At 71.7% G+C, this 56,515-nt stretch carries 54 protein-coding genes and 1 tRNA gene (2 of these 55 cut by a window edge); 27 read left to right on the top strand and 28 right to left on the bottom strand.

Annotated elements, in window-relative coordinates; all coding sequences use genetic code 11:
• Positions 1–233, bottom strand: partial view of an acyl-CoA dehydrogenase gene (locus AMO33_RS15245; protein ID WP_011207535.1) — the 5' end (the start) only. The gene continues 928 nt to the left of window position 1, outside the view; the window shows 233 of its 1,161 coding nt (coding positions 1–233); its start codon is at positions 231–233; the stop codon falls past the left edge of the window.
• A gap of 173 nt (positions 234–406) precedes the next feature.
• The gene (locus AMO33_RS15250) at positions 407–1,090 is read right to left on the bottom strand and encodes a TetR family transcriptional regulator (RefSeq protein WP_060593024.1); all 684 of its coding nucleotides are present in this window, start codon (positions 1,088–1,090) and stop codon (positions 407–409) included.
• Positions 1,091–1,189: 99 nt separating this feature from the next.
• Between AMO33_RS15250 and AMO33_RS15255 the strand changes: the two genes are divergently transcribed.
• Together AMO33_RS15255 and AMO33_RS15260 are read left to right on the top strand one after the other, a co-directional pair.
• A complete protein-coding gene (locus AMO33_RS15255; RefSeq protein WP_050767956.1) occupies positions 1,190–1,648 on the top strand; it encodes a helix-turn-helix domain-containing protein in 459 nt (152 codons plus the stop codon).
• Positions 1,648–2,205, top strand: coding sequence for a PIN domain-containing protein (locus tag AMO33_RS15260; protein ID WP_011207532.1), 558 nt, complete (start codon positions 1,648–1,650; stop codon positions 2,203–2,205). The genes AMO33_RS15255 and AMO33_RS15260 overlap by 1 nt, the downstream gene beginning before the upstream one ends.
• A 10-nt stretch (positions 2,206–2,215) precedes the next feature.
• Here the strand turns inward: AMO33_RS15260 and purE are convergent, their stop codons facing one another.
• Together purE and AMO33_RS15270 are read right to left on the bottom strand one after the other, a co-directional pair.
• Positions 2,216–2,722 carry a 5-(carboxyamino)imidazole ribonucleotide mutase gene (gene purE, locus AMO33_RS15265; RefSeq protein WP_373862086.1) on the bottom strand — a complete coding sequence of 169 codons (507 nt, stop codon included), beginning with the start codon at positions 2,720–2,722 and terminating at the stop codon, positions 2,216–2,218.
• Position 2,723: 1 nt separating this feature from the next.
• Entirely contained in the window at positions 2,724–3,926 is a 1,203-nt protein-coding gene (locus tag AMO33_RS15270; protein ID WP_041559875.1) for a 5-(carboxyamino)imidazole ribonucleotide synthase, read from the bottom strand.
• A 57-nt stretch (positions 3,927–3,983) separates the two neighbouring features.
• On the opposite strand from AMO33_RS15270, the gene AMO33_RS15275 reads away from it, so the two are divergent.
• Positions 3,984–4,526: a GtrA family protein gene (locus AMO33_RS15275; RefSeq protein ID WP_011207529.1), complete on the top strand. Its 543-nt coding sequence runs from the start codon at positions 3,984–3,986 to the stop codon at positions 4,524–4,526.
• Here the strand turns inward: AMO33_RS15275 and AMO33_RS15280 are convergent, their stop codons facing one another.
• The 4 genes from AMO33_RS15280 to AMO33_RS15295 form a co-directional block, all read right to left on the bottom strand.
• Positions 4,527–5,834, bottom strand: a complete 1,308-nt coding sequence (locus AMO33_RS15280; RefSeq protein ID WP_060593026.1) for a sensor histidine kinase — start codon at positions 5,832–5,834, stop codon at positions 4,527–4,529.
• 1 nt (position 5,835) lies between these two features.
• Positions 5,836–6,513, bottom strand: coding sequence for a response regulator transcription factor (locus tag AMO33_RS15285; protein WP_011207527.1), 678 nt, complete (start codon positions 6,511–6,513; stop codon positions 5,836–5,838).
• A gap of 16 nt (positions 6,514–6,529) precedes the next feature.
• Positions 6,530–7,033: a PH domain-containing protein gene (locus tag AMO33_RS15290; protein ID WP_060593027.1), complete on the bottom strand. Its 504-nt coding sequence runs from the start codon at positions 7,031–7,033 to the stop codon at positions 6,530–6,532.
• 91 nt (positions 7,034–7,124) lie between these two features.
• Positions 7,125–7,946, bottom strand: a complete 822-nt coding sequence (locus AMO33_RS15295; RefSeq protein WP_060593028.1) for a biotin--[acetyl-CoA-carboxylase] ligase — start codon at positions 7,944–7,946, stop codon at positions 7,125–7,127.
• Between the two features lie 153 nt (positions 7,947–8,099).
• On the opposite strand from AMO33_RS15295, the gene AMO33_RS15300 reads away from it, so the two are divergent.
• From AMO33_RS15300 to AMO33_RS15310, 3 genes are all read left to right on the top strand, one after another.
• The gene (locus AMO33_RS15300; protein ID WP_060593029.1) at positions 8,100–9,740 is read left to right on the top strand and encodes an acyl-CoA carboxylase subunit beta; all 1,641 of its coding nucleotides are present in this window, start codon (positions 8,100–8,102) and stop codon (positions 9,738–9,740) included.
• 100 nt (positions 9,741–9,840) lie between these two features.
• Complete coding sequence (locus AMO33_RS15305) at positions 9,841–10,170, top strand: acyl-CoA carboxylase subunit epsilon (protein ID WP_060593030.1); 330 nt, start codon at positions 9,841–9,843, stop codon at positions 10,168–10,170.
• A gap of 9 nt (positions 10,171–10,179) precedes the next feature.
• Positions 10,180–10,818, top strand: a complete 639-nt coding sequence (locus AMO33_RS15310) for a nucleoside triphosphate pyrophosphatase (protein WP_060593031.1) — start codon at positions 10,180–10,182, stop codon at positions 10,816–10,818.
• Here the strand turns inward: AMO33_RS15310 and AMO33_RS15315 are convergent.
• Entirely contained in the window at positions 10,744–11,508 is a 765-nt protein-coding gene (locus tag AMO33_RS15315; RefSeq protein WP_060593032.1) for a helix-turn-helix transcriptional regulator, read from the bottom strand. The two genes, AMO33_RS15310 and AMO33_RS15315, sit on opposite strands and share 75 nt — an antisense overlap.
• Before the next feature lie 163 nt (positions 11,509–11,671).
• Between AMO33_RS15315 and AMO33_RS15320 the strand changes: the two genes are divergently transcribed.
• The 3 genes from AMO33_RS15320 to AMO33_RS15330 all read left to right on the top strand — a co-directional run bounded on the left by AMO33_RS15320 (position 11,672) and on the right by AMO33_RS15330 (position 15,621).
• Positions 11,672–12,586 (top strand): sulfurtransferase, encoded by a 915-nt coding sequence (locus AMO33_RS15320; protein ID WP_060593033.1) that lies wholly within the window; start codon positions 11,672–11,674, stop codon positions 12,584–12,586.
• Positions 12,587–12,838: 252 nt separating this feature from the next.
• Positions 12,839–14,635 (top strand): acetyl/propionyl/methylcrotonyl-CoA carboxylase subunit alpha, encoded by a 1,797-nt coding sequence (locus tag AMO33_RS15325; protein WP_011207519.1) that lies wholly within the window; start codon positions 12,839–12,841, stop codon positions 14,633–14,635.
• 62 nt (positions 14,636–14,697) lie between these two features.
• Entirely contained in the window at positions 14,698–15,621 is a 924-nt protein-coding gene (locus tag AMO33_RS15330; RefSeq protein WP_229434904.1) for a patatin family protein, read from the top strand.
• 72 nt (positions 15,622–15,693) lie between these two features.
• On the opposite strand, the gene AMO33_RS15335 is transcribed toward AMO33_RS15330, so the two are convergent.
• Positions 15,694–17,919 carry a protein kinase domain-containing protein gene (locus AMO33_RS15335; protein WP_060593035.1) on the bottom strand — a complete coding sequence of 742 codons (2,226 nt, stop codon included), beginning with the start codon at positions 17,917–17,919 and terminating at the stop codon, positions 15,694–15,696.
• Positions 17,920–18,113: 194 nt separating this feature from the next.
• On the opposite strand from AMO33_RS15335, the gene AMO33_RS15340 reads away from it, so the two are divergent.
• On the top strand, positions 18,114–18,452 hold the full coding sequence (locus AMO33_RS15340; protein ID WP_060593036.1) for a hypothetical protein: 339 nt from the start codon (positions 18,114–18,116) through the stop codon (positions 18,450–18,452).
• 3 nt (positions 18,453–18,455) lie between these two features.
• On the opposite strand, the gene lat is transcribed toward AMO33_RS15340, so the two are convergent.
• Both lat and AMO33_RS15350 read right to left on the bottom strand, forming a co-directional pair.
• Positions 18,456–19,805 (bottom strand): L-lysine 6-transaminase, encoded by a 1,350-nt coding sequence (gene lat, locus AMO33_RS15345; protein ID WP_170916132.1) that lies wholly within the window; start codon positions 19,803–19,805, stop codon positions 18,456–18,458.
• Positions 19,806–19,869: 64 nt separating this feature from the next.
• Positions 19,870–20,322, bottom strand: coding sequence for an Lrp/AsnC family transcriptional regulator (locus AMO33_RS15350; protein WP_041559872.1), 453 nt, complete (start codon positions 20,320–20,322; stop codon positions 19,870–19,872).
• A gap of 130 nt (positions 20,323–20,452) precedes the next feature.
• Between AMO33_RS15350 and amaB the strand changes: the two genes are divergently transcribed.
• The 5 genes from amaB to AMO33_RS15375 all read left to right on the top strand — a co-directional run bounded on the left by amaB (position 20,453) and on the right by AMO33_RS15375 (position 25,559).
• Entirely contained in the window at positions 20,453–21,982 is a 1,530-nt protein-coding gene (amaB, locus tag AMO33_RS15355) for an L-piperidine-6-carboxylate dehydrogenase (protein ID WP_060593037.1), read from the top strand.
• 67 nt (positions 21,983–22,049) lie between these two features.
• A tRNA-Met gene (locus AMO33_RS15360) sits at positions 22,050–22,123 on the top strand.
• 337 nt (positions 22,124–22,460) lie between these two features.
• The gene (locus tag AMO33_RS15365; protein ID WP_240327537.1) at positions 22,461–24,788 is read left to right on the top strand and encodes a sensor histidine kinase; all 2,328 of its coding nucleotides are present in this window, start codon (positions 22,461–22,463) and stop codon (positions 24,786–24,788) included.
• Positions 24,766–25,191 (top strand): roadblock/LC7 domain-containing protein, encoded by a 426-nt coding sequence (locus tag AMO33_RS15370; RefSeq protein WP_041560690.1) that lies wholly within the window; start codon positions 24,766–24,768, stop codon positions 25,189–25,191. Before AMO33_RS15365 ends, AMO33_RS15370 begins: the two co-directional genes overlap by 23 nt.
• A complete protein-coding gene (locus tag AMO33_RS15375; protein WP_060593039.1) occupies positions 25,188–25,559 on the top strand; it encodes a DUF742 domain-containing protein in 372 nt (123 codons plus the stop codon). Before AMO33_RS15370 ends, AMO33_RS15375 begins: the two co-directional genes overlap by 4 nt.
• A gap of 92 nt (positions 25,560–25,651) precedes the next feature.
• Here AMO33_RS15375 and AMO33_RS15380 read toward each other — a convergent pair whose 3' ends face one another.
• The 4 genes from AMO33_RS15380 to AMO33_RS15390 all read right to left on the bottom strand — a co-directional run bounded on the left by AMO33_RS15380 (position 25,652) and on the right by AMO33_RS15390 (position 33,239).
• Complete coding sequence (locus AMO33_RS15380) at positions 25,652–27,607, bottom strand: FAD-dependent oxidoreductase (protein WP_060593040.1); 1,956 nt, start codon at positions 27,605–27,607, stop codon at positions 25,652–25,654.
• A gap of 115 nt (positions 27,608–27,722) precedes the next feature.
• Positions 27,723–28,502, bottom strand: a complete 780-nt coding sequence (locus AMO33_RS15385; RefSeq protein ID WP_011207507.1) for an Fpg/Nei family DNA glycosylase — start codon at positions 28,500–28,502, stop codon at positions 27,723–27,725.
• A complete protein-coding gene (locus AMO33_RS33110) occupies positions 28,489–29,130 on the bottom strand; it encodes an Lhr family helicase (RefSeq protein ID WP_455635716.1) in 642 nt (213 codons plus the stop codon). The genes AMO33_RS15385 and AMO33_RS33110 overlap by 14 nt, the downstream gene beginning before the upstream one ends.
• The gene (locus tag AMO33_RS15390) at positions 29,031–33,239 is read right to left on the bottom strand and encodes an Lhr family ATP-dependent helicase (protein WP_455635718.1); all 4,209 of its coding nucleotides are present in this window, start codon (positions 33,237–33,239) and stop codon (positions 29,031–29,033) included. The genes AMO33_RS33110 and AMO33_RS15390 overlap by 100 nt, the downstream gene beginning before the upstream one ends.
• Before the next feature lie 81 nt (positions 33,240–33,320).
• Here AMO33_RS15390 and AMO33_RS15395 point away from each other — a divergent pair, with 81 nt between their 5' ends.
• The 3 genes from AMO33_RS15395 (at position 33,321) to AMO33_RS15400 (ending at position 34,797) form a co-directional block, all read left to right on the top strand.
• Positions 33,321–33,863 (top strand): histidine phosphatase family protein, encoded by a 543-nt coding sequence (locus AMO33_RS15395; RefSeq protein ID WP_086838524.1) that lies wholly within the window; start codon positions 33,321–33,323, stop codon positions 33,861–33,863.
• Between the two features lie 105 nt (positions 33,864–33,968).
• On the top strand, positions 33,969–34,145 hold the full coding sequence (locus AMO33_RS31495; protein WP_011207504.1) for a hypothetical protein: 177 nt from the start codon (positions 33,969–33,971) through the stop codon (positions 34,143–34,145).
• A gap of 79 nt (positions 34,146–34,224) precedes the next feature.
• Positions 34,225–34,797 carry a TetR/AcrR family transcriptional regulator gene (locus tag AMO33_RS15400; RefSeq protein WP_060593041.1) on the top strand — a complete coding sequence of 191 codons (573 nt, stop codon included), beginning with the start codon at positions 34,225–34,227 and terminating at the stop codon, positions 34,795–34,797.
• A gap of 3 nt (positions 34,798–34,800) precedes the next feature.
• Here AMO33_RS15400 and AMO33_RS15405 read toward each other — a convergent pair whose 3' ends face one another.
• Entirely contained in the window at positions 34,801–36,534 is a 1,734-nt protein-coding gene (locus AMO33_RS15405; protein ID WP_011207502.1) for a glycerol-3-phosphate dehydrogenase/oxidase, read from the bottom strand.
• Between the two features lie 343 nt (positions 36,535–36,877).
• On the opposite strand from AMO33_RS15405, the gene glpK reads away from it, so the two are divergent.
• On the top strand, positions 36,878–38,377 hold the full coding sequence (gene glpK, locus AMO33_RS15410) for a glycerol kinase GlpK (RefSeq protein WP_060593042.1): 1,500 nt from the start codon (positions 36,878–36,880) through the stop codon (positions 38,375–38,377).
• A gap of 164 nt (positions 38,378–38,541) precedes the next feature.
• On the opposite strand, the gene AMO33_RS15415 is transcribed toward glpK, so the two are convergent.
• From AMO33_RS15415 to AMO33_RS15430, 4 genes are all read right to left on the bottom strand, one after another.
• Complete coding sequence (locus tag AMO33_RS15415) at positions 38,542–39,723, bottom strand: aminotransferase-like domain-containing protein (RefSeq protein WP_060593043.1); 1,182 nt, start codon at positions 39,721–39,723, stop codon at positions 38,542–38,544.
• A gap of 88 nt (positions 39,724–39,811) precedes the next feature.
• A complete protein-coding gene (locus tag AMO33_RS15420) occupies positions 39,812–40,822 on the bottom strand; it encodes a hypothetical protein (RefSeq protein WP_240327538.1) in 1,011 nt (336 codons plus the stop codon).
• A 180-nt stretch (positions 40,823–41,002) separates the two neighbouring features.
• Complete coding sequence (locus AMO33_RS15425; RefSeq protein ID WP_011207498.1) at positions 41,003–42,025, bottom strand: hypothetical protein; 1,023 nt, start codon at positions 42,023–42,025, stop codon at positions 41,003–41,005.
• 381 nt (positions 42,026–42,406) lie between these two features.
• A complete protein-coding gene (locus AMO33_RS15430) occupies positions 42,407–43,816 on the bottom strand; it encodes an NAD(P)H-quinone dehydrogenase (protein WP_011207497.1) in 1,410 nt (469 codons plus the stop codon).
• 159 nt (positions 43,817–43,975) lie between these two features.
• Here AMO33_RS15430 and AMO33_RS15435 point away from each other — a divergent pair, with 159 nt between their 5' ends.
• Positions 43,976–44,455: a gamma-glutamylcyclotransferase gene (locus tag AMO33_RS15435; RefSeq protein ID WP_041559868.1), complete on the top strand. Its 480-nt coding sequence runs from the start codon at positions 43,976–43,978 to the stop codon at positions 44,453–44,455.
• Between the two features lie 55 nt (positions 44,456–44,510).
• On the opposite strand, the gene AMO33_RS15440 is transcribed toward AMO33_RS15435, so the two are convergent.
• The 3 genes from AMO33_RS15440 to AMO33_RS15450 form a co-directional block, all read right to left on the bottom strand.
• Positions 44,511–45,680, bottom strand: a complete 1,170-nt coding sequence (locus AMO33_RS15440) for a M20 family metallopeptidase (protein WP_060593517.1) — start codon at positions 45,678–45,680, stop codon at positions 44,511–44,513.
• 155 nt (positions 45,681–45,835) lie between these two features.
• Entirely contained in the window at positions 45,836–47,080 is a 1,245-nt protein-coding gene (locus AMO33_RS15445; RefSeq protein WP_228789502.1) for a M20 family metallopeptidase, read from the bottom strand.
• Positions 47,081–47,149: 69 nt separating this feature from the next.
• Positions 47,150–47,854, bottom strand: a complete 705-nt coding sequence (locus AMO33_RS15450) for an enoyl-CoA hydratase/isomerase family protein (RefSeq protein WP_011207492.1) — start codon at positions 47,852–47,854, stop codon at positions 47,150–47,152.
• 90 nt (positions 47,855–47,944) lie between these two features.
• On the opposite strand from AMO33_RS15450, the gene AMO33_RS15455 reads away from it, so the two are divergent.
• Positions 47,945–48,748, top strand: a complete 804-nt coding sequence (locus tag AMO33_RS15455) for a purine-nucleoside phosphorylase (protein WP_011207491.1) — start codon at positions 47,945–47,947, stop codon at positions 48,746–48,748.
• Positions 48,749–48,821: 73 nt separating this feature from the next.
• On the top strand, positions 48,822–50,315 hold the full coding sequence (locus AMO33_RS15460; protein ID WP_076573622.1) for a phospho-sugar mutase: 1,494 nt from the start codon (positions 48,822–48,824) through the stop codon (positions 50,313–50,315).
• 79 nt (positions 50,316–50,394) lie between these two features.
• Here the strand turns inward: AMO33_RS15460 and upp are convergent, their stop codons facing one another.
• Positions 50,395–51,018, bottom strand: a complete 624-nt coding sequence (gene upp / locus AMO33_RS15465; protein ID WP_060593046.1) for a uracil phosphoribosyltransferase — start codon at positions 51,016–51,018, stop codon at positions 50,395–50,397.
• 154 nt (positions 51,019–51,172) lie between these two features.
• Between upp and AMO33_RS15470 the strand changes: the two genes are divergently transcribed.
• The 5 genes from AMO33_RS15470 to AMO33_RS15490 are packed head-to-tail and all read left to right on the top strand — an operon-like array spanning position 51,173 to position 54,604.
• Positions 51,173–51,481 carry a hypothetical protein gene (locus AMO33_RS15470; RefSeq protein ID WP_228789505.1) on the top strand — a complete coding sequence of 103 codons (309 nt, stop codon included), beginning with the start codon at positions 51,173–51,175 and terminating at the stop codon, positions 51,479–51,481.
• Between the two features lie 4 nt (positions 51,482–51,485).
• The gene (locus AMO33_RS15475; protein ID WP_060593047.1) at positions 51,486–52,610 is read left to right on the top strand and encodes a C40 family peptidase; all 1,125 of its coding nucleotides are present in this window, start codon (positions 51,486–51,488) and stop codon (positions 52,608–52,610) included.
• Entirely contained in the window at positions 52,607–52,948 is a 342-nt protein-coding gene (locus tag AMO33_RS15480; protein ID WP_011207486.1) for a hypothetical protein, read from the top strand. Before AMO33_RS15475 ends, AMO33_RS15480 begins: the two co-directional genes overlap by 4 nt.
• Positions 52,949–52,985: 37 nt before the next feature.
• The gene (locus tag AMO33_RS15485) at positions 52,986–53,333 is read left to right on the top strand and encodes a YbaB/EbfC family nucleoid-associated protein (RefSeq protein WP_011207485.1); all 348 of its coding nucleotides are present in this window, start codon (positions 52,986–52,988) and stop codon (positions 53,331–53,333) included.
• 26 nt (positions 53,334–53,359) lie between these two features.
• Entirely contained in the window at positions 53,360–54,604 is a 1,245-nt protein-coding gene (locus AMO33_RS15490; RefSeq protein WP_011207484.1) for a hypothetical protein, read from the top strand.
• A 4-nt stretch (positions 54,605–54,608) separates the two neighbouring features.
• On the opposite strand, the gene AMO33_RS15495 is transcribed toward AMO33_RS15490, so the two are convergent.
• The 3 genes from AMO33_RS15495 to AMO33_RS15505 form a co-directional block, all read right to left on the bottom strand.
• Positions 54,609–55,706: an adenosine deaminase gene (locus AMO33_RS15495; protein WP_060593518.1), complete on the bottom strand. Its 1,098-nt coding sequence runs from the start codon at positions 55,704–55,706 to the stop codon at positions 54,609–54,611.
• A 123-nt stretch (positions 55,707–55,829) separates the two neighbouring features.
• Positions 55,830–56,126: a hydrolase gene (locus AMO33_RS15500; protein ID WP_240327539.1), complete on the bottom strand. Its 297-nt coding sequence runs from the start codon at positions 56,124–56,126 to the stop codon at positions 55,830–55,832.
• 321 nt (positions 56,127–56,447) lie between these two features.
• On the bottom strand, positions 56,448–56,515 hold the end of the coding sequence (locus AMO33_RS15505) for a thymidine phosphorylase (protein WP_060593049.1). The gene runs 1,216 nt beyond the window's last position; 68 of the gene's 1,284 nt are visible here — the last part of the coding sequence; its start codon lies off the right edge, out of view; the stop codon is at positions 56,448–56,450.

The raw sequence follows: 56,515 nt of genomic DNA on the forward strand, positions 1-56,515 counted from the left end.
ATGCAGGTGGCGACCGAGTCGGCACCCTGCCCGCCGTAGGCGTCGGGCACGTGCACGGCGTTGAAGCCCGCGGCGTTGAGCGCGCTCAGCGCCTCCTCGGGGAAGCGCGAGTTGCCGTCGACGTCCTTGGCGTAGGGCGCGATCTCCTTCTCCGCCAGCGCGCGGATGGCCGCACGCAGTTCGTCATGGAAGTCTTCGAGCTTGAACAGATCGAAATCGGGGTTTCCCGCCATCGGGCACGCTCCTGGGTTTCGGGTGGGTCTCGCCGCGGTCAGCAGCCTCTCGGCACATCGGCACCGTGCATCTCGGCACTCAGTGCCATGCCGCCTCCCAGTATACGCACAACCAGGGAGGCACTTGGGGATACGTTATGGCACTCGGTGTCACACCGGGGCCGTGCGCCCGATCACAGACTACCCAGTCTGCGGGTGAGCAGGTCGGCGACGCGACGCGGCGGCAGATCCCGCGGGAACACCGCCACCACCAGTTCGTCGGACGCGGCCGGGCGCTCGGTGCCGCGCGGAATGGCGGCCAGCTCCACCCGCAGATCCGCCGCCCCGGCGTCGGACTCGCCCCGCACCATGCGCCGCAACAGGTAGTTGTGCGTGGCGGTCACCGCGGCGGTGAACTGGACCCGGGCCAGATCGGGCGAATCCGGCAGCCGGTCGCGCAGGTAGTCGGTGAACAGCCGCTCGTAGCGGAACACCGTGACGATCTCGCGCTCGCGCAACGCGGGCACGCGTCGCACCACGCGATACCGGCGCGCGGCGATGTCGCGCCACTGGGTGAACCGCTCGAAGACCTGCACGACGGCCTCGCACACGGCGTCCCACGGATCGCCCTGCGCCGCCTCCAGGAACGCCGACGCCGCGGCCAGCTGCGCCTCGTGATCGGCGAAGATCACGTCCTCCTTGGACCGGAACTGCCGGAAGAAGGTGCGCCGCGAGATCCCCGCCGCCTCCGCGATCTCGTCGACCGTGGTCGCCTCGTACCCCTTGTCGGCGAACAGCCGCAGCGCCTGATCCACCACCGTCAACCGGAACCGCGCCGGATCCACACCCACCCGCGCCCGCCCACTCTCCTCGCTCACCCCCCAACCGTATCGGCTGGACGACCGGGCTTCCCCGACCGAGAACGTTTCGAATATTTCGTTTATTGCGTATATTCGGATAGCGAGGAGGTGTGTGCGATGTCTCCAACCCACGCAGCCAAACGCATCGAGCCAGGCACCATCGACGCCGAGCTCGCCGCCCGAGCGATGCGGCGGATCAAGGACTACCTGGTAAAGCACCCCGCCGAAGAAACGGTCCCGGTAACCGCGGAAACGGGGCCGGACGAGCCGCTGGTTCTGCCGCGTGCCGTGGTGGACATGGTTGCGTTCATCCTCGCCCAAGCGGCCGCCGGACGAGGCGTGTCCCTCGTTCCGTCCAACGCCGAACTGACCACCCAGCAGGCTGCGGACATTCTGAACGTCTCCCGCCCCTATGTCGTCGGGCTCCTGGAATCGGGCGAGATCCCGTTCCGACTGGTGGGCACCCACCGCCGCATCAGGTTCGATGACTTGAAGGAGTACCAGCGGCGTAGCGAGGGACACAGCCGCGCCGCCGCCGACGAATTGTCCGACCTCGGTCAGGAGCTCGGCATCTGATGCCGTTCATCGCCCTGTACGACGCGAATGTTCTCTACGGCAACACGCTGCGCGACATGCTGATCCGCCTCGCTCGATCCGGGGTCGTCCAGGCGAAATGGACCGATGCGATCCTCGACGAGACCATGCGGACACTAGCGGCGAAGCGACCCGACATCGCCGAATCCAAGCTGAACCGCCTGCGCGAACTGATCGTCGCGGCCGTACCCGATTGCCTGGTCGAGGGTTACGAGCCGTTGATCGCCGGACTCCGGTTACCCGACCCCGACGACCGGCACGTGCTGGCGGCCGCGATCAAGGCGGGCGCCCAGGTGATAGTCACCGCCAACCTGGCCGACTTCCCCGCTGCCCAGCTGCGGCAGTGGGACATCGAGGCACGAGGCCCGGACGAGTTCGTCCTCGACCAAGTGCACCTCGACGATCGCGTGGTGTGGGCCTGCGTCCAACAGATCGCGGATTCTCGCCGCAACCCTCCCGAGACCGTCGACGACGTGCTCGAGGCACTCGAGAGCGCCGGCTTGGTCGAATCCGTCGCCGCGTTGCGGACTGGGCGGTAAACCGTCCGGTTCAGCCGAGGAGTTTGGTGCGGAGGGCCTCGTCCTTGTCGAGGACGAGTTTTTCCAGGTCGGCCTGGAACTGTTCCATGCGGGCGCGCAGGGTGGGGTCGGGGGCGGCGAGGATGCGGACGGCGAGCAGGCCGGCGTTGCGGGCGCCGCCGATGGAGACGGTGGCCACGGGCACGCCCGCGGGCATCTGCACGATGGACAGCAGGGAGTCCATGCCGTCGAGGTACTTCAGCGGCACGGGCACGCCGATCACCGGCAGCGGGGTGGCGGAGGCGACCATGCCCGGCAGGTGGGCGGCGCCGCCCGCACCGGCGATGATCACCTTCACCCCGCGGTCCGCGGCCCGGCGCGCGTAGTCGAGCATGCGCTGCGGGGTGCGGTGCGCGGAGACGACACCCACCTCGAACCGGACGCCGAACTCGGCCAGCGCCTCGGCGGCGGCCTCCATCGTCGGCCAGTCCGAGTCGCTGCCCATGATCAGCCCCACGGCCGGGCCTGCGGTGTCCATCTCACTCATGCGGATCCCATCCGTCGGTCCAAACGGCGTGCGACATCCAGTGCGCCGCCCGCTCTGCTTTCTCCCGCACCACGGCGACGTCGTCGCCGAGCACGTTGACGTGCCCGATCTTGCGGTCGGGCCGCTCCCCCTTGCCGTACAGGTGCACCTTGGCCTCGGGCATCCGGGCGAACAGGTGGTGCAGCCGCTCGTCCATCGACATCGCCGGCGCCTCGGGCGCGCCGAGGATGTTCGCCATCACGGTGACCGGCGCCAGCGGCGCGGTGTCGCCGAGCGGATAGTCCAGCACCGCGCGCAGGTGCTGCTCGAACTGACCGGTCCGGGCGCCGTCCATGCCCCAGTGGCCGGAGTTGTGCGGACGCATGGCCAGCTCGTTGACCAGCAGCTCGCCCGCGTGGGTCTCGAACAGCTCGACCGCCATCACCCCGACGACGCCGAGTTCACGAGCCAGGTTCAGCGCCATCGTCTCCGCCGCGGTCGCGATCTCGTCGGGCAGATCGGGCGCGGGCGCGATGACCACCGCGCACTGCCCGTTGCGCTGCACGGTCTCCACCACCGGCCAGGTCGCGGCCTGCCCGAAGGGCGAGCGGGCCACCATCGCCGACAGCTCACGACGCAGGTCCACCTTCGCCTCGGCCAGCAACCGGGTGCCGCGGGCGAGCTGGTCGGTGACCAGCCGCTCGGCCTCGGTGGCGTCGGCGGGCATCCACACCCCGCGCCCGTCGTAGCCGCCGCGGACGGCCTTGAGCACGAACGGCCAGCCGTGCTCGTCGCCGAAGGCGATCGCCTCGGCGGGCGCGGTGACGGCGGTGAACGCGGGTACCGGCAGGCCGAGTTCCGCGAGCCGGGTGCGCATGGCCAGCTTGTCCTGGGCGTAGACCAGCGCGGTGGGCGGCGGCGCGACGTTGACGCCCTCGGCGACCAGCACCTCGAGATGTTCGGTCGGCACGTGCTCGTGGTCGAAGGTCAGCGCGTGCGAGCCGACGGCCGCCTTGCGCAGCGCGGCCAGATCGGTGTGCGAACCGAGCACGACCTCGGGACTGACCTGGGCGGCCGGGTCGTCGACCTTCTCGGCCAGTACCCGCAGCCGCTGGCCGAGGGCGATCGCGGCCTGGTGGGTCATCCGTGCCAACTGCCCGCCGCCGATCATGGTGACGGTGGGCATGGTCGCGGGATCGAAGCTACGGGTGCTCACGTCATGCAATCTTGTCACGTCGGGTCCGCGGGACCCCTACCGGTACACTCGGCACTCGTGTCCATTGCCGACGACGCGGTCAGCGTCCTCCCCGAGCCCTTGCGGGAGATCGCCTACCGCCACCACGAGCTGATCAAGTTCGCCATCGTCGGGGCCACCACCTTCGTCATCGACAGCGGCATCTTCTATGCCCTGAAGTGGACCGTGCTCACCGAGAAGCCGGTCACCGCCAAGATCATCTCCGGCGTCGTCGCCGTGATCGCCTCCTACGTGCTCAACCGCGAATGGTCGTTCAAGAATCGCGGCGGCCGCGAGCGCCATCACGAGGCCCTGCTGTTCTTCGTGGTCAGCGGCATCGGCGTGGCGTTGAGCAACATCCCGCTGTGGATCTCGAGCTACGTGTTCGACCTGCGGCAACCCGCGGTCAGTTTCACCGTGGAGAACATCGCCGATTTCGTCAGCGCCTTCATCATCGGCAACCTGCTGCAGATGGCGTTCCGGTTCTGGGCCATGCGCCGCTGGGTGTTCCCCGACGAGATGGGGGAACTGGAGGCCGAGCTCGAGGAGCTCATGGAGGAAGAGCAGCTCGGGCGCAGCTGATCAACGCGGCTCGGGGGTGATCGCGACCGGCCGGTTCGGCGCGGAGGACCCCAGGAACACCCGGAACAACGCGGGGCGACGGCGCTGCAGTTCGAGCCTGCCGCCGTCGGCCTCGATAAGGGCGCGCGCCAGCGCGAGGCCGACGCCGGTCGAACCGCCCGCGGAGAAGCCGCGATCGAAGATGTGCGGGGCGAGTTCGTCGCGCACACCCTCCCCTTCGTCGGCGACCTCCACGCACACCAGCGGCTCGCGGCCGTAGCCGGGGCGCACCGAGCGCACCGAGACGGTGCAGGTGCCGTCGCCGTGCATGAGCGCGTTGTCGACCAGCACGGTCACCGCCTCGCGCAGCCGGGACGCGGTCACCGGCGCACGCAGCGTCTCGTCCCCGGCCAGCAGTAGGGCACGGCCCGCCTCGTCGAAGGGGTGCTTCCACTCCTCGACGACACCGCGCAGCTCCTCCAGCACCGCGATGGGGTCGCGGTCGGCGGCGTCCTCGTCGCGGGAGGCGCGCACCAGATCGTCGATGGCCTCGGTGAGCCGGTCGACCTGCGCCATCGCCTCCTCGGCCTCGTGCACCACCTCCGGGTCGGTGTGCGCGGACAGCTCGTCCAGCCGCAACCGCACCGCGGTGAGCCTGCTGCGCAGCTGATGGGAGACGTCGGCGACGAGCGCGTGCTCGCGTTGCAGGCGGCCGGCGATCTCCACCGTCGCCGAGTCGAGCACGTCGGAGACGCGGTCGAGTTCGGCGATGCCGTGCCTGCGCGGATCGGGACGGAAATCGCCCATCGCCAGGCGCGCCGCCCGGGCCGCGACGTCACGCAGCGGGTCGGCGACCCGGCGCGCGGTGACCACCGCGACACTGGCGGCGGCGCCGAGCGAGGCCAGCACCGCCAACGCCACCACCGCGACCGCCTGGCGCTGCATCTCCTTCATCGGCGCCGCGGGCACCTCGAGCCGCAGCGAACCCGAGGTGCCCATGGCCAGCGACTCCACCAGCGGATCGTCGACGTGTGCCGCGCCGAGGTCGACCCGGGAGGCGTTGTCCTGGGGGGCCGGATAGACGACGGTCAGCTTGCCGTTCACCGGCACCAGCGCACGTACCGCCCGCACGTCGAGCCCGCCGTGCACCATCCCGTCGACACCTTCCTGGGCCACCACCTCGGCGGCGATGCGGTCCAGGCGATTGCGCAGATCGTTGCGGGTGATGTCCTCCACCCACAGCCACGCCAGGTAGGTCAGCGGCACGCCGAGCACGACCGTGGTGATGGTCAGCACGGCCAGCATGGACCGCAGGATCCGGCGGCGCACGTCAGTCCGTGTTCAGCCGGAAGCCGACACCGCGCACCGTGACGATGCGGCGTTCGGCCATCGGGCCCTCGTCGCCGATCTTGCGGCGCAACCACGACATGTGCATGTCGAGGGTCTTGGACCCGCGCAGTTCGGCGTCGCCCCAGACCTCGCGCAGGATCGTCTCGCGCGGCACCACCTGGCCCGCCCGGTCGATCAGCACCTTGAGCAGCTCGTATTCCTTGTTCGCCAGACCGACCTCGACGCCGTTGACCAGCACCCGCCGCGCGGCCGGCTCCAGCCGGATGCCGCCGACCTCCACCGCCTCGTCACCGATGCCGCTGCGCCGCAACAAGGCCCGGACCCGGGCGAGCAGTTCGGCGAGCCGGAAGGGTTTGCCCACGTAGTCGTCGGCACCGGCGTCCAAGCCGACCACGAAGTCGACCTCGTCGGTGCGCGCGGTGAGCATCAGCACCGCCAGGTCGGCGCCGCGGGCCCGGACCTGGCGGCACACCTCGAGCCCGTCCATTCCGGGCAGGCCGAGGTCGAGGATGAGCAGATCGTGATTGCCCTCCAGGGCCCGGCGCAGCACGGCCGGGCCGAAGCTCTCCACGGTGACGGTGTAGCCCTCCCGCCCCAGGGCGCGCGACAGCGGGGCGGCGATGGCCTCGTCGTCTTCGGCCAGGAGTACGGCGGTCATGCCACCAGATTACGGTTCAGTGCTCGCGCTGCGCCTCGAACACCTGGTAGTAGAGCAGCGCGTGCACCTTCTGCACGGCCGGGATGTCGTCGTATTCCAGCGGCTCCTCCGACGACGAGCCGATGATCAGGGTGCCGGTCCCGAGCAGCCGGTCGAAGAGCCCGTGGCGGAACTGCACGCTGGAGATGCGGCTCATCGGGATGTCGATGCCGGTGTGGGTCACCACGCCCTGCCGCACCAGCACCCGGCGCTCGGTGACGATGAAATGCGTTGACTTCCAGGCGAGCACGGGCGCGACCACGCGCCACACCACCACAACCGCCCACAGCGCGGGCACCAGGATCAACAGCGCGGTCCGCAGCGTGCCCTCGGTGGTGCGGTAGGCGAGTCCGCCGGCGAATCCTGCGAGGGCCGTGGCGACGATGAGCGTCACGATGGGCCAGAACAGCATCTTCCAATGCGGATGGCGGTGGAGTATCAGGTGCTCGTCGGGCGCGAGCACATCCTCCGGGTAACCCATGTGGGCAAACCCTACTCTCGCGACCGTCACGCGCCCGGCAACCCGGCCCGTGACACGGGCCATCACAGCGGATTTCGCCGGTCGCGCGAACTCAGTACTGTCCGCGCAGATGCGTGACGTCGCCCGCGGAGACCGCGTCGTCGCCGATCAGCAAACGCCCGGCGTCGTCGATGCCGGTGGCGATGCCGGTGAGCGTGCGCCCACCCGGCAGTTCGGCCATGACCTGGGCGCCGATGGTGGCGCACCGCTCCCGGTAGGCGGCCGCGAGTTCGGTGGTGTCCCAGCCCGCCTGGCGCCAGGCGTCGAACCGGCGGGAGAACTCGGCGAGGATCGCCAGCACCACCGCGGTGCGGTCCACCTGGGCCGCACCGGCGAGCTCGAGCGAGATGGCATGGGGCACGGGCAGTTCCGCCGCCGAGAGGCTGACGTTGACGCCGACGCCGACCACCACCGCGGGAGTGCCGCCGCTCGCGGCGACCTCGGCCAGGATGCCCGCGACCTTGCGCCCGCCGATGAGCACGTCGTTGGGCCACTTGAGATCCGCGGGCACGCCCGCGGCGGCGCGCAGCGCGTCCACCACGGCCACCCCGGTCAGCAGCGGCAGCCAGCCGAGCACCGCGGGCTCGAGCCCGCGCGGGCGCACCAGCATCGACATGGCGATCTGCGCACGCGGCGGGCTGGTCCAGCTGCGGGCGTGCCTGCCGCGCCCGGCCTGCTGCGTCTCGGCGAGCAGGACGGTGCCCGCCGCGCCGGGGTCGCTCGCCCGCGCGATCAGGTCGGCGTTGGTCGATCCGGTGGCCTCGACCACCTCGACCCGCGAGAACAACGACAACTCCGGTGATTCGACACCGCGCCGCAGCCGGGTCACATCCAGGGGCGGGCGCCGTGACGCATCCGACGAAGGGCTTTGCACACGGTGAGGCTACCGCCGGGCCGGAGGGATCATTCGCGCAGGGCAGAGCCGTGGCAAGAGGGCTCGACGTGGGGTTCGACCTGCGCTTTTCTACTCACGGGTAGCCCCCGCGCCGTTACAGACCATTCCTGTCTCTGGTTACACTCCGAAGCCATGACGAGTGTCCAGCAGCAGTCCGCATCAGGTTCGGCGGGCTCCCCCGATATCCACACCACCGCCGGGAAGCTGGCTGACCTGCGGAATCGGCTGGAAGAGGCCAAACACCCGATGGGTGAGGCCGTGGTCGACAAGGTGCACGCGAAGGGCAAGATGACCGCCCGCGAGCGCATCCTGGCGCTGCTCGACGAAGGCTCGTTCGTCGAGCTCGACGCGTTGGCCCGGCACCGCAGCGTCAACTTCGGCCTGGAGAACAACCGCCCGCTGGGCGACGGCGTGGTCACCGGCTACGGCACCATCGACGGCCGCGACGTCTGCATCTTCAGCCAGGACGTCACCGTCTTCGGCGGCAGCCTCGGCGAGGTCTACGGCGAGAAGATCGTCAAGGTCATGGACCTGGCGCTCAAGACCGGCCGTCCGCTGATCGGCATCAACGAGGGCGCGGGCGCGCGCATCCAGGAGGGCGTGGTCTCGCTCGGCCTCTACGGCGAGATCTTCCACCGCAACATCCAGGCCTCCGGCGTGATCCCGCAGATCTCGCTGATCATGGGCCCGGCCGCGGGCGGGCACGTCTACTCCCCCGCGCTCACCGACTTCGTGGTGATGGTCGACCAGACCAGCCAGATGTTCGTCACCGGTCCCGACGTCATCAAGACCGTCACCGGCGAGGAAGTCACCATGGAGGAGCTGGGCGGCGCCCACACCCACATGGTGAAGTCCGGTGTGGCCCACTACGTCGCCTCCGGCGAGCAGGACGCCCTGGACTACGTCAAGGATCTGCTGTCCTACCTGCCGAGCAACAACCGTGCCGAGCCGCCGCGGTTCCCGGCCTCCGACCCGATCGAGGGCGCCATCGAGGACTCGCTCACCGACGAGGACCTCGAGCTGGACACGATCATCCCGGACTCGCCGAACCAGCCCTACGACATGCACGAGGTCATCCGTCGCCTGCTCGACGACGACGAGTTCCTCGAGGTGCAGGCCGAGCGCGCGATGAACATCATCGTCGGCTTCGGGCGCATCGACGGCCGCAGCGTGGGCATCGTGGCCAACCAGCCGACCCAGTTCGCCGGCTGCCTCGACATCGACGCCTCGGAGAAGGCGGCACGGTTCGTGCGCACCTGCGACGCGTTCAACGTCCCGATCATCACGCTGGTGGACGTGCCCGGTTTCCTGCCCGGCACCGGCCAGGAGTACAACGGCATCATCCGCCGCGGCGCGAAGCTGCTCTACGCCTACGGCGAGGCCACTGTGGGCAAGATCACGATCATCACCCGCAAGGCCTACGGCGGCGCCTACGACGTGATGGGTTCCAAGCACATGGGCGCCGATGTGAACCTCGCCTGGCCGACCGCGCAGATCGCCGTGATGGGTGCCTCCGGCGCCGTCGGGTTCGTCTACCGCAAGCAGTTGCAGCAGGCCGCCAAGGACGGCGCCGACGTCGATGCGCTGCGGCTCGAGCTCCAGAACGAGTACGAGGACACCCTCGTGAACCCCTACGTCGCCGCCGAGCGCGGGTACGTCGACGCGGTCATCCCGCCCTCGCACACCCGGGGCCAGATCGTCTCGGCGCTGCGTCTGCTCGAGCGCAAGATGGTCACTCTGCCGCCGAAGAAACACGGCAACATCCCGCTCTGAATAAGCGATACCCTCGGTAGGCCGCGCACACTGGTAACGAGAGGCGATGAGCCGATCCGAGGGAACACGCCTGATCGAGATAGAGAGAGGATCTGGCACTGTGACGACCGTGGCAGAAGAAGAGGTGTTGACCGCCGCCGAGCTGGATCTCGCCGTCGAACCGGTCACCGACGCGGCCGAGAGCGAAGCGAGCACCGACGCGCCGACGGCGGAGGCCGGTGCGGCTCCGTTCCTGCGCATCCTCAAGGGCTCACCCACCGATGCGGAAATCGCCGCGCTGGTGTGCGTATTCGCGGCGGCGGCGGGCAACGGCGGCCAGGACTCCGGTCCGGCCCGGCCCCTCGACATGTGGGGCAGGCCGACCCTCATGCACCGCGGGACGTCGCCCTTCTCGCCGTACGCGTTCCCGCAGCTGTCGCAGCTGCGCTGACGGCGGGACATGACCTCGACGCTGGTTCTCGCGTCCGCGTCCCCCGCGCGCAGGCAGGTTCTGCGCGCGGCGGGCATCGACCCGGTCGTCCGGGTCTCCGACGTCGACGAGGACGCGGTGGCCGCGGCACTGCCGCCGGACACCGCGCCCGCGACGGTGGTGGTCGAACTCGCCCGCGCCAAGGCCGCGGCGGTGGCCGCCGACATTCCCGAGTACGCCACCGATTGCGTTGTCGTCGGCTGTGATTCGATGCTGCTGCTCGACGGTGAGCTACAGGGCAAACCCCATACTCCCGAGGTGGCGCGCGCCCGCTGGGCGCAGATGGCCGGGCGCAGCGCCGAACTCGTCACCGGGCACTGCGTGCTGCGGCTGCGCGGGGGCGCCGTCGTCGCCGAGGCGACCGACTGCAGCGCCACCACGGTCCATTTCGCGAAGCCCGAGCCCGAGGAACTCGACGCCTATCTGGCCTCGGGTGAACCTCTCCAGGTGGCCGGTGCGTTCACCCTCGACGGGCTCGGCGGCTGGTTCGTCGACCGGATCGAGGGCGACCCGTCCAGCGTTATCGGGATCGGCCTACCACTGCTGCGCCGACTGCTTGGCGACGTTGGGGTCGGTGTTGCGCAGCTGTGGCGCCACCCGGCCCGCTGAGGGCGGCGTGAGGGCCGGTTCGGCCTCGTTCTCCGCGCCGATCGGCACGGCGGCCCGGCGCGCCAGCTCCAGGCGCGCCACGCACAGCTCCGGCTCCACGAACGGATGCAGGCGCACGTTCACCGCGCCACGCTCGCCGCTGCGGTCGAGCACCTCCTCGATCAGCCCCAGATGCACACCGCACACCACGTCGGTGTGGGTGCGCGCCAGATCGCGCAGGGGGCAGCCGGTCATCCGGATCACCACCTGATCGCTCTCCTCGCCGGAGGGGTCGCGTTCGGGGGCGAAGCCGAGTTCGGACAGCAGGCCGACGGTGACCTCCCGCACGTCGGCAAGTGTCTCGATGCGGCGCTCCTCGGCGTCGAGCTTCGCACCCCAGGCCCGGCCCGCCGCGACCGCCGCCTCGGAACGGCTGCGCGAATCCGGACCGAGCTGCTCGGCGAGCACCTGGGCCAATTCCTGATAACCGAGGGTGCGCTGCACCGCGCGATAGCCGATGCGTGGCCTGCCCCGGCCGCGGGGCGGTTGCTGGAATTGCCGGACCAGCGATTCCTTGGTCAGTACATCGAGGTGGAAACGAACCGTGGTGACGTGCTGTCCGGTGATTCTGGCCAGTTCCTGGGCATCGAGGGGCTCGCTTGCGCCACGTAGGATCGCGAGCAGTCGCCGCCGCGGCCAAGAATCGGACATAGCTCACCCCTCCTCTCCGGAGACTTTATCGGATGCCGGTTCGATCTATTCGTCCATTCGGTCGATTGGGCATCTGAAACGAGTTTCAGTATCGACCCACCTCTACCATCGCTGTGAGACCCGAACTTCGTGACACCGCCTACTCGTGCGAAGGAAACCGATCGTGCCCGTTGCCCCGGACCCTCACACCCCATTCGGTGCCTACGCACATCCTCACCGATTGGTAACCACGGAGTGGCTGTCGGCAAACATCGGCGCGCCGGGGTTGAAGATCGTGGAGTCGAACGAGGACATCCTGCTCTACGACATCGGCCACGTGCCCGGCGCCATCAAGATCGACTGGCGCGGTGATCTGGAAGATCCGTTGATGCGCGACTACATCGACGGCCCGCGCTTCACCGAGTTGATGCGGGCCAAGGGCATCGGTCGCGAGGACACGGTGGTGATCTACGGCGACCGCGGTAACGCCCAGGCCGCGCACACGCTGTGGCTGTTCACCTTGTTCGGGCACCAGGACGTACGGCTGCTCGACGGTGGCCGCGAGGCCTGGATCTCCGAGGGCCGCGACACCACCTTCGAGCCGCCCTACCTCACCGTCAGCGACTACCCGGCCGCGCGACGCGACGACACCACCGCCCGCGCCTTCCGCGACGACGTGCTCGCCCACCTGGGCAAACCGCTGCTGGACGTGCGCTCGCCGCGGGAGTACTCCGGGGAACTCGCGCACGATCCCGGCAACCCCGTCGACGGCGCGCTGCGCGGCGGCCACATCCCCACCGCACGCAACATCCCCTGGACCGAGGCGTTCGGCGCCGACGGCCGGTTCCGGTCGCGCGCGGAGCTGGACGAGGTGTACCGCGAGCTGGCCGGGTCCGAGGAACTGATCGTCTACAGCCGGGTCGGCGAGCGTTCCAGCCTCACCTGGTTCGTGCTCACCTTCCTGCTCGGCCTGCCCGCCGTGCGCAACTACGACGGTTCCTGGACCGAATGGGGCAATTCGGTACGGTTGCCGATCGCCAAGGGCGACGAGCCGGGCGAGGCGCCGGTCCGACCCGGGCGGCGTGCACGGGCGCGGTGACCGCACGCTAAAGTGAGGGCGGATGCCCGCACACAGGACTCCGCACACAACCGTGGCCGAGTGTGATCCGCCACCTACTGTTCAGTAGGGCTATCCGAGTTCGGCGCGAATTGGCAGACTGCCTACACTCGCCCGAGACGTACATTGTCGACACGGGCGCGGAGCCTGCGCGGTGTTCGTACCCCTACCGGGATCGGGCCGCGCGGCCACCATCCCGCGAAGCGACCAGAAGATTGCAAACCAGGAGGCTCAGTGCCCAGCCATGCCAGCGCGCGGATCACGAAGGTACTCGTAGCTAACCGCGGCGAGATCGCCGTGCGCGTGATCCGGGCGGCCAAGGACGCAGGCATCGCCAGCGTCGCCGTGTATGCCGAGCCCGATGCCGACGCACCTTTCGTGAAGCTGGCCGACGAGGCCTTCGCGCTGGGCGGCCAGACCTCGGCCGAGTCGTACCTCGTGTTCGACAAGATCCTCGACGCCGCGGCCAAGTCCGGCGCCGACGCCATCCACCCCGGTTACGGCTTCCTCTCCGAGAACGCCGACTTCGCCCAGGCCGTCATCGACGCGGGCCTGATCTGGATCGGCCCGTCGCCGCAGTCCATCCGCGACCTCGGTGACAAGGTCACCGCCCGGCACATCGCCGAGCGCGCGAACGCGCCGATGGCCGCGGGCACCAAGGACCCGGTGAAGAACGCCGACGAGGTGGTCGAGTTCGCCAAGCAGTACGGCGTGCCGGTCGCGATCAAGGCGGCCTTCGGCGGTGGCGGTCGCGGCATGAAGGTCGCCCACACCATCGAGGAGATCCCCGAGCTGTTCGAGTCGGCCACCCGCGAGGCCATCGCCGCCTTCGGCCGCGGCGAGTGCTTCGTCGAGCAGTACCTGGACAAGGCCCGCCACGTCGAGGCCCAGGTCATCGCCGACAAGCACGGCAACGTCGTGGTCGCGGGCACCCGCGACTGCTCGCTGCAGCGCCGTTTCCAGAAGCTCGTCGAGGAGGCGCCCGCGCCGTTCCTGTCCGACGAGGTGCGCGCCAAGATCCACGAATCCGCCAAGCGGATCTGCCGCGAGGCCGGCTACTACGGCGCGGGCACCGTGGAGTATCTGGTGCAGGGCGAGACCGTGTCGTTCCTCGAGGTGAACACCCGCCTGCAGGTCGAGCACCCGGTCACCGAGGAGACCGCGGGCATCGACCTGGTGCGCCAGCAGTTCCGCATCGCCAACGGTGAGGAACTGGAGATCAAGGAGGACCCGACCCCGCGCGGGCACGCCTTCGAGTTCCGCATCAACGGCGAGGACGCCGGCCGAAACTTCCTGCCCGCCCCCGGCCCGGTCACCGTGTACCGCGAGCCGGCCGGTCCCGGCGTGCGCGTCGACTCCGGCGTGGTGCAGGGCAGCGTGATCGGCGGTCAGTTCGACTCGATGCTGGCCAAGCTGATCGTGTACGGCGAGAACCGCACCCAGGCGCTCGAGCGTGCCCGTCGCGCGCTGGCCGAGTTCGAGGTCGAGGGCCTGGCCACCGTCATCCCGTTCCACCGGGCCATCGTCGAGCACCCCGCCTTCATCGGTGACGGCGAGAAGTTCGACGTCTACACCAAGTGGATCGAGACCGAGTGGGAGAACACCATCGAGCCGTACACCGGCGGTGGCGCTCCCGCGGAGGAGGACGAGGACGGGCCGCGCCAGAAGGTGGTCGTCGAGGTCGGCGGGCGTCGCGTCGAGGTCTCGCTGCCCGGCAACTTCAGCATCGGCGGCGGCGGTGGCAACGGTGGCGGCGGCGCGATCCGCAAGAAGCCCAAGCCGCGCAAGCGCGGTGGCGCGGGCGGCGGCGCCGCCTCCGGTGACGCCGTGACCGCCCCGATGCAGGGCACCGTGGTCAAGGTCGCCGTCGAGGAAGGCCAGTCCGTCGAGGCGGGCGACCTGATCGTGGTGCTCGAGGCCATGAAGATGGAGAACCCGGTCAACGCGCACAAGGCCGGTGTGGTCACCGGTCTCGCGGTGGAGGCGGGTGCCGCCATCACCCAGGGCACGGTGCTGGCCGAGATCAAGTAGGACCGACCGTCGAGAGCGGGTGTGGACCGGGTCCGCACCCGCTCTTGTCGTATCGTGGTCGGGTGTCCAGCGATACCGTGGCCGAGATCATCCGCGGCCGCAGCACCTCCGGTTCCCGGGCCGACGGTCATCGCCTGGTCCTGGTGATCGAGGGCGGCGGCAGTCGCGGGGTGTACTCCAGCGGCATGGTGCAGGGGCTGGAGGAGCTGGGGTTGTCGGCGGTGTTCGACGCCGTGTACGGCACCTCGGCCGGCGCGATCAACGGGGCCTGGTTGCTGTGCGGGCGGGCGGTGCCCGGCATGCGGTCGTGGTCGAATCCCGACATCATGCGCGCGGTCATCGATCCGGCGCGACTGTTGCGCGGCGGCGCGGCCTTCGATGTGCGGTATCTGGTGCACCGGGTCTACGACGGCGTGGAGCCGATGGACTTCGACGCCATCCTGAACCATGCGACGACGTTCCACCCCATCGCGACGGACGCGCGCACCGGCAACGCGGTGGACCTGCGCCCGCACATCTACGACAAGCGCAGCCTGATGCGCGCCCTGCGGGCCAGCGCCAATCTGCCGATCCTGGCGGGCGGGCCGATCCTGCTGGACGGTGTGCCCTACTTCGACGGCGGGCTCGCCGAACCGATTCCGATCCACGCCGCGGTGCGCGGCGGCGGCACGCATTTCCTGGTGCTGCGCACCCGCCGCGCCGACGAGTCCCGGCCACCCGCCTCCCGGGTGCACCGGCTGGTGGGCGGTGGCTACCTGCGCCGACGCGCGCCCGGCGCCTACCGCGCCTGGCTGGCGCGGCCCGACCAGGAGCGCGCCGAGGACCGGCTGCTGGCCGACCTCGGGGAGAAGGTGTGGCAGATCCATCCCCCGCCGGGCTCCCCCGTCGTGGACGGCACCGCCCGCGACACCGGCTTGCTCAGCCGCGCGCTGGAACTCGGCCGCCGAGCGGTGCATTCGTCGCTGGCGCCGGTCACCACGAGCTGAGTTCCGTTCGTCTGCCGGCCCGGGGGCTCGGCCGCGCCCGCGGTCATGTCCGCCCGCCCGAGCGCCGGCGGGCTAGCTCACCGCGACGGTGACACCGCCGGAGAGGACGAAGTCGTGGAGTTCGAGGTGCGCCGGCGCCGTGTGGGCGGGGACGTCGAAGACCAGGACCGCGGTGCCGGACGCTCCGGGTGCCACTTCGAAACTGTGTCCGAGGCGGTGTTGTACGGCCTGCCATGCCGTGGCGGTGGTGTCGTGTTCCACGACGGTGCCGTCGCCGGTGACCAGCTTCTGCCCGAACGGCAGGAACCACTTGGGCTGGTCGGAGATGTTGCGCACGGCCAGGGTGACGATCGCGAAGGCACCGCGCGCGGTCTGCAGCCCCACCCGCGGCACGCCGGACTCCATCGCGGCGACTCGGAATTCGAATTTCCCGTCGCGGACGGGGGTGCCGGCGGGCGCGGGTCCGGCATCTGGACCGGCGGGGTCGGGCTCGCCGGGCGGCGGTTCCTCGACCACCGCGGCGGGCGGTGGCGCACCGGTGGCGGGCTCGCCGCCTTCGCCGGAGTTCGCCGCCAACGCGGCCAGGCAGCCCACCGCCAGCACGAACGGCGCGAGCACGACCAGCAGTGTCGCCCACAGCAGCTTCCGGACCAGTCCGCCCCGCCGCCTGCGCCGGGGTGGCGGCGGTGCGACGGGGCCCGGCCTGCGCGCGGGCCAGGCGGGACCCCAGGTGCGGCGGACCGCGTTCTGGGTCGACGCCTTCCGGCGCAGGTACCACTGCCGTGCGCCGGGTGCGGGCAGCACCGGCCGCGCGATCGACGCGGGAGCGGTTCCCCGGGACGGCGCCGGCGCGGGTGGGTTGCGCCGCGCCGGAGCAGGCACGAGCGGATTGCGCCGCGCCGGAATCGACGCCGGTGGGGTGCCCCGCACCCGATCCGCGGCAGGTGGGGTGCCCCGCACCCGATCCGCGGCAGGTGGGGTGCCCCGCGCCGGGTCCGGGGCAGGTGGGTTGTGCCGCAAGGGTTCCGGGGCGGGTGGGTCGTGCCGCAATGGATCCAGCGCTGGAGCCGACGGCGGGACCCACCGCGCTCTGACGTGTTCTCGATGCACCGGGGCCGGGGTGCCGGTCGTTCCCGTCATCGGCGCCAGCATGACCTTCGTCGGATGCGGGTTCCGGCCCGGCACCGCCGAACCCGCGCCGACACCGGGGTGGGCCGGATCGGGCACCGGCGACGACCCCACGGCGTCCCGCCCCGGGGCGGCGACCACACCCGACGAGCGACCCGCTACAGCACCCGACGAACCACCCGCGGCAGCACCCGGCGAACCGCCCGCGACAGCACCCGACGAACCACCCGCGACAGCACCCAGCGAACCACCCGCGACAGCACCCGGCGGTACCCGGCCCGCAGGCTCGGGCGCTGTCACGGCCTTGGTCGGCGTGGGGCCGGAGGCGGGCAGTGTTCGGGTCGGTGGGGGCGCGCCCGCGCCCGCGTGGGCCGCGCGGGCGGCGCGGAGGAATTCGCCGGCGGAGGCGTGCCGGTGCGCGGGGTCCTTGGCCATGCCGTGGGCGATGACGGCGTCCAGGCGCGGGCCGATGGTGGGGTCCACGGCGGCGGCGCGCGGCGGGTCGCTCATGAGGTGGCCGTGCATCTGCTGTGCGGGATCGGTGTCCCCGTAGGGGCGGCGGCCGGTGAGGGATTCGAAGAGCACGCAGGCCAGGGAGTAGACGTCGGAGCGGGCGTCGGCGTGCCCGCTGAAGCGTTCGGGAGCCATGTACGCCCAGGTGCCGATGGTCAGGCCGGTGGCGGTGAGCGAGGTCTGGCCGACCCCGCGCGCGATGCCGAAATCGATGAGGTAGGCGAAGCCGTCCGGCCGCAGCAGGATGTTGGAGGGCTTGACGTCGCGGTGCACCAGACCGGCGGCGTGCGCGGCGTCCAGCGCGGCGGCCACCTGATCGAGGATGTCCAGGGCCGTGGGCGGGTCGAGCGGTCCTCCCGCCGCCAGCCGGGCGCCCAGGTCGGTGCCCTCGACGAGTTCCATCTCGATGTAGAGCCGTCCGTCGACCGCGCCGTGGCCGTGGATCGGCACGATGTGCGGGTGCCGCAAGGTCGCGGCGAGCTCGGCCTCCCGCTCGAAGCGGGCGCGATAGCCGTCGTCGGCCGCGAGGTCGGCGGGCAGCAGTTTGAGTGCGACGCGCCGCCCGCGGCGGGTGTCGTGCGCTGCCCAGACCTGGCCCATCCCGCCGCTGCCGAGCGGCCGTTCCAGCCGGTAGGGACCGAACTGCGCCGCCTCCATCGCCACACCTCCCGCCGCCGGCACCGGGGCGTCCCGGCGGAAGTCCTGTCCACGTCACCGAGTTCACCGGGCCGAGCCGTACCTGGAGCGTACCCGGACCCGGAAACGCCCAGCAGTGTGAGTTCGCAGACCCCCACTAGGCTGTACTGGCTCTCGCCTGAGCGGGGCAGCGGGTTGTCGATGTGGGAGACGTGATGGAACCGATCGAGATCAACGCGGGCACCTGGTACCTGCGGGCGTTGCGGGCCGACGAGCGCATCGATGACCGGCCCGCCCTGGCCGAGGGCGGCATCACCGACCCGGAGCACGTGGCGCGGCGCGCCGCCGACTGGGCCGAGGAGACCCGCTATTCGTGGGCGGTCTGCGAGCCGACCACCGCCGAGCTGATGGCCGAGATCGTGCTCACCCCGGGTGCCGACGGCACCGCGGAGATCACCGGCTGGGCCCGCGCCGGGCAGGAACCCGCCCTGGCGGCGGCCCGCACGGCCGTGGCCCGGTTCGCCGAGGGGGCGCTCGGCCTGCGCACCGCCTGAGTCTCAGGCCAGCTCGGTCAGGACCCGGTCGAGGGCGTCGACGGCGCGGTCGAGCTGCTCGACGGTGACCGTGAGCGGCGGCCGGAACCGGATGCCTTGGGTACCGGTACCGAGGATCAGCACGTGCTCGCGGTCGCGCAGCGCGGTCACCACGGCGTCGCGCAGTTCGGTGGAGGCGAGCGTGATCGCGCACATCAGGCCGCGTCCGCGCGGGTCGTCGACCGCCGGATGCGCGGCGGCCAGGTCGGTGAGCCTGCTCAGCAGGTGGGCGCCGAGCGGGCGAGACGCCTCGATCAGCCGGTCGCGCTCGAGTACCTCGAGGATCCGGCGGGCCCGCACCATGTCGGTGAGGTTGCCGCCCCAGGTGGAGTTGAGCCGGGAGCTGACCGCGAAGACGTTCTCGGGCACCTCGTCCACCCGCCCGCCCGCCATGATCCCGCACACCTGGGTCTTCTTGCCGAAGGCGACGACGTCCGGCGCGAGACCCAGTTGCTGGTAGGCCCAGGCTGTTCCGGTGCCGCCCGCGCCGGTCTGCACCTCGTCGAGCACGACCAACGCGTCGTGTTCGTGACACAGCCGCTGCATCGCCCGCAGGAACTCCGGGCGCAGGTGCCGGTCGCCGCCTTCGCCCTGGATCGGTTCGGCGATGAAACAGGCGATGTCGTGCGGGTTCTCGGCGAAGGCGCGCCGTGCCTGGGCCAGGGCGGCGGCCTCGGCGGCCTCGATGTCGCGGCCCGGCGCCAGGTAGGGGGTGTCGATGCGTGGCCAGTCGAACTTCGGAAAGCGCGCGGTCTTGACCGGCTCGGTGTTGGTCAGCGACATCGTGTAGCCGGTGCGGCCGTGGAAGGCACCGGTCAGGTGCAGCACCTTGGTGCCCAGATCAGCCGGCCTGCCGCGGCTTTCATTGTGCCTGCTCTTCCAGTCGAAGGCGACCTTGAGCGCGTTCTCCACCGCGAGCGCGCCGCCGTCGATGAAGAACAGGTGCGGCAACCGTGGATCACCGAGCACGCGCGCGAAGGTGGCCACGAAGCGCGCCATCTCGACGGTGTAGACGTCGGAGTTGCTCGGCTTGTTCACCGCGGCGGTGGCCAGTTCCGCACGGAACAGCGAATCGTCCGCCAGCGCTGGGTGATTCATGCCCAGCGCGTTGGATGCGAAGAAGCCGAACATGTCGAGGTAGGTGCTGCCGTCACGGGCGTCCACCAGCAGGCAGCCCCGCGACGCGCGCAGATCCAGCACGAGCGGGAACCCGTCGGCGAGCAGATGCGCGGACAGCACGTCGTGCACCCGGGTCGCGGGGACGTCCTGCGCGTTCTCGGCACCGGATGAGGTGCGGTCCAGTTCGAGGGTCACACCCGTAGGGTACGAAAATATTCAGGCAAACTCCATGACTTAACGGACAAATTACATCCAACGACTACCTGTCGTAGAATGTCTGCAGGATGATGGTGCTGCGGGTGCGAACGTTCGCGGTGGCCCTGATCTCCTGCAGCAGCTGCTCCAGATGCCGCGGCGAGGCCACCCGGACCAGCAGGACGTAGCTCTCGTCACCGGCCACCGAATGGCAGGCCTCGATGCCGGGGATGTGTTGCAGCACGGCGGGCGCGTCGTCGGGCTGCGACGGGTCGAGAGGAGTGATGGCGACGAATGCCGAGAGCAACTGCCCCAGCGCTTCCGGATCGACCTTGGCGGTGTAGCCGCGGATCACCCCGCGTGCCTCCAGCCTGCGCACCCTCGACTGCACGGCGGAGACCGACAGACTCGCCTTCTCGGCCAGATTCGACAGGGTGGCGCGACCATCGGCCATCAGTTCACGAATCAGCAGGCGATCGATGTCGTCGAGTACGGGTTTTGCCGGTGTATCCGCCATCAGCGAAGGCTAACCCAGCCGACGCGACCCGTGTCGAGAACTTGTCCGCGATCACCGCCGCGATGCCGGCCCACCCGGCGCGGCGGGATCGGAACCGCCGCACCGGCCCGAAGACGAAGGGGAACAACCGATGACAGACACCCTCGGCACCGCCGCCCGCACCGACCTCGGCGACGAGGCCGCCGCCGTCCTGCGCGCCCTCGGCGTCGACATGCCGCCGCCGGGCGACCTGGTCGCCCGCACACCGATCACCGGCGAGCGGCTGCTCACCCTGCCCGCCGACACCCCGGCCGAGGCACAGGCCGCCGTCGAGCGCGCGAGCGCGGCGTTCCAGCGCTGGCGGACCGTGCCCGCGCCGGTCCGGGCCGCCGTCGTGCGCCGGCTGGCCGAGCTGCTGGTCGCGCACAAGGCGGACCTGGCCCGGCTGGTGACGCTGGAGGCGGGCAAGATCCGCGCCGAGGCGCTGGGCGAGGTGCAGGAGATGATCGACATCTGCGAGTTCGCCGTCGGCCTCGCGCGCCAGCTCTACGGACGCACCATGCCGTCGGAGCGGCCCGGGCACCGGTTGATGGAGACCTGGCATCCGCTCGGCGTGGTCGGGGTGATCTCGGCGTTCAACTTCCCGGTCGCGGTGTGGTCGTGGAACACCGCGATCGCGCTGGTGTGCGGTGACGCGGTGGTCTGGAAGCCCTCGGAGACCACTCCGCTCACGGCGCTGGCCTGCCACACCCTGCTGCGCCGCGCGGCCGCCGACGTGGGCGCCGATCCCGAGGTGCACCAGCTGATCCAGGGCGACGCGGCGGTCGGCGCGGTGCTGGTGGACGACGAGCGGGTGGCGCTGGTGAGCGCGACCGGCTCGGTGCGGATGGGCCGCGCCGTGGCGCCGCGGGTGGCCGCCCGGTTCGGGCGCTGCCTGCTCGAACTCGGCGGCAACAACGGGGCGATCGTCACGCCGTCGGCGGATCTGGAGCTGGCCGCGCGCGGGATCGTCTTCGCCGCCGCGGGCACGGCCGGTCAGCGGTGCACCACGCTGCGGCGCCTGATCGCGCACGTCGACGTCGTCGGGCCGCTGCTGGACCGGCTGACCCGGGCCTACCGCAGCCTCGCGGTCGGCGATCCGCGCGGGGACGGCGTGCTGGTCGGCCCGCTCATCGGCGCGGGCGCCTACCGCGACATGCGCGCCGCCCTCGACCGCGCGCTGGCCGACGGCGGCGAGCTGGTGTTCGGCGGTGAGCGGGTGCCCGGGTTCGGTGCCGACGCGTTCTATGTGCGTCCCGCCATCGTGCGGATGCCCGCGCAGACCGCGATCGTGCGGGAGGAGACGTTCGCCCCGATCCTGTACGTGCTCACCTATCGGGATTTCGAGCACGCGGTGCGGCTGCACAACGGGGTGCCGCAGGGCCTGTCCTCGGCGGTGTTCACCACCGATCAGCGCGAGGCCGAACGTTTCCTGGCCGCGGACGGATCCGACTGCGGCATCGCCAATGTCAACATCGGCACCTCCGGGGCGGAGATCGGCGGCGCGTTCGGCGGCGAGAAGCACACCGGCGGCGGCCGGGAATCCGGGTCCGACGCCTGGAAGGCCTACATGCGCCGGGCCACCAACACGATCAACTACTCCACCGAGCTACCGCTGGCCCAGGGCGTCGAGTTCGGCTGAGAACCGGCCGCCGACCAGGCGATTAGGCATGCACCACCGGCTGTGTGTAGGGTTGGTTCCACACCGACGCGGGGTGGAGCAGCTCGGTAGCTCGCTGGGCTCATAACCCAGAGGTCGCAGGTTCAAATCCTGTCCCCGCTACTACGAAGGCTCCCGGAGATTCTCCGGGAGCCTTCCGCTTTTCCCGGCGGCATTTCGACGCCTCCGGCGGTAGCGGATCCGAATAACTCGGCACGCGCGCGGAATTGCCGAGCGGGCTTGCCGGATCGGGCATTTCGGATCACGAATTGGTTGCGGCCCCCTCCCGCACTGGATAGTGTTACGCCCAAATCCGCAAAGGGCGTTCACTGCCCAGAAGTAGGCAAGATCGGTGATCAGCAGCAGTATCAAGCGCGTATTACCGACCGATGTGCTGAAGCCGAGTTCTCGCGCACGTTTCCGCGGACCCATCGGAGTCAGAACCCGTTTGCTGGCCATCGTGCTCATTCCGAGCGTGGCGCTGCTGGCGATCGGCATCGGCGGCGCAGTGTATCTCGTTCAGGACGGCCGCAAGGCGAAGGACTTCGCCGACGTCGCGGCCTCGACCACCGAACCGGCCATCCGGATGATCGAGGCGATGCAGGAGGAGCGGCGGGCCTCGATGCTGCATCTGTCCGGCGACCCGCGGGGCACCGAGAGCCTGGCCGCGGCCCGCCGCAATTCCGACGCCGCGATCGACGGCCTGTTCGCCAACGGCGAGGCGGCCAAGAAGCTGCGCGGCGACGTCGTCGACGACATCGACAGCTACGACCAGCTGTATCAACAACTTCCGCAGTTACGCAGCGGCATCGACGCGCGCGCCGTACCCGCCGCGCAGGTCTTCGCCGCCTTCGGGCTGGTGATCGACACCATCGTGCAGGCCTCCCTGCTGGCCGCCGAGGTCGCGCCGAGCGCCGAGGTGTCCGTCGGTCTGTACAAGGCCGTGCACGCGCTGCGCGCCGGAGAGGCCGTGTCGCGCGCGGGCGCGCTCGGCATCACGGCGCTGCTCACCGAGCAGTTGCCGCCGGGGCAGCTCACCGAATTCAGCCGCTATGTCGGCGATGCCCGCGGTGAGGTCGGCTACGTCACCGCGGTGCTCACCGGGCCGCGGCTCGAGCAGGCCAAGGCGATCGTCGCCGGTCCGGACTGGCAGCGGCTCACCGCCATGGAGGACGCCTTCATCCAGCGCGGCCCGGTACTGCCCGAGGACAGCACCGCCCGCACCGGCAGTGGTTCCGGCAGCGGATCCACCACCGGTTCCGGCAGCGCCACCGACGACGTCGAGTTGCCGCTCACCGCGGAGGACTGGGAGCACGCCGCCGACGCCGTCACCGCGCAGCTGCTCAAGCTGTGGGAGGACCAGAGCCGCGACTCGCACGCCTTGGCCAAGGCCATCGGCGACGATCAGGCGACCGGCTCGTCGTGGGCGGGCGCCGGTGTGGCCGCGCTGACGCTGCTCGCGTTCGTCGCGGCCATGTTGCTGGCCAACCGGTTCGTCGGCCGGATGCGCAGGCTGCGCCGGGAGACCTTGCAGCTGGCCGACGAGCGGCTGCCCGAGACCATCCGCCAGCTCAGCGCGGGCAAGGAGGTCCAGCCCGACGACATGGCGCCGCTGAACTTCGGCGGTGACGAGATCGGCCAGGTCGCCGACGCGTTCAACCGCGCCCACGCCGCCGCGGTGGCGGCCGCGGTCGCCGAAGCCAAGACCCGGGCGGGCGTGAACGCGGTGTTCCTCAACATCGCCCACCGCAGTCAGGTGATGGTGCACCGGCAGCTGGTGCTGCTGGACAAGGCCGAGCGCGAGGAAGAGGATCCCGACCGGCTCGACCTGCTGTTCCAGCTCGACCATCTGGCCACCCGCTCCCGCCGCAACGCCGAGAACCTGGTGATCCTGGGCGGCGAGCAGCCGGGCCGCAAGTGGCGCAACCCGGTGCCGCTGGTGGAGTTGGTCCGCAGCGCCGTGGCCGAGAGCCTCGACTACACCCGCATCCAGACCGGCAAGCTGCCCGAGGTCCGCATCCTCGGCAACGTGGTGGCCGACCTGATCCACCTCATCGCCGAGCTCACCGACAACGCGACCGCGTTCTCGCCACCGGAATCGCGGGTCGAGGTCTCGGGCAACCTGGTGGGCAAGGGCCTGGCGCTCGAGATCACCGATCAGGGCCTCGGGATGTCCGAGGCGGAGCTGGCCGAGCGCAACGCGCTGCTGGCCGAGCCGCCGGACTTCAGCGTCGCGGCGCTGTCCGGCGACGCCCGCCTCGGCCTGTTCGTCGTCGCGAAACTGGCGTCGCGCCACGGCATCTCGGTCCGACTGACCGAATCCGACTACGGCGGGGTCAAGGCGATCGTGCTGGTGCCCACCCAGCTGCTGTCCACCGGCCGAGAACCGGCCCAGGTGCCGGCGGCCGCGTCGACCACCACGACGATGCCGCCGACGAACCTGATGAGCAAGGGCTCGTTCAACGGGTTCGTCCCGCCGGTGACGACCGTGAGCGCGGTGGCCACCACCGGGTCCGCGGTCGAATCCGCGGCTCCCGCCGCACCGGCGGCGCGTCCGGCGCTGCCGCGGCGGCGGCGCCAGTCGCCCGCCGCCACCCAGCCGATGACGGCGAGCGCACCGGCCGCCCCGACCACGGCGCGACCGCGCACCGCCGAACAGGCGCGCAATCTCATGTCGGCGATCGAGAACGGCACCCGGCAGGGCAGGCTGAACCGCGTCGACGTCGACTCCACGCCCACGGCGTCCGATCACGAAGAAGGTGCTGGTGACGATTTCCAAGCCCCGTAGCCTCGACTGGTTGCTCGACGATCTCATCGAGCGGCTGCCCGATGTCCGCTACGCCGTGGTGCTGTCCACCGACGGCCTGCTGCTCGGGCACAGCACCAAGATCGACCGCTCCGATGCCGAGCGCTTCTGCGCGATGGCCTCCACCCTGCACGGCGTGGCCCGCAGCGCGGGCGTGCACTTCGAGGCGGGTGGGGTGTGCCAGACGGTGGTGGAGCTGGACCGAGCCGTCTTGTTCATCACCGCCGCGGGTGACAACGCCTGCCTGGCCGTGCTCACCTCCGAGTCGGCGAACATGGGCATGGTCGCCTACGAGATGAACCAGACGGTGCAGCGCGTCGGCGCGCATCTGTCCGTCGACCCACGGCCTCATCCCTTCGATGAGGTCGGTATGCGGCAGCCATGAACAACCGGCGTGAGTCCTGGTTCGACGACGAGGCGGGTCCGCTCGTCCGGCTGTACGCGGTCACCCGCGGACGGTCGGACGCTCGTCCGGACCTGAACATGCTCACGCTCGTGGTGTACTCGGGGTCGGGGACGTTGCGCCGGACCGAGCCCGAGTACGCGGAGATCCTGCGGCTCAGCCGCACGGTGCAATCCATCGCCGAACTCGCCGCGCAGCTGCATCTGCCGCTGACCACGACGAAGGTGCTGGTCGGCGATCTCATCGACGACGGTCTGCTCGACTTCCGGGCGCCCGAGCCGACCCCGGACGCCGGACCACGCGACCTGGGCACGCTGCGGGCGGTGTTGCGCGGCATCCAGGCACTCTGACGCTGCTCCCAGCAGGGCGGTCATCGCGGCGGGCCGGTCGACCTCGGCACGACGGTGGCCGATCCCTCCGGGAACCGGCCACCGCCTGTCGTTCAGGACAAGCGCGCGGCGAGGCGGGTGGCGTTCATGTAGGCGATCGCCTCGATCGACACCATCGGGTTCACCCCCGACGAGGTCGGGAAGCACGAGGCGTCGGCGACGACGACATTGGGCACCTCCCAGGTCGCGCCGTCCGGATCCAGGGCGCAGGTGTCGCGGCTGCCGCCCATCCGGGCCGAGCCCATGATGTGCAGCGCCGCCATGCCGCACCGGCCGGGCCGGTAGCCCGCCGCCTGGCAGGCCGCCGCGAACTCCGCGTGCGACCCGCGCACGCCCGGCTGGTAGACCGGGCCCGCCTGATGGCCGGAGAAGATCTTCTTCGCCCCCGCGGCCTCCAGAATGCTTGCCGCACCGAGGATTCCGGTGTGGAGGTGGTCGCGGTCGCGATCGGAGATCGTGTAGTGCACGATCGGGTGGCCCGCCTTGTCCACCTCCACCCGGCCGCTGTCGCGGTCGCGGGTGATGACACCGATGGCGGCGGTGTGCGCGAGATCGAGCATGGCGCGGCGGTGTTCGGCGCCGCCGCGCCAGTTCATGAAGCCGACCAGCATGCCGGGATGCATCGGCCCGGTCTCGTAGATGACGCCGTAGCCCGCGCCGTCGAGATCGGCGTGCTTGCGCGAGATCCGCGTCTGCAGGCCGCCCTCCCAGGGGCGCACCTCCTCCTCGAAGGTGCCGAACACCGCCGAGGCCGGGTGCAGCCGCAGGTGCGCGCCGATGTTCTTGTTACGCAGGCCGGATCGGCGCAGCAGCGCCGGGGTCTGGATCGCGCCGCCCGACACCACCACCGCCTTGGCCCGCACGGTCAGCTCCGCGCCGCTGTCGGTGACCGCGACGACGCCCTCGGCCGTGCCGCCGCGCACGACGATGCGGCGCACGTCGGCGCCGACCACCAGCCGCGCACCGCGGGCGGCGGCGTCGGCCAGCCAGGTCTTGGTCACCGACTGCTTGGCGCCGACCCGGCAGCCGTAGCCGCAGCGCCCGCACTCCTCGCCCGCGTCGCAGGCGTCGGTGACATTGCGGGGCAGCGGACCGATGTCCCAGCCGAGCGCGCGCACGCCACGCTCGAGCACGCTGTCGCGCCGCGAGATCGGCGACTTGTCGTAGGTGACCGACAACCGCCGCTCGACGGCGTCCAGGGCCGTGCCGAACTCGTCCTCGGCGAACTGGGTGGCACCGAGGCTCGCCCATTCCGCGCGCACCGAATCCGGCGTCCGCAGCGAGGTGCTCCAGTTGACGACCGTGCCGCCGCCCAGGCAGGTGCCCGAGACGAGGGTCAGCTGCCCCTCGGCGGTGGCGTTCGGGCCGGGCGCGTAGAGGCGGGTGAGGGCGTCGAGTTCGCCGTTGCCGAAGTCGGCGTCGTCGTAGTAGTCGCCGCGCTCGAGCACGACCACGTCCAGGCCGGCTTCGGCCAGCACCGCGGCCGCGGTGCCGCCGCCCGCGCCGGAACCGACCACGACGACGTCGCAGTCCAGCGTGGTGGGCGCGGTGCAGCGCAGCGGGTCGAGCGCGGGCCTCGGCGCGGCGGCGAGCTGTCCGGGCGGACCGGGATAGCCCATCTCCTTCCACAGCGGATTGAAGCCGTCCGGCCCGGGCGTGACGTAGTAGGACAGCAGCGAGCCCTGCTTGAGCGCCTGGAACAGGGCCCGTTTGACGCCCAGCCGGGAGGCGCCGAGCTTCAGCAGCAGCTGCTCGCGTTCGGCGGGCGAGCGCCGGGAGAACGGGCGCAGCCCCGCACCCGCGAGCAGCCCGAGCAGTGGCGTGTCCCAGATGCCGAGCAGGGTCGCCAACTGCTTGCCCGCCGCCTCGTTCGGGTCGCGGCCGAGCATGCGCAGCATGACGTCGGGCACGCCGAGTTGGGTGGCCGACGGTAGCGCGAGCCCGTCTCCGGGGGCGAAGGTGTCGCAGATCAGCTCGAGCGCCGCGCGCTGCTTTGCCGAGAGCTCCATAGGGTGTGACTCCAAGGCCGTGGTGTGGCAACGCAACATGAATTGCGGCTCACATAGATCAGAACGACCTGAAACCTACTCCGGTGAATTACCGGAGTAAAGCGGAGTTTTCTGGTTACTCGCCGGTCGGTTGGCAGCGCGGACAGAAGAAGATTCCTCGTTCGCGTTGCACGATGCGGTCGGAGACCGGGGTGGGTTCGCCGAGCGGGCGCGCCTGGATGCGGGTGCCGCAGCGGCGGCACGGCAGGCCGGTGCGTCCGTAGACCATCGGCCGCCACGGCGGCTGGTGCGCGGCGGCGCCGAGCACGCGATGTGCCTCGCTGACGACCGCGGGCAGATCCGGTACCGCGGCGACCGGGGTGGCGGGGTGGACGCGGCGCAGGAAACAGATCTCGCTGCGGTAGATGTTGCCGATGCCGGCCAGGTTGCGTTGGTCGAGCAGCGCGAGTCCGATCGGCCGCTCGGGCACGCTCGCCAGCCGCCGTTCGGCCTCGGCGGGGTCCCAATCCGGGCCGAGCAGGTCGGGGCCCAGGTGGTCGATCACGGTGTGTTCGTCGGCGCGGCGCAGCACCTCGACCTTGCCGAGGGCGAAGCCGACCGCCTCCGTGTCGTCGGTGGTGAGCACCACCCTGGCCTGCACCCGCGGACGGGTCCAGCGCTCGCCGACGCAATAGGTGCGCCACACGCCCTCCATCTTCAGATGGGTGTGGATGCTGGCGTCGGCGGTGCGGATGAACAGGTGTTTGCCGTAGCTGGTCACCTCCTCCACCCGCTCGCCCACCAGGTCGACCGTGGCATAGCGGGGCACCCGGAAGTCGCTGCGCACCAGCGTCTTTCCGGCCAGCGCCAGGTGCAGCCGGTGGGCGGCGCGGAAGACGGTGTCACCTTCGGGCATGGGTGCTCCGCAGGCGCAGGCCGCGCGGGGTGTCGGCGAAACCGGCGTCGGTGAGGAAGGCGGCGAAGGTGTTGCCGTGCACGGTTTCCCCGTCGATGCGGTCGATCACCAGCGCATCGACGCGGCCGTGGGACACCACCTCCGCCAGGGCGGTCGCGGCGGCCCGGCGGGCGGTGGGGTCGGTGGTGAAGGTGAGCAGCGTCTTGCCACCGCGTTCCAGGTACAGCACGAGCTCACCGCCGACGAGCACGACCAGCGCGCCCGCCTTGCGGCCGGGCCGGTGCCCACCCTCCCCCTCGTTCTTGGGCCAGGGCAGTGCCGCCCCGTACGGGTTGGCGGGGTCGCAGGCCGCCAGCACCAGACCGCTCGGCGCGGGGGCACGATCGCCCGGCCTGCCGCGGTCGGTGTCGTGGGAGCGCAGCCGATCCACCACGTCGGTGGTGGAGAACTGGGCGCCGCCCAGCGAGTCGACGAAGTAGCCGCGGCGGCAGCGGCCGCGATCCTCGAACTCGGTGAGCACCCGGTACATCAGCGCGAAGCCGCCCGGCACGCCCTCGTTCTGCACCGAGCCCCTGGTGAGCACGCCGTAGCGCTCGAGCAGCATGTCGGCGGTGGCGTGCGCGCGCACGGTGTTGTCGGTGGCCCGCTCGGGCAGCAGCGACCAGCGCCCGGCCACGGCGGGCGGGCCGGTGCGCGTCGGCAGGCTGGGACGTGGCAGGTAGGCGCGGCCACGGGGGCGCGGCGCGGGGTGCGGTGCGCGGTGGTGGTGCGGGTGGTGCCCGACAGCAGCGCGCGCACCGGGGCGAAGGTGTCCCCGGCGACCAGCCCGGCCCACACCAGCTCCCACAGCGCCGCGGCGACGGCGGTGTCGTCGAGCAGGCCGGTGGCATCGCTGAGCTGACGGAAGAAGTAGGCGCCGCCGCCGTGCAGGACCGGCGGCAACGGCACCGGGCCGTCGGCGCCGGCGCGCGGGGCGGGCGTCGCGCCGAGCGCCGCCAGCAGCCGTAGGTGGGTCTCGGAGAGTTCGATGTCGTCGGGCGGGGGCAGCGTGAACGGCGCCTGCTCGGCCAGGTGCAGGGCGATCCAGCCGTCCTTGCCGGTGATGGCGCCGTGCCCGGACCAGATCACCTCGCCGGTGGCCGTCAACTCGTCGAGCATGGCGGGGGTGTAGTCGCGCACCCGGGCGGGCAGGATCAGCGATTCCCACGCCGAGGCGGGCGCGGGCACCCCGGCCAGTTGTTCCACCACCGTGGCGACGCCGTCGACGCCGCGCAGCTCCCCGGTGCCCACGTGCTGCCACGCGGGCAGGAACCGGCCGAACGCCGCGGTGGCGACCGGCTCGACCTCGTGCCGTGCCGCCGCCAGCGAACGGCGCCGCAGCCGCCGTAACACCTGGGTGTCACACCACTCCCGGCCGCTCGCGCCCGGCGTGAATTCGCCCTCCACGACACGTTTCTCGGTCACGAGGCGGTGCAGCGCGGTGGCGGCCACCGCCGGTCCGATCCCGAAGCGCCGCGCTACCGCGTCGAGGCCGAACGGGGCGTGCGTGCGGGCATAGCGGCCGACGAGATCGCCGAGCGGATCGGCCACCGGCTCGATGAACGCGGCGGGGGTGCCGATCGGCAAGGGCACGCCGAGCGCGTCGCGCAGCCGGGACGCGTCTTCGACCGCGGCCCACCAGGTCCGGCCGGCGAAACTCACCTCGAGGGCGCGCCGGGCGGCGACCAGTTCGGCGAACCAGCGGTGATGGGGGCCGGTCCCGTCGTCCGCCGGGAACTCCGACGGCTCCGGTTCGGCGCCGGCCATCGACCCGTCCGGCGCATCGTCCGCGGACCGCGTCGCCGCGGCGACGGACGGATCGGCCTCCGGTAGCCCGGTGTCGGCGACCTCGTCGGCTCGCCCGCGCACGCACCGCTGCCCCGCTTCCTCCGGCGTCAGCGGGCCGAGCAGCCGCAGCAGGTCGGCCAGGCCCTCGGCGTCGCGGGCGCGGCGTTCGGGGGTGAGACGTTGGAGTTCGCGTTCGGTCTGTTCGAGCACGGCGGTGTCGAGCAGTTCGCGCAGTTCCACCCGGCCGAGCAGTTCGGCGAGCAGGCCGGAATCCAGGGACAGGGCGGCGGCGCGGCGCTCGGCCAGCGGACTGTCGCCCTCGTACATGAACTGGCCGATGTAGTCGAACAGCAGCGCGTTCGCGAACGGCGAGGGCGTGGCGGTCTCCACCTCCACCAAGCGCACCTGCCTGCGCGCGACCCGGCCGAGCAGATCCCGCAGGGCGGGCAGGTCGTAGACGTCGCGCAGGCATTCGCGGACGGTCTCGAGCAGGATCGGGAAGTCGGGGAACTTGCGGGCCACGTCGAGCAGCTGCGCCGAGCGCTGCCGCTGCTGCCACAGCGGCGCGCGCTTGCCCGGGTCGCGGCGCGGCAGCAGCAGCGCCCGCGCCGCGCATTCCCGGAACCGGGAGGCGAACAGCGCCGAACCGCCGACCTGTTCGGTGACCAGGTCGTCGATCTCGTCGGGTTCGAAGACGAACAACTCCGCGCCCGGCGGATCGTCGGTGGTGTCGGGCAGCCGCACCACGATGCCGTCGTCGGAGGCGTTCGGCGCGGCGTCGACGCCGAAGCGCTCGCGCAGCCGCGCCCCGACCGCCAGCGCCCACGGCGCGTGCACCGGCAGCCCGAACGGGGAGTGCAGCACCAACCGCCAGTCCCCGAGTTCGTCCCGGAACCGCTCCACCACCAGTGTCTTGTCGGTGGGCAGGTGCCCGGTGGCCGCGCGCTGATCGTCCAGCAGCGCAACGAGATTCGCGGCGGCGTTGGCGTCCAGGCCGGCCCCGGCCAGCAACCCGCCGAGGTCGGTGTCGGCGGCGGCGTCCGCCCGGTTCGCGGTCTGTTTGGCGGCCTTGCGCACGAATTCACCCAGCGCGGCACCCAATTCGGCGGGACGGCCCAGCCCGTCACCGTGCCAGAACGGCAACCGGCCCGGCTGCCCGAACGCCGGGGTGACCAGCACCCGGTCGAAGGTGATCTCCTCGATGCGCCAGCTGGTCGCGCCGAGGGCGAACACATCGCCCACCCGCGACTCGTAGACCATCTCCTCGTCGAGTTCGCCGACCCGGGTGTTCTTCTCCCCCACCATGTACACCGCGAACATGCCGCGATCGGGGATGGCGCCGCCGGACGTGACCGCCAGCCGCTGCGCGCCGGGCCGGCCGGTGAGCGTGCCCGCGTCCCGGTCCCACACCAGGCGGGGCCGCAGCTCGGCGAATTCGTCGGAGGGGTAGCGGCCGGAGAGCAGATCGAGCACCGACTCGTAGGCCGACCGCGGCAGGGTGGCGAAGCTGCCGGTGGCGCGCACCGCGTCGAACCAGGCGTCGACGTCGATCGGTTCGAGCGCGCAGACCGCCACGGTCTGCTGGGCCAGGATGTCGAGCGGGTGCGCGGGAATGCGCAGTGCCTCGATGCGGCCGGTGACCATTCGTTCGGCGGCGACCGCGCAGTGGATGACGTCGGTGCGGTGCTTCGGGAACAGCACACCGCGCGAGATCTCGCCGACCTGGTGCCCGGCCCGGCCGATCCGCTGCAGCCCACTCGCCACCGACGGCGGCGCCTCCACCTGCACGACGAGGTCGACCGCGCCCATGTCGATACCGAGTTCCAGGCTGCTGGTGGCCACCACGCAGCGCAGCCGCCCGCTCTTGAGATCGTCCTCGATGAGGGCGCGCTGCTCCTTGCTCACCGAGCCGTGATGGGCGCGCGCGAGCAACTGCTCGGCGCCGTGGATCACCTCGGTGGACGGACCGAGTTGCGCGGGCGGAGCGTGCGAGGTGGACACCGGGTCACCGACGCGCGCGGCGTAGGCCTCGTTGAGCCGGGCGGTGAGCCGCTCGGCGAGCCTGCGCGAATTGGCGAACACGATCGAGGAGCGGTGCGCCAGCACCAGATCCACGATGGCCTCGTCCACGTGCGGCCAGATCGAGCCCGGCTGGTCGGACTCGCCCGGCTCGGTCATGTCCGGCACCGGCACCCGCACGGTGAGGTCGAAGGTCTTCGGGGCGGGCGGGGAGACGATCGTGATCGGCGCCGCGCCCACCAGGAACCGGCCCACCTCCTCGGCCGGACGGACCGTCGCCGAGAGCCCGATCCGCTGCACCGGCCGTTCGGTCAGCATGTCCAGCCGGGCCAGCGACAGAGCAAGGTGCGCGCCCCGCTTGGAACCGGCGATGGCGTGCACCTCGTCGACGATGACCGTGCGTACCGTGCGCAGCGTCTCCCGCGCCGCCGAGGTCAGCATGAGGAACAGCGACTCCGGCGTGGTGATCAGGATGTCGGGCGGGGTGCGTTGCATACTGCGCCGGGCCGCGGCGGGGGTGTCGCCGGAGCGCACGCCGACGGTGATCTCGGGCGGGTCGAGCCCGAGCCGCTTGGCGGTCTGGGTGATGCCGACCAGCGGCGCGCGGAGGTTGCGCTCGACGTCCACGGCCAGCGCCTTGAGCGGGGAGATGTAGAGCACGGTGGTGCCGGGTGGCGCGTCCGGGTCCGGCGCGGTGGCGGCGAGTTCGTCGATGGCCCACAGGAACGCCGAGAGGGTCTTGCCCGAGCCGGTCGGCGCCACCACCAGGGTGTGCTCCCCGGCCGCGATGGCCTGCCACGCGCCCAGCTGGGCCGAGGTCGGCGCGGGGAAGGCGCCGTCGAACCACTCCTGGGTCGCGCGGGAGAACACCGCGGTGGAGAACGAGACCATGAGTTCAGTGTGCACCCGCGCACCGACAGGCCCGCCGCCGCCGACCCGCGCCGCCGCGCGAGTGCCCGTACGCTTCGGTGCGTGCGTACGGTGCTCGGACTCGACCTGGTCGGCCACGGCATGACCGAGGCGATGCGCGCCGCCCGCTTCCCCGCCGACGAGCCGCTCACCGAGGGCGGCCGCAACGCACTGGCCGGGCGCCGGCCGTCGCGCGCCGCGACGGTACTCACCGCGCCGGAACGCCGGGCCGTGGAAACCGCCGAACTGCTCGGCCTCACCGCCACGGTCGACGAGCGGCTGCGCGACCTGGACGCGGGTGCCTGGCGGGGCGCGGACCTGGCCGCGATCCCCGAGGAGCACCTGCGGGACTGGCTGAGCGACCCGGAATTCCGCGGTCACGGCGGCGAATCGGTGCTCGACGTGCTCGCCCGGACCGGCCGGTGGCTCGCGGACGTGGCCGACTCCGGGCGATCCACCGTCGCGGTCACGCATCCGGCGGTGATCCGGGCTGCCCTGGTGGTCGCGCTGGACGCGCCGCCCGCCGCGTTCTGGCGCCTGGACGTCGGCCCCGGTGCCGTGGTGCGCCTGCATCACCGCGGCCGCTGGAGCCTCCGGCTCCCCTGACCATCCCGTTGCCTTACGTTTGCTAACAACCCGGCCGCCGCGCGCGACAGATCGAACGGCGCCGTCCACCGCGCGCCGAACCCGCCGATCCCCGGGAGAACGACCATGCCGCGCCGACCGCGCACCGCCGGGCCGCCGATCCTCGCGGTAGCCACCAGGCTGCTCGTCGCCGTCCTCTGCTGCGCCGCGACCGCGCTGTTCAGCTATGCCCTGCTGCAACTGCCCACGCCGGCCGGCACCGCCGAGACCCCGCGGCCCGCGATCGTCGCACCGCACCCTTGACGCCCGGCCGCACCGCCGGATTGACTGACAATCCGTCAGTTGATCGGGAGGAGCGGACGTGGGCGAGCCGCGGCGGCGTATGTCGGCGGCCGACCGGCGCGATCAACTGCTCGACGTCGCCCGCGACATCGTGGTCGCCGAAGGCTTCGCCGCCGTCGGCATCGACCGCGTCGCCCGTATCGCCGGGGTCGCGCGGGCACTGATCTACCAGCAGTTCGGCGATCTGACCGGACTCACCACCGCGCTGCTCGAACGCGAGACCGAGACCGCCCTGCGCGGCATGCTCACCGTGGACTGGGCCGACGCCGACATCGACCGGGTCGGCCGCGGCATTCTCGCCTACCTGCACGCCGCGCCGATCAGCTGGCGCATCCTGCTCAGCCCGCCCGAGGGCGGCCCGGCCCTGCTGCGCGAACGTGTCGAGATCGGCCGCCGCTACGCCCGCGCCATCGGCGCCAGGCACCTGTCCCGCTACGCGGGGGTGCCGGTGGACCCGGACGGGCCCACCCAGCGGCTGGTGCACGCCGCGCTCGAGGAACTGCTGCGTCAGCACCTGGCCGATCCGGTGGCGTGTCCGGACGAGGTGGTGCTGCGCTACCTGCGCTCCCTGGTGGCCTGGGCGGTACGCGTCGAACAGGGTGCGCCGGACTGAGTTTCAGCCCTCGCTCGGCACCGGTTCGAGGATCTGCGGGCGCGGCTCGGGCGCGGCGATGCGCAGCGCGTCGGCGGAGGCGTCGTCGGGCTGGGTCTGCGAGCGGACCTCGGCCTCCACCCGGGAGCGGTAGGTGTCGATCTCGCGCTCGATCTCGGCCTCGTCCCAGCCGAGCACCGGCGCGACCAGCCGCGCGACCTCCTCGGCGCAGTCCGCGCCGCGGTGGGCGTACTCGATGGAGATGCGGGTGCGCCGGGCCAGGATGTCGTCCAGGTGCAGCGCGCCCTCGGCCGCCGCGGCGTACACCGCCTCCACCCGCAGATAGGACGGTGCGGCGGTGATCGGCTGCAACAGCTCCGGGCGGTCCTGGGCCAGCACCATCACCTCGTCGATCAGCGAGCCGTAGCGATCGAGCAGGTGCTTGATCCGGTACGGGTGCACGCCGTACATCTCGGCGAGTTGCACGGTCTGGTTCACCAGCGCGAAATAGCCGTCGGCGCCCAGCAGCGGCACCTTCTCGGTGATCGAGGGCGACACCCGCGCCGGGATGTCCTGCGCGGCTTCGTCGACCGCGTCGTAGGCCATCACCCGGTAGGTGGTGTACTTGCCGCCCGCGATGGCCACCAGGCCGGGCGCGATCCTGGCCACGGCGTGCTCGCGCGACAGCTTGGAGGTCGAATCGCTCTCCCCGGCCAGCAGCGGGCGCAACCCGGCGTACACACCGGTGATGTCGTCGTGGGTCAGCGGGGTGACCAGCACCTGGTTCACCCGGTCCAGCAGGTAGTCGATGTCCGCCTTGGTGGCGGCCGGGTGCGCCAGATCCAGGTTCCAGTCGGTGTCGGTGGTGCCGATGATCCAGTGCGCGCCCCACGGGATGACGAACAGCACCGAGGTCGCGGTGCGCAGGATCAGCGCGGTGTCGCTGACGATCCGGTCGCGCGGCACCACCACGTGCACACCCTTGGACGCGCGCACGTGGAACCGGCCGCGGGTCTGCGAGAGCGCCTGCACCTCGTCGGTCCACACCCCCGTGGCGTTGATCACCACGTGCGCCCTGACCTCGCCGGTGCGCCCGTCCTCGGTGTCGCGGATCTTCACCCCGACCACCCGGTCGGCTTCCCGCAGGAACCCGACCACCTGGGTGGAGGTGCGGATGACCGCGCCGTAGTGGGCGGCGGTGCGCGCCACGGTCATGGTGTGGCGGGCGTCGTCGACCACGGTGTCGTAGTAGCTCACCCCGCCGATCAGCGCGTCGCGGCGCAGGCCGGGTGCCAGCCGCAGCGCGCCGTGCCTGGTCAGGTGGCGTTGCCCGGGAACGGATTTGGCGCCGCCCATGGTGTCGTAGAGCACCAGGCCCGAGGCCACGTACGGCCGCTCCCAGCCGCGATGGGTCAGCGGGTAGAGGAACCGCAGCGGCTTCACCAGGTGCGGCGAGAGCGTCGACAGCGCCAGCTCGCGCTCGCGCAGCGCCTCGCGCACCAGGCCGAATTCCAACTGCTCGAGATAGCGCAGGCCGCCGTGGAACATCTTCGACGAGCGGCTCGACGTGCCGGAGGCGAGGTCACGTGCCTCCACCAGCGCCACGTCCAGGCCGCGGGTGGCCGCGTCCAGCGCGATGCCCGCGCCGACCACGCCGCCGCCCACGACGACCACGTCGAAATGCTCCTTGCCGAGTCGCTCCCAGGCCGTGCGGCGCTGCTCGGGGCCGAGGCACTGCGATTGCGGTCTCTTGGTCATCTCGACTCCTCCAGCCGACTGGTCTGCGAGCGCTTCCCTACAGGCTAAGCAATTCCCCGGTCACCCGAGCGGTACGCCCCGCGGGGTCGCACTCCGCGTCCGCCGCCGGGCGACGAACCGCTCAGGCTGTGCCCATCTGCCCGAGCCGGGGCGGCCTCCGTGGTCACACTCCGCGGCCACCTCCGGCCGCTGACCGGCTCAGGCAATCCACGAGCTACCCCGGCCGCACGCGGTCGTCCCCGCGTCGACACGGACTACTCGCCGGTAACTACGGAGCTTAGTCCCGGCGGGCAGCGGTCGCGATGTGATCCCCGGCGAGCTCGCCGTTGCGTATCCTGCTGCCATGCGTCGCTATGTGGCCGCCCTCGATCAAGGCACGACCTCGACCAGGTGCATCGTCTTCGACCACGGCGGTCGCGTGCTCGGCCTGGCCCAGCGCGAGCACGAGCAGATCTTCCCGCGCCCGGGCTGGGTGGAGCACGACGCGCAAACCATCTGGCGCAACACCGAACTCGTCCTCGCCGAGGCGATGCGGACCCTCGAGCTGAGCGCCGTCGACATCGCCGCCGTCGGTATCACCAATCAGCGCGAGACCACGCTGGTCTGGGAGCGCGCCACCGGCAAGCCCATCCACCACGCCATCGTCTGGCAGGACACCCGCACCGACCGCCTCGTCGGCGAACTCGGCGGCGCGCAGGGGCCGACCCGCTACCAGGACCGGACCGGCCTGCCGCTGTCGACCTACTTCGCCGGACCCAAGCTGCGCTGGATCCTCGACCACGTCCCGGATGCGCGGGAGCGCGCGGAGGCCGGGGAATTGTGCTTCGGCACGATGGACAGCTGGCTGCTGTGGAACCTCACCGGCGCACACATCACCGACGTCACCAACGCCTCGCGCACCATGCTCATGGATCTGCGCACCCAGCGGTGGGACGAGGACATCTGCGCCGACTTCGGGGTGCCCCCCGCCATGCTGCCGGAGATCCGCAGCTCCTCGGAGATCTACGGCGAGATCACCGCGGGCCCGCTGGCCGGTGTCGCGGTGGCGGGCATCCTCGGTGACCAGCAGGCCGCCACCTTCGGCCAGGCCTGCCTGTCGCCCGGTGAGGCCAAGAACACCTACGGCACCGGCAATTTCATGCTCCTCAACACCGGGACCACGCCGGTGTTCAGCAAACACGGCCTGCTCACCACGGTGTGCTACCGGCTCGACGACCAGCCCGCCGTCTACGCCCTGGAGGGCTCGATCGCCGTCACCGGGTCGCTGGTGCAGTGGCTGCGCGACAACCTCGGCCTGATCTCCTCCGCCGACGAGATCGAACCGCTCGCGCGCAGTGTCGACGACAACGGCGGCGCCTACATCGTGCCCGCCTTCTCCGGCCTGTTCGCCCCGCGCTGGCGTCCGGACGCGCGCGGGGTGATCGCGGGCCTCACCCGGTTCGTCACCAAGGCGCACCTGGCCCGCGCGGTGCTCGAATCCACCGCCTTCCAGACCCGCGAGGTGGTCGACGCCATGCGCGCCGACGCCGAATCCCAGCAGCTCGACCTGGAATTGACGACGTTGAAGGTGGACGGCGGCATGACGGCCAACGATCTGCTCATGCAGTTCCAGTCCGACATCCTCGACGTGCCGGTGGTGCGCCCGGTGGTCGCCGAAACCACCGCGCTCGGCGCCGCCTACGCCGCCGGCCTCGCCGTCGGCTACTGGTCGGGCACCGACGACATCCGCGCCAACTGGGCCGCCGACACCACCTGGCGCCCGACGATGAGCGACCAGGACCGCGCCACCCACCTGGCCGCCTGGAACAAGGCGGTGGAACGCACCTACAACTGGACCGACTGAGCCGGGTCAGCGCCCGGAGGCGGCAGCGCAGCGTCACCACGAAGGGCGCCCCGGCACAGGCACGACAGACACAGCCTGAGCCGGGTCAGCGCCCGCAGGCGGCAGCGCAGCATCACCACGAAGGTGCGCCCCGGCACAGGCGGGCGGATACAGCCTGAGCCGGGTCAGCCCGCCGCGTGGGCTTTCGCCAGGCGCTGCACCGCGTCGCTGAGCACCGGCGCTTCGGAGGTGGTGAAGCACATCCGCAGGGAGCCGCGGTATCCCTCGCTCACCGCGAAGGCCTGGCCGGGGACGTACGCGACACCGGCTTCGAGGGCGCGCGGCAGCATCTGTCCGGTGTCGGTGCCGTCGGTGAAGTCGGCCCACACGAACATGCCGCCCGCGGCATCGGTGCAGACGATGCGCTCACCGAAGGTCTCCCGCACCGCGTGCACCAGGGCGGTGGCCCGGGCGCCGTAGACCGCGCGCACCCGGTCCACGTGGCCGGTCAGCCAGGTGGTGTCGGCCAGCAGCTCGGCGGCGATCTGCTGGGTCAGCGCCGAACCGCACAGGTCGGCGCCCTGTTTGAGCAGCTCGACCGCCCGGCACACCGGGTCCGGCGCGACCATCCAGCCGACTCGCAGGGTGGGCGCGATGATCTTCGAGGCGCTGGACAGCCGGATCACGGTGGGGGCGTGGCTCGCCACCGGCGCCGGTGCGGGCCGGTCGAACCAGAGTTCGCCGTAGGGATCGTCTTCGATCACCCAGAAGCCGTGTGTCTGGGCCAGTTCCGCGAGTTCGCGGCGGCGGGCCGGGCTCATGGTGACCCCGCCCGGGTTGTGGAAATTGCTCACCGTGTGCACCACGGCGGGCCGCTCGCCGCGTCCGAGCAGCTCGCGCAGCACGTCCACCCGCATGCCCTCGGCGTCCAGCGGCACGGCGACGATGCGGGCACCGGCGGCGCGGAACACCTGGAGCGCGCCCACGTAGGCCGGGTCTTCGACCACGACCAGGGCGCCCGGGTCGAGCAACACCTCCGCCAGCAGCGACAGCGCCTGCTGCGAGCCGTGCGTGACGAACACCTCCGCCACGGGCACGGTCCGGCCCAGCCGGGCGGACTCGCGTGCGGCCAGCACCTCCCGCAACGGCCCCCACCCCGGCGATTCGGTGTACTGGAGACAGCCGGGGCCGCGCAGGGCCGCGTCGGCGGCGGCCGCGATGCGTTCCCGCGGCATCAGCTCGGCGTCGGGCAGGCCGCCGGCGAGGCTCACGATGTCGGCGTGGGCGGTGAGTTTCAGCAGGTCACGGATCGCCGAGCTGGTGAGTCCGCCGAGCTTACCGGCCAGCGGTGGCAGGGTCGACGACATCGAAACCTCCGGGAACGGCACGGAACGGGATACCCCACTGTTTCACATCCCCGACCAGAGAGTGAAACGGGTATCCCAGATTCCGAGATCAGAGCCGCTCGCGGATGGCGAACACCAGGGTCTTGCCGTCCCGGTTCACGGTGGTCACCGTCTGCGGATACACCGTGGTCGTCCCGTCGGGGCGGTGTTCGGTGAGGTCGACCTCGAAGGTGTCGGCGGCGACCTCGGTGATGCGCAGGCAATGCGTGGTACCGACCGGGATCTGCTCGTCGATGGCCTGCTGGATGATCGCCGCGGTGGAGATGTTCTCCGCGTCCGGCGCGACGAACCTGCGCACCCGCTCCCCGCTGCGCTCGACGTAGAAGGCGTATTGGAAGCCGAGGATCGCGTCCGGCCCGCTCGCGGTGGAGCCCTGGCCGTTGCCGACGGCGACCTTGCCGTCCTTGGTGGCTGGGCAGCTCAGCGCGGCGGTGGTGGTGGGGCCCGCCGCGCGGCCGGTGCCGTCGTCACCGCCGGACACCGACACGATGGTGACCACCAGGCCGATCAGCACCACCACGGCGGCGGCCACACCGAGCAGGATGCGCCGGTTGTCGCCGCCGGACTTCTTCGGGCCCGCCGCGGGCGTGCCGGGGGCCAGGCGTTGCGCGATCGGGTCGTCGGCCCAGGACAGTCCCGCGGGCTCGGCGGGCGGCTTGGGCACCTCGCCGGACTCGGTGGGGCTGTTCCACCACCGCTGCGGGGTGGCTTCGGGCACGGGTGCGCCGTGCCGCACGGTCTCCTCGGTGGAGACGTCGGGTTCGGATTCACTCCGGCCAGGGCGCTCGGCGCCGGCGGGCGGGCGGGTGGGCGCGGAGGTCTCGGGAGCCGGGCCGCTCTCGGGCGCGCGGAACCGGCCACCCGGCGCGGTGGCGGGCGGCGGCGGCTGATCGGCGGGACGCCAGCCGATCTCGGGCTGCTCACCCGCAGGCTGCCAGCGCGGCCCGGTCTCGGCCAGCGGCGGGCCGGTGAACTCGGCCACGGGCGGCCCGAAATCGGCCGTCGGGGGCTCGCCGACCGGAGGACCGAAGTCGCCGACCGGCGGCCCGAAATCGCCCACCGGAGGACCGAAGTCGCCGACCGGTGGGCCGAAATCGCCTACCGGTGAACCGAATTGCGACCCGGGCCGATCGGTGTCGCGATCCTTCGCGTCATCCTCGGAAACCACACCCATTCCTCTCCCCGGGACACACGTGTGGGGCGGCCGCGAACGACCGCCCCACCCGTCGAATCATCCCGTTCAGTACTGGAACGAACCACCCCACTGGGTGGTCACGCCTGCGACGTTCACCGTCTGCGGCGCCAGGTCGCCGGCGGGAACGAGCGGCGGCAGTTTAACCTGCGCGGCGGCTTCGAGCGCGGCGGCGCCGCCCGGCTGCGCGGCGATCCACTGCTCCACGGCCGCCTTGGCCGCGTTGACCTGCGTGGTGTCGAGCACGAAGGCGTTCTTGTTGTCCGCCAGGCCTTCCCCACCGGTGTAGGTGGTGACCTTGACGGTGTTCACGTCGAGGAACTCGACCGAGGCGCCGGCCTCGCCCGCGCCGGTGGGGGTGCGGTAGCCGATGGTGCCGACGTAGCCGGCCTCGTTGCTGAAGTGGTGGGTGTTGGCCACGTAGCCGGGCAGCACCGCACCACCGTCGACGTTCGCGCCGAATTCCTGGTGCGGGCCGGTCATCTCGACGACCGGGGCGGCCGGGGCGGCCTCCAGGCGCGGCGCCTCCCAGCGCGGCTCCTGCACCAGCGTCTCGGTCTGCGACTCCGGCTGGCTCGGGGTCACCCGGCGCTCCGGCTGGGCCGGGCGTGCCTGGCCGTCGTCGGCGGCGGGAGTGTCCTGCTGCGCGCCCTGTTCGCCCGCGCCCGGTGCGACGGACTCCGGGGTCTGGGCGCCGTTCTCCGGCGCGACGGCGGGCTGCGGCTGGTCGCTCTGACCCGGCACCGGCAGCGGTGCGACGCGCGGGGTGGTGACACCCGGCTGGGTCGGCGTGGCCAGCTTCGGATCCTTCTCCGGCTCCGGCATCACCTGCTCCGGCTCCGGCGTGGTGACACCCGGCTGGCTCGGCGTCGGCTTGTTCTCCGGCTTCTTCTTCTCGTCTCCCTGACCCGGCGAGCCCTGCTCCGGCGAGCCCTGCCCGGGCTGCGCGGTGCCGGGCGTGTCGGTCCCCTGCGGTGCGTCGTTGGTGCCCGGCTGCACCGGCGCCGGCGTGGCCGGTGTGCTCGGCTCGTTCGGAACGGCCCCCGCCGGCGCAGCGAACAGGGTAGCCACAGCCGCCGCGGTGGCCAGAGGCAACGATGTGCTGGCCATCGCTCGCTGCGCCCGACTCGGCTTACGATGTTTCACTTTTCGCCAATCCCTTCCCGGGTGCGGCCGAGGCGGTCGCACTCAGTTCGTCCCTGACGAGACGCGTCCGGTCGCCGAATGACCGACGGTCACCCCCTGGGCTGGTGCCCGCCTGTGCGGGCACACGGCACCACCGGCGACCCCGTGCACTGTACGAGGCCCGGAAAAGGACGATCCCCCACCAGAACCCCGCGACCGCCCGCCGATCGCGTCTCTCGCGAGCGAGTCAACCACATCAGCGCGGTTCGAGGCAATGCGACCGAAAGCCGTCCACCGGCAACGGCACTCGCGCCGGTGCGCGGCGGGTCAGTCCAGGTCGTCGTGCCGCATGAGCAGCCGGCCCGCTTCGGTGACCGAGCCGGTGAGCGAGGGGTAAACGGAGAATGTCTGGGCGAGGTCGTTCACGGTCAGATTGTTCTGCACCGCCAGCGCGATCGGCAGGATCAGCTCGGAGGCGATCGGCGCCACCACCACACCGCCGATCACCACGCCGGTGGCCGGACGGCAGAAGATCTTGACGAAACCGCGGCGCAGGCCCGACATCTTGGCGCGCGGATTGGTGTTCAACGGCAGCATGACCGTGCGGGCGGGCACCTCGCCGTTGTCGATGGCGGTCTGGCTGACGCCGACGGTGGCGATCTCGGGGCGGGTGAACACCGCCGAGGCGACGGTCTTGAGCCGGATCGGGCTCACGCCCTCGCCCAGCGCGTGGTACATCGCGATGCGGCCCTGCATCGCGGCCACCGAGGCCAGCGGCAGCAGGCCGGTACAGTCACCGGCGGCGTAGATGCCCGAGACCGCCGTCCGCGAGACCCGGTCGACCCGCAGGTATCCGCCGCGGTCGAGTTCGATGCCGACCTTGTCCAGCGCAAGGTCGCCGGTGTTGGGGGTGGAGCCGACGGTCATCAGCGCGTGCGTGCCGGTGACGGTGCGCCCGTCGGAGAGCTTGACCACCACGCCGTCGGCGGTGCGCTCCACCGCGTCGGCCCTGGCATGCTTGACCAGTTCGACACCGCGCTCGGCCAGCGCCTCCTCCAGCACCAGCGCCGCGTCGGCGTCCTCGCCGGGCAGCACCCGGTCGCGACTGGAGACCAGCTTCACCTGCACACCCAATTCGGTATAGGCCGAGACGAATTCGGCACCCGTGACACCGGAGCCGACCACCACCAGCGTCTCCGGCAGCTCGCGCAGGTCGTAGAGCTGACGCCAGGTGAGGATACGCTCGCCGTCCGGCTCGGCCCCGGGCAGCACCCGCGGGCTGGCGCCGGTGGCGATGAGCACCACCTCGGCGTCGATCACCCGCTCACCGGCGCGCTCGCCGGTGGGCCGGACGGTGATGCGGTGCGGCGCCCGGCCGGGCGCCGGGTCGGTGAAGGACGCGGTACCCGAGATCAATGTCACGCCCGCGGACAGGAGTTTGGAGCGGATGTCGGAGGACTGCGCCAACGCCAGCGCCTTGACGCGCGCGTTCACCTCCGGCAACTGCACGGCGGCCTGGCTCGGGTCGAGCGTGATGCCGAGATCGCGGGCCCGGCGCAGATCGGTGCGCATGCCGGTGGAGGCGATGAAGGTCTTCGACGGCACACAGTCCCACAGCACGCACGCGCCACCGATCCCGTCGCGGTCGATCAGTGTCACCTGGGCGCCGTGCTGCGCCGCCACCAGCGCGGCCTCGTAACCGGCCGGTCCGCCACCGATGATCGCAATACGGGTCATGGGTACTCCCCTTCAGCTCGTCGACCGGGATCTCCGGTATGAGGCTTACGTTAATCGGCCCCCCGGTGTCGTCTTCGCCACACACCTGCCGTGCCGTGCCCGCATTCCCACGCGCGTATGCCCGGCGAACTGTGCACCGAGCAGGCTAACCTTTGCTACGTGCCGATTTACGCCGCTTACGGGTCGAACATGGACTCGTCGCAGATGCTCGAGCGCTGTCCGCACTCCCCCATGTCCGGGACCGGTTGGTTGGAGGGCTGGCGGCTGACCTTCGCCGGAGACGACATCGGCTGGGAGGGGCCGCTGGCGACGGTGGTGGAGGACCCGGGCTCGCGGGTGTTCGTCGTGCTCTACGACGTCTCGCCGGAGGACGAGCAGCGGCTGGACCGATGGGAGGGTTCCGACTTCGGCATCCACAAGAAGATCCGGTTGCGGGTCACCCCCAACCCCGGCAGCGGCACCGAGCCGCGCCTGGCGTGGCTGTACGTGCTCGACGCCTACGAAGGCGGGCTGCCCTCGGCCCGGTACCTCGGCGTGATGGCCGACGCGGCGGAGAAGGCGGGCGCGCCCGCCGACTACGTGCACGCGCTGCGCACCAGGAACAGCCGCAACGTCGGCCCGGGCAACTTCTCCGGCTGAGCGACACCCGTCGAGCCCCCGGTTCCGACGCGGGAACCGGGGGCTCGACGGCGTCTCAGCGGGGTCGCTGCTGCAGCACCAGGTTGGTGAACACGCGCACGCCGACGGCCAGCGCCCGCTCATCGATGTCGAAGGTCGGCTGGTGCAGATCGAGCTGCTCGCCGTGCCCGGACCACACGCCGAGGCGCGCCATCGCCCCCGGCACCTCCTCGAGGTACCAGGAGAAGTCCTCGCCGCCGCCGGACTGCGGGGTGTCCGACAGCGCGTCCGGCCCGAGCGCGCGGATCGCGTCCTCGAACTGGCGGGCCGAGTGCTCGTCGTTGACCACCGGCGGCACGCCGCGACGGTAGTTCAGCTGGTAGCGCACACCGGTCGGGGCGAGCAGGCCGTCGACGATCTCGTGCACCATCGGCTCGAGCAGCGACCAGGTGGCGTGGTCGCCGGTGCGGACGGTGCCGGTGAGCATGCCGGTCTGCGGGATGGCGTTGGGCGCCTTGCCCGCCGACACCGCGCCCCACACCATCACGGTGCTGGTGCGCGGGTCGATGCGGCGGCTGAGCAGGCCGGGCAGCCCGGTGATGACGGTGCCGATGGCATAGACCAGGTCGCTGGTCAGGTGCGGGCGCGAGGTGTGCCCGCCGGGCGAGTCCAGCACCAGCTCCACGGTGTCGGCGGCGGAGGTGATGGCACCCACCCGCATGCCGACCCGGCCCACCTCCAGCCGGGGATCGCAGTGCACCGCGAAGATCCGCTCGATGCCGTCCAGCGCGCCCGCGGCCACCATGTCCAGCGCGCCGCCGGGCATCACCTCCTCGGCGGGCTGGAAGATCAGCCGCACGCCGACCGGCAGCTCGGGCACCTCGGCCAGCGCCAGGGCGGTGCCGAGCAGGATGGTGGTGTGTGCGTCGTGGCCGCAGGCGTGGGAGACGCCCGGCACGGTGGAGGAGAACGGCAGCCCGGTGAACTCCTGGAGCGGCAGCGCGTCCATGTCGGCGCGCAGGGCGATGCGCGGCCCGTCCTCGGGTCCGATGTCGCACAGCAGACCGGTGCCGCCCGGCATCCGCCGCGGGGTGAGCCCGGCCTTGGTGAGCCAGTTGGCGACGAATTCGGTGGTGGCGAACTCGGTGCGGGACAGTTCGGGGTTGGCGTGGATGTGCCTGCGCCACTGGATCAGGTCGGCACCGTGCGCGGCCAGCCACCGCTCGACCGCCGCGCGGCCGTCCAACGCGGGCTCGGGCACCGGTTCACCGTCCGGGGCGTCGGCCACCGCGCGCACGGTCACATCCGGGGCGGGCGGACGCGTCGGCGGCGCCGCCTGAGCGGTCACGCATGCCGCCGCCGCGGAGCCGCTCGCATGCCCGACGGGTTGCCCGGATGTGCTCACCGAATGTCCTCCTGTCGTCGAACCAGCCGTTGCCACAACCTGCCTCTGTGTTCTTCATCGCGGGCCACCGCGATGGCGGTACGCGCGAGGGCGCGCGCGCCGTCGATCACCGCCCGGTCGGCCGAGGCGTTGACGCTGGCGGCGGCGAAACCCGGCTGATGCGTCACCGCCCCGCCCGCATCGATGCCGATGACCGGATGGATGCCCGGGACCACGTTGGTGACGTTGCCCATATCGGTGCTGCCCAGCGGGCGCGCCGCCTCGAGGTCGGCCGAGATCGGCACCCGGCCGAGATCGGCGATCTGCTCCCGGTACACCCGCAACAGGCCGGGGTCGGGCGTCAGCTCGGTGTAGGTCGGCGCCAGGGTCCGGATCTCGTGGGTGCAGCCGGTCGCCAGGGCGCCCGCCTCGAAGCAGGCCGACGCTCGTCGCATCAGGTCGTCGAGGGACGCGGAGTCGGCTGCGCGCAGGTAGTACAGCAGTTCCGCATGGCCGGGCACGATGTTGGGGGCGATGCCACCGTCGCTGACTATACCGTGCAGCTGCTGGCCGGGTTTCAGGTGCTGGCGCAGCAGACCCAGCGCCACCTGCGCGACCGTCACCGCGTCGCCCGCGTTGCGGCCCTGGTCGGGTGCGGCGCTGGCGTGCGCCTCGCGGCCGTGGAAGCGCACCGCGATGTCGGCCAGGGCCAGCGACCGCGCACCGGCGATGTCGCAGGGGCCGGGGTGCACCATCATCGCCATCGCGATGTCGTCGAACACACCGCGCTCGAGCATCAGCACCTTGCCGCCGCCGCTCTCCTCGGCCGGAGTGCCCAGCACCACCACGGTGAGGTCGAGCGCGTCGGCCACCTCGGCCAGGCCCAGTCCGGCGCCGACCGACGCGGCGGCGATGATGTTGTGCCCGCAGGCGTGGCCGATCTCGGGCAGCGCGTCGTATTCGGCGCACAGTCCGACGGTCAGCGATCCGCTGCCGTAGACGGCGCGGAAGGCCGTCGGCAGCTCCGCGACGCCGGTGGTGATCTCGAAGCCGCGTTCGGCCAGCGGCTCGAGCGTCTTGGCGACGCTGCGGTGCTCGGCGAAGGCCAGCTCCGGTTCGGCGTGGATGGCGTGCGAGAGGGCGATCAACCGCGGTCCGGCGGCACCGATCGCGGCATCCGCGCGCGCCGCCGCGTCCACCCGCGCGCCCGCGTCCGCCCGCGCGCCGTCGCGGGACGGCGGGACGGGCGGAGGCGGTGGCATGGGACACAGTCTGGCACTGCTGGCCGCCCGCGGCGCGGCACGCACCGGCGGGGGCGGGTCGGCGCCGGGTCAGCCCAGGGCGAAGGCCAGGTTCTCCGGCGTGGTGTGCACGGCGAGTCCGGCCAGGGCGTCGGCGTGCAGCGCCCGCTTGATGATCGGCAGAATCGGCTTGCGGTTGGCCGCCAGCGCCGCCGCGCGCGCCACGGCCTGCTCGAGCAGCGCGTCCGCCTCGGCCACGTCGTCGACGATGCCCGCGGCGCGGGCTTCGGCGGCCGGGAACCGGTGACCGGTGGTCATGGCCTGCACGCAGACCTGGTTGCCGAGGCGATGCGTGAGCAGGGCGTTCATCCCGACGGTGAACGGCATGCCCAGGTGCACCTCGGGCAGGCACCAGAAGCCGCGGTCGGCGCGCATCACCCGGAAGTCGTGCGAGCTGGCCAGCATGGCGCCCGCGCCGAAGGCGTGCCCGTTGATCGCGCAGACCGTCGGCAGCGGGAAGGTGAGCAGGCGGCTGTAGATCGCGTGCACCCGGTCCAGGTAGCCGTGCATCTGCTTCAGGTTGCCGAACAGCCAGTCGGTGTCCAGGCCGTTGCTGTAGAACTTGCCGGTGGCGGTGGTCACCAGCGCCGCGGGGCCCTCACTGGCCTCGACCTCGTCGAGCAGCGCGTTGAACCGGTCGATCCAGTCGGGATGGAAGCGGTTCTCGCTGTCGGTCTGTCCCTCGTTTCCGAGGTGGAGCACGAACACATCGCCCTGACGTTCCAGATACGGCATGCGGGCAGCCTAACCAACCGGAGCGCGGTGCTACTCGTGGGTAGCACCCCCTGCCCGGCGCGCGCGGCCGATCACGGCGATACTTGACCCATGCTTGCCGCAGAGGCCGCCGAGGCGATCGCCGAACGTACCGGGGTGCCGCGGCACCGGGCCGCGGTGGTGCTGGGATCGGGCTGGCAGGCCGCGGCCGCCGAGATCGGCGAGCCGTCGGCGTCGGTGCCGATGCCCGAGCTGCCCGGCTTCGGCACCCCGTCCGCCCAGGGCCACGTGCCCGTGCTGCATTCGGTGCCGGTCGGGTCCGAGCACGTGCTCGTGCTGATGGGCAGGCAGCACCTCTACGAGGGCTACTCCCCCGCCGAGGTGGTGCACCCGGTCGCGACCGCGGTGGCCGCGGGCGCGGAGACCGTCGTGCTCACCAACGCCGCGGGCGGCATCAGAGCGGGCCTGCGGGTCGGCGAGCCGGTGCTGATCGCCGATCACCTGAATCTGACCGGCCGCTCCCCGCTGGCCGGCGCGACCTTCGTCGATCTCGTCGACGCCTGGGATCCGGGGTTGCGGGCCCTGGCACGGGAACTGGACCCGGAACTCACCGAGGGCGTGTACGCGGGCCTGACCGGTCCGCAGTACGAGACGCCCGCGGAGATCCGGATGCTGCGCACCGTCGGCGCGGACCTGGTCGGCATGTCGACGGTCCTCGAAGCCATCGCGGCCCGGTCGCTGGGCGCCCGCCTGCTCGGCATCTCCCTCGTCACGAATCTCGCCGCCGGCGTCACCGGGGAACATCTCTCGCATGCCGAGGTGCTCGCCGAGGGCAACGCGGCCGCGCCGCGACTGGGCAAACTCCTGCGCGGCGTGCTGGAGCGGCTCGGCTCGGCGCCCGACGGCGCCGCATGATCGCGTCGATCGTCCCGTCCCGGCGACGCACCGTGATCCGGCGCGGCGGGTGGAAAGGACACGGTCGCTAGCCATGCTGCGCTTCGGGACGGCGGGACTGCGCGGACCGGTCGGACCGGGACCGGACGCGATGAACACCGAGACGGTCGCGCGCGCGACCGCGGGCGTGGTCGAGTGGCTGCGCGGCCGCTGCCTCGGCGGCGGCCGGGTGGTGGTGGGGCGCGACGCCCGGCACGGTTCGGCCGAGTTCGCCGCCGTCACCGCCGAGATCTTCCAGGCGGCGGGTTTCCCGGTGACGCTGCTGCCCGAACCGCTGCCGACCCCGGTGGTCGCCTACGCGGTGCGAGCGCTGGGGGCGGTCGCGGGCGTGCAGATCACCGCCTCGCACAACCCGCCCGCCGACAACGGCTACAAGCTCTACCTCGACGGCGGATCGCAGCTCATCGCCCCCGCCGACGCCGAGATCGAACGGTGTATCGAGGCCGCGCGGCCCCCGTTCGACCGGGCGGCCGTCGCGCCGTCGGGCGCGGAGCTGGTGGATGACTACCTCGCGCGGGTGGCCGCGCTGCCGTCGCTGATCGGCGGACCCGGCCCGCGCGCGGCCGTGCGGATCGCGCTGACCCCGATGCACGGCGTCGGCGGCGACCTCGCGGTGCGCGCCCTGGCCGCCGCGGGCTTCACCGACGTGCACGTGGTGCCCGAGCAGTTCGACCCCGATCCGGACTTCCCGACCGTCGCCTTCCCCAACCCGGAGGAACCCGGCGCGGCCGACCTGGTGCTGGCGACCGCGCGGCGGGTCGGCGCGGATCTGGCCATCGCGCTGGACCCGGACGCCGACCGTTGCGCGCTGGGTGTACCCGGCCCGGACGGGTGGCGCATGCTGCGCGGCGACGAGACCGGCGTGCTGCTCGGTGACCGCGTCCTGCGCACCGCACCCGCCGACGCGCTGGTGGCGACCACGATCGTGTCCTCACGGCTGCTGTCGAAGGTCGCGGCCGCGCGCGGCGCCCGCTACGCCGAGACCCTGACGGGTTTCAAGTGGCTGGCCCGCGCCGGTGACGGCCTGGTGTACGCCTACGAGGAGGCCATCGGGCACTGCGTCGACCCGGCCACCGTGCGCGACAAGGACGGCATCTCCGCGGCGGTGACGGCCGCCGACATGGTGGCCGCCGGCAAGGCCGCCGGACGCACCCTGCTCGACGAACTCGACGACTACGCGGTGCGATTCGGCGTGCACGCCGGTGACCAGGTCTCGCTGCGGACGGCCGACACCGCCGCCGCGGCCGCCGTGGTCGAACGGCTGCGCGCCGACCCGCCCGCGGCACTCGCGGGCGAACCGATGCGCTACACCGACCAGCTGCGGGTGCGGGGCCGGCTGCGCACCGATGCGCTGATCTTCGAGGGCGAACGCTCGCGGGTGGTGATCCGGCCGTCCGGCACCGAGCCCAAGCTCAAGTGCTACCTGGAGGTGGTGGAGCCGGTACGCGCACCCGCGGCCCTGGCCGCGGCGAAACAGGCTGCGCGGGAACGGCTCGCGGAGCTGGCGGATTACTGCCGCAGGCTCTGAGACATTGCTGCCGCAGGCTCTCAGACATTACTGCCGCAGGCTCTGACACCGGCCACGATCGCGTTCGGGCCGCGCTCCCTCAGCGCGGCCCGAACTGCCGATCGCCCGCGTCACCCAGACCGGGCACGATGTAGGCGTTCTCGTTCAATCCCTCGTCGACCGCGGCGGTCACCAGCCGTACCGGCAGGCCGCTGCGTTCCAGCGTGGCAATGCCTTCCGGCGCCGCGACCACGCACAGGGCGGTGATGTCGGTGGCGCCGCGGGCGGCAAGCAGTTCCAGGGTGTGGCGCATGGACCCGCCGGTGGCCAGCATCGGATCCAGCACGAACACCGGCACGCCCGCGAGGTCTTCCGGCAGCGACTCCATGTACGGCACCGGCTGATGGGTGCTCTCGTCCCGCGCGATCCCGACGAAACCCACCCGCGCGTCCGGCACCAACCCGGCGGCCGCATCGACCATGCCGAGCCCGGCGCGCAACACCGGCACCAACAGCGGCGGCTGCGCGAGCCGGGCACCGGTGGCCGGGGCGACGGGCGTGTTGATCTCGTAGGTGTCCACCGGCGCCTCCCGCAGCGCCTCGTAGACCAGGATGCCGGTCAGATCGCACAGCGCCGCGCGGAAGACCGCATTGGGCGTGCGCTCGTCGCGCATCGTCGTCAACAGGGCAGCGGCCAGCGGGTGATCCACGGTGTGCGTGCGCATGAGGGAACGATAAGGTCGACGCGAGTGCGCAGTCGGGCGAGGCGGTGGAAAATGTTGCCGCGGGGGTGGAACCGCGGGGCGAGGCGGCGCGTCGAACTAGGTGGATGACGTACTCTGCCTGGGAACAACGGATGGGGGAAGCACTATGTCGAAGATGTCGGCGGATACCGAGGGCATCGCCGCGTATGGCGCGACCGCCGGTGTCATGGCGGGCGAGATGGCGGGTGTCGCGGCGGGGGCCGCGGCCGCCGCACCGGCGCTGCTCGGGCCGATCATGGGGTTGATCGGCGGCGATTTCGTGGCCGCCTACAGCGCGGCGCACGCCGGGCACGTCGCCTCGATCGCGCAGTTGTCGGCCGTGCTGTCCAGCATGGGCGGGGCCGCGGCGGGCGCGGCCACGGTGCTCACCGAGACGGACCTCACCAACGCCGCCGCCCTGCGCGGCGCCGAGTTGGACGGATGAGCCGGTGATCGACATCAACGTGCTCGTCAAACCGCTGCTCGACCTGCTGAGCAGTTTCGGCTCCGGCGTGCTGCCCAGCGGCGGCCCCTCCGACGCGCTGGTGTCGGCGTCCACCGCCCTCGAGCAGCTGCACCAGCAGGGCCGCACGAGCATCAACCAGATGAACAGCGCCTGGGACGGGGTCGCCGCCGACGCCGCGACCGCCAAGGCGCTGCGGGTGCAGACCTCCGCCGCCACCATCTCCGACCGGGGCACCGAGATGGCCACCGTGGTGAATCAGGCTGCCGCCCAGGTGGAGACGGGCCAGAAGGATCTCAACGGCATCGTCCAGTCCTTCGTGAACACCGCCACCGCGCTCGGTCCCACGCTGGCGACGCCGCAGGGCCTCACGGTGCTGGTCGGCTCGGCCATCGAACACCTGAACCAGGGCCTGGCGGTGGTCGGGCGGGTGCGCAGCGAACTCGACACCCAGACCGCCGCCATCACCCAGCTCACCCCGCCGCCCTCCACCCCGCCGGTTGCCTCGCTGCCCGGCGCGCTCGCGGGCGGCGCGTCCTCGGGCCTACAGGGCCTGATGGGCGTGGTGGGCCAGGCGGGTTCACTCGCCACCACGATGGCGAGCACCCCGCTGAAGCAGGTGTCGAAGGCGGCGAACACCGGCACGACGCCGAGTTCGGCCGCGCCCAGCGGGCAGAACCCGAACTCGTCCACGTCGACGACCGCCACCACCGACGGGGTCAAGATCACCCTGCCCGACGGCAGCGTGGTCGAGGCGCCGAACGAGAAGGCCGCCACGGCGGTGCAGGCCGCGATCGGGGCCGTGGGCACGCCTTATGTGTGGGGCGGCAACGACCCGGGCTCGGGCATCGACTGCAGCGGTCTCACCAAGTACGCCTACGGCGAGGCGGGGGTGGAGTTGCCGCGGCTGGCGCAGGAACAGCACATCGGCCACCCCCAGGTCTCGCCCGGTGACCTGATGCCCGGCGACCTGGCCGTGTGGGACGGCCACGTCGCGATGGTCATCGGCAACGGGCAGCTCGTGGAGGCCGGTGATCCGGTCTCGATCAGTTCCATCCGAACGGAGAACATGGGTATGGAGTTCTACGGCTTCTACAGGCCCACCGCATGAGCGAGCAGCAGATCCCGAACGTCACGGTCGCGGTCAGCCAGAACCGGTCGGGCACCATCGCCGTCAAGGCCACCGACCAGGGCATGCCGGTGGAGATCAAGTTCGAGCGCAGCGAATACCGCTACGGCGCACAGGCGCTGGCGAACGAGATCCTGCGGCTCACGCAGCGCTCGGCCGTCGCCGCCCGGGCCAAGCGCCGCGAGGTGCTGGCCGAATCGGGCATGCCCGCCGACATCCTGGACCGGCTCGGGCTGCCCACCCGGCAGCAGGCCGTCGACGAGCTGGACCGCATCGATGACGCCGACACCGGTCCGACGAGCTGGATGAGGCCGGTATGACGGGAGGGCGCGCGATGCGCGTTGAGGGAGGCACAGCATGAGCGCGGAAATGGATGCCCTGGTCGCCGGCGCGACCGCGAAACTGGAGGCGCTCGAAGCCGCGCTGTACGGCCTGAAGCAGGTGAAAGGCACCTTCACCACCGAGGACGGCGCGGTGAGCGTGGAGGTGAACAGCGACGGCGCGCTGGTCGGCCTGCGGCTGTCGGAGGCGGTCACCGCGATGGCGCCCGCCGACGTCGGTCAGCTCATCGTGTGGGCCTGCCGGCAGGCCGCCGAGGACGCGGGCGCCCAGCGGTCGAAGGTCGTTGCGACACTGAACGAATCGTTCGCTTCGGACACGACCTCGGTTCCGGGGTCGCCGGGAGGCAGGCCGGATAGTGCCTGAGCCGGAAGGTCGATAGGCTTCCGCACATGGCTTCTGGAGACATCGTCCCGATCGAGCTCGGCCTGACCGACGGCGATCTCGTCACCCTGTGGGCACCGCGCTGGCGTGACGGTGACGACGAGTGGATGGCGTTCCTCGGACACGAGGACACCCTCTACGGTTTCGAGGGCGTCGCCGAGCTGGCGGCGTTCGTCCGGACCAACTCCGACAACGATCTCGTCGACCATCCCGCCTGGAAGGTGGTGGTGGGGCTGTCGGCGGCGGAGCTGGAGCCGGAGGAGAACTACTCCTACGATCTGGTCGGCGTTCCCGAGCTGGCGGCGGGCGATCCGGATCCGGAGACCATCGCCGAACTCGAGGAGACCCTCGAGATGGTCCGCAACATCGGTGATGTCTGCGAGCTGGAGACGGTGACCAAGTTCTTCAGCTCCCACCCGGTGCTCGGTGCGCTGCCGAGCGGGGTGAGCGCGTTCGTCGGCCGTGACGGCGAGGAGCTGTGGGACCAGATCGGCGCCGCCATCGCCAAGGACTGGGACGCGGTACTCGACGCGGTCGACACCGTGGTGAGCATTCCGGAGGTCGACGCCGACGCGCTCGCCGTGGCCGAGGCGGAGCTGCTCGCCGCCGAGGAGAACGTGGTCGACGCCGACGACGTCGCCGACGCCGAGGAGGAAGAGGAGTTCGAGCCCGTCGATCTGGACGCGGACGACGAGGACGAGGAGGAGTCGTTCTGGCACGAGGTCGGCATCGACCCGGTCAAGATCGTCACCTCCGAGGGCACGTACTTCACGCTGCGTTGCTACCTCGACGACGAACCGATCTTCCTGGGCCGCGACGGCTCGATCCTGGTGTTCGGTTCCGAGCGCGCGCTGGCCCGCTACCTGGCCGACGACCACGATCACGACCTGGCCCGGGTGAGCACCTACGGCGACGTGCAGACCGCCGCCGTGGACGGCTCGCTCGAGGTCGAGGTCACCGACGAGAACGTCTACGTGCTGCCCGGCCTGGCCGAGGATCTGGCCGAGGGCCCGCGTGCGGTGGACATCGATCAGCTCGACCTGGCGGTCGAATTGTTCACCGACGCAGCCGATTACGCCGACGACGACGCGGTGGAAACCGCGCTGGCCAAGTCCACGCCGCTGGGCTGGTACGTCTCCTACCTGTTGAACCCCGACCCGACCAGGCTGGCCCCGAACCCGCCCTACGCGGCCGAGGCGCAGGCCTGGCGCGAGCTGGAACGCAACTTCGAGGCGCGCCTGGTGAGCGAGTGAGACGTCAGCCGATCAGCACGGCGTAGCCGGGCTTGATGATGTCGTCGATGATGCGCAACCGTTCCGGGAACGGGATGAACGCCGACTTCATGGCGTTGATCGTGAACCGTTCCAGGTCGCTCCAGCCGTAGCCGAAGGTCTGCACCAGCTTGTGCATCTCCTGGCTCATACTCGTGTCGCTCATCAGCCGGTTGTCGGTGTTGACGGTGACGCGGAAGCGCAGCCGGGCCAGCAGGTCGAACGGATGCTTGTCCAGCGAGGGCACCGCGCCGGTCTGCACGTTGGACGACGGGCACAGCTCGAGCGGGATCCGCTTGTCGCGCACGTACCGGGCGACCAGGCCGAGTTCGGCGTCGGCCACCGAATCACCGACCCGGATGTCGTCGGTGATCCGCACGCCGTGCCCGAGGCGGTCGCAACCGCAGAAGGCCAGTGCCTCGTGGATCGACGGCAGCCCGAAGGCCTCACCGGCGTGGATGGTGAAGTGCGCGCTGTTGGCGCGCATGTACTCGAAGGCGTCCAGGTGCCGGGTGGGCGGGTATCCGGCCTCGGCCCCGGCGATGTCGAAACCGCCGACCCCGCGATCGCGCCAGCGCACCGCGAGTTCGGCGATCTCGCGGGAACGCGCGGCGTGCCGCATGGCGGTGAGCAGACAGGTCACCACGATCGGCTGGCCGGCGGCCGCGGCCGCCCGCTCCCCCTCGCGGAAGCCCGCCAGCGTGTGCTCGACCACCTCGTCGAGGCTGAGCCCGCGTTCCAGGTGCTGCTCGGGCGCGTAACGCACCTCGGCGTAGACCACGCCGTCGGCGGCGAGATCGAGGACGCATTCCCGAGCGACCCGGCGCAGCCCCTCGGAGGTCTGCATGACGGCCACGGTGTGGGCGAAGGTCTCCAGATACCGTTCCAGCGAGCCGCTGTCGGCGGCCTCCCGGAACCAGGCCGCCAGCTCGGCCTCGGTGTCGGCGGGTAATTCGTCGTAGCCGCACTCGGCGGCCAGTTCGAGCACCGTCGCGGGCCGCAGGCCACCGTCGAGGTGGTCGTGCAGCAGGGCCTTGGGTGCTCGGCGGATCGAGGCGAGGGTCAGCGGCGTCGGTCCTGTCATGTCCACACGGTAGCCGCGCCCGGCCGATTCGGCAGGCGACACGGGCGCGGTCCACACACCCGTCGCCGCACGGTCACGGACTTGTCGGTCCGCGGCCATTCGACGGTGGGCCGAGGGGTGCGATCACGACCGTGTGGCCGCCCGATCCGGGGCCGGGCGAGCGAGCAGGGCGCGGATCTCCGCGGCGACCAGGGCGGGGTCCTGCCCGGCCAGGAAACGACCGGCCGAGACGGTGCGATGGCGCAGGTCGGGCGCCCAGGCTCGCCACAGTGCGGCGGCGTCGTAACCGAGCGCGGCTCCCCAGTCCTGCGGGAGCACCGCGACCGGCATGCCGAGGGTGCGCCCGGCCGCCCGGTCGGCGCGGTCGTGCTCCACGTCGACGGTCGCGGAGGCGCGGTAGTCGGCGACGATCGATGGCACCGCGGCACGGGATGCGGCGAGGCAGGCGGCCCGGATCTCGCTGCTGCACGCCACCGACGGCGATCTCGCCTGCGCCCGCGCCGCGCTGCGGGACCTGCCCGATCCGCCGGCGGACCCGCACGCCGAGGCGCTGTGGTGCGTGATCGGTCGCGACGCGCTGCTGGCCGGTGGCCGCGACTCCGTCGCGCGTGCGCACGCGGCGCTGCTGCCCGCGGCCGCCGAGTCCGCAGGCGGCGGGCGGGCTGTTCACCGCGGGACCGGTCGCCGGCTACCTCGCGGAACTGGCGTCCCACGCTCGGCTGAACGCGGGACGTCCGGCGCTCAACCGATCCGGTCGAGCACGAGCGGGCCCGTGCCGGCGGCGGCGTCGCCGATCTCGATCCCCTCGC

The sequence above is a fragment of the Nocardia farcinica genome (assembly GCF_001182745.1).
GTDB lineage: Bacteria > Actinomycetota > Actinomycetes > Mycobacteriales > Mycobacteriaceae > Nocardia > Nocardia farcinica.

Excerpts from the sequence above, each read along its gene's own strand:
- amaB (WP_060593037.1), top strand. The coding sequence starts at position 20,453 with ATGACAGACACCCTCGGCACCGCCGCCCGCACCGACCTCGGCGACGAG.
- AMO33_RS15470 (WP_228789505.1), top strand. The coding sequence starts at position 51,173 with ATGTCGGCGGATACCGAGGGCATCGCCGCGTATGGCGCGACCGCCGGT.
- AMO33_RS15310 (WP_060593031.1), top strand. The coding sequence starts at position 10,180 with ATGACCTCGACGCTGGTTCTCGCGTCCGCGTCCCCCGCGCGCAGGCAG.
- AMO33_RS15390 (WP_455635718.1), bottom strand. The coding sequence starts at position 33,239 with ATGGTCTCGTTCTCCACCGCGGTGTTCTCCCGCGCGACCCAGGAGTGG.
- AMO33_RS15495 (WP_060593518.1), bottom strand. The coding sequence starts at position 55,706 with ATGACAGGACCGACGCCGCTGACCCTCGCCTCGATCCGCCGAGCACCC.
- glpK (WP_060593042.1), top strand. The coding sequence starts at position 36,878 with ATGCGTCGCTATGTGGCCGCCCTCGATCAAGGCACGACCTCGACCAGG.
- AMO33_RS15485 (WP_011207485.1), top strand. The coding sequence starts at position 52,986 with ATGAGCGCGGAAATGGATGCCCTGGTCGCCGGCGCGACCGCGAAACTG.
- AMO33_RS15445 (WP_228789502.1), bottom strand. The coding sequence starts at position 47,080 with ATGCCACCGCCTCCGCCCGTCCCGCCGTCCCGCGACGGCGCGCGGGCG.
- AMO33_RS15455 (WP_011207491.1), top strand. The coding sequence starts at position 47,945 with ATGCTTGCCGCAGAGGCCGCCGAGGCGATCGCCGAACGTACCGGGGTG.
- AMO33_RS15335 (WP_060593035.1), bottom strand. The coding sequence starts at position 17,919 with ATGGAGGCGGCGCAGTTCGGTCCCTACCGGCTGGAACGGCCGCTCGGC.
- AMO33_RS15400 (WP_060593041.1), top strand. The coding sequence starts at position 34,225 with ATGTCGGCGGCCGACCGGCGCGATCAACTGCTCGACGTCGCCCGCGAC.
- AMO33_RS15490 (WP_011207484.1), top strand. The coding sequence starts at position 53,360 with ATGGCTTCTGGAGACATCGTCCCGATCGAGCTCGGCCTGACCGACGGC.
- purE (WP_373862086.1), bottom strand. The coding sequence starts at position 2,722 with ATGGACACCGCAGGCCCGGCCGTGGGGCTGATCATGGGCAGCGACTCG.
- AMO33_RS31495 (WP_011207504.1), top strand. The coding sequence starts at position 33,969 with ATGCCGCGCCGACCGCGCACCGCCGGGCCGCCGATCCTCGCGGTAGCC.
- AMO33_RS15260 (WP_011207532.1), top strand. The coding sequence starts at position 1,648 with ATGCCGTTCATCGCCCTGTACGACGCGAATGTTCTCTACGGCAACACG.
- AMO33_RS15340 (WP_060593036.1), top strand. The coding sequence starts at position 18,114 with ATGGAACCGATCGAGATCAACGCGGGCACCTGGTACCTGCGGGCGTTG.
- upp (WP_060593046.1), bottom strand. The coding sequence starts at position 51,018 with ATGCGCACGCACACCGTGGATCACCCGCTGGCCGCTGCCCTGTTGACG.
- AMO33_RS15300 (WP_060593029.1), top strand. The coding sequence starts at position 8,100 with ATGACGAGTGTCCAGCAGCAGTCCGCATCAGGTTCGGCGGGCTCCCCC.
- AMO33_RS15380 (WP_060593040.1), bottom strand. The coding sequence starts at position 27,607 with ATGGAGCTCTCGGCAAAGCAGCGCGCGGCGCTCGAGCTGATCTGCGAC.
- AMO33_RS15405 (WP_011207502.1), bottom strand. The coding sequence starts at position 36,534 with ATGACCAAGAGACCGCAATCGCAGTGCCTCGGCCCCGAGCAGCGCCGC.
- AMO33_RS15255 (WP_050767956.1), top strand. The coding sequence starts at position 1,190 with ATGTCTCCAACCCACGCAGCCAAACGCATCGAGCCAGGCACCATCGAC.
- AMO33_RS15290 (WP_060593027.1), bottom strand. The coding sequence starts at position 7,033 with ATGGGTTACCCGGAGGATGTGCTCGCGCCCGACGAGCACCTGATACTC.
- AMO33_RS15430 (WP_011207497.1), bottom strand. The coding sequence starts at position 43,816 with ATGACCCGTATTGCGATCATCGGTGGCGGACCGGCCGGTTACGAGGCC.
- AMO33_RS15385 (WP_011207507.1), bottom strand. The coding sequence starts at position 28,502 with ATGCCCGAAGGTGACACCGTCTTCCGCGCCGCCCACCGGCTGCACCTG.
- AMO33_RS15450 (WP_011207492.1), bottom strand. The coding sequence starts at position 47,854 with ATGCCGTATCTGGAACGTCAGGGCGATGTGTTCGTGCTCCACCTCGGA.
- AMO33_RS15285 (WP_011207527.1), bottom strand. The coding sequence starts at position 6,513 with ATGACCGCCGTACTCCTGGCCGAAGACGACGAGGCCATCGCCGCCCCG.
- AMO33_RS15315 (WP_060593032.1), bottom strand. The coding sequence starts at position 11,508 with ATGTCCGATTCTTGGCCGCGGCGGCGACTGCTCGCGATCCTACGTGGC.
- AMO33_RS15415 (WP_060593043.1), bottom strand. The coding sequence starts at position 39,723 with ATGTCGTCGACCCTGCCACCGCTGGCCGGTAAGCTCGGCGGACTCACC.
- AMO33_RS15480 (WP_011207486.1), top strand. The coding sequence starts at position 52,607 with ATGAGCGAGCAGCAGATCCCGAACGTCACGGTCGCGGTCAGCCAGAAC.
- AMO33_RS15460 (WP_076573622.1), top strand. The coding sequence starts at position 48,822 with ATGCTGCGCTTCGGGACGGCGGGACTGCGCGGACCGGTCGGACCGGGA.
- AMO33_RS15350 (WP_041559872.1), bottom strand. The coding sequence starts at position 20,322 with ATGGCGGATACACCGGCAAAACCCGTACTCGACGACATCGATCGCCTG.
- AMO33_RS15375 (WP_060593039.1), top strand. The coding sequence starts at position 25,188 with ATGAACAACCGGCGTGAGTCCTGGTTCGACGACGAGGCGGGTCCGCTC.